The sequence below is a fragment of the Stenotrophomonas sp. NPDC077461 genome (genome assembly GCF_049545475.1).
GTDB lineage: Bacteria > Pseudomonadota > Gammaproteobacteria > Xanthomonadales > Xanthomonadaceae > Stenotrophomonas > Stenotrophomonas nematodicola.
The window spans coordinates 112,295-157,409 of sequence record NZ_JBMWDO010000010.1 but is presented as its reverse complement, the minus strand read 5'-3'; the positions used below and the strand labels follow the sequence as shown (position 1 = coordinate 157,409).

Here is a 45,115-nt window from a genome sequence, read left to right as displayed (position 1 = left end):
GACCGCATCGTCTGGACCACCCCGGCCAGCGCGGTGGCCTACGCCGGCCAGAACCTGCAGATGACCGTGCAGCAGGACCTGCAGGTCAGCGCCGGAGAAACCGTGTCGGCCGTGGCCGGCGAGCATGTGGCGCTGTTTGCGCAGGCCGGGCCGGTCAAGGTGATTGCCGCCAACGGCCCGGTGAGCCTGCAGTCCAACACCGGCGAGCTGGAGCTGCTGGCCGACCAGGCCATCACCGTGACCGCCACCGACGACCGCATCGACATCCTGGCCCAGCAGAAAGTGGTGCTGCAGGCTGGCAACAGCGCGATCACGCTGGAAGGCGGCAACATCACTTTCAGCTGCCCGGGCACGTTTACCGTCAAGGCCGGGCAGCATCCGTTCATGGGCGGGGAAAGCGGTGAGGCCGGTATCGAATCGCTTCCGCAGGGACTGGTCCAGTTGAAGGGCCGTGCCCCGTTCTCGGTCTAGGGAAAGACAGCATGCTCATCAGTTACCCGATCCTCCCCGCCAATGGCGGCAATCAGAACGAGCAGCAGAAACTCGACGCCATGCTGGCGCTGGCACAAGCGGACCGCGGCCTGTATCCGGTGACCACCGGCAACCGCTGGCATGGCGGCATCCATCTGACCCCAGGCGACCAGCCGATCCGTGCGGTGGCCGATGGTGTGATCGTCGCGTACCGGCTGGCGCCGGAGACCCGTGACTATCCGGGTCTGGGCAACTACGACACCAGTTTTGTGTTGATAAAGCACGAGACCGACTCGGGCGAGAACACCCGCGTGGTGTTCCATTCGCTTTACATGCACCTGCAGCCCAAGGGCGTAATGACCCCGGCGCGACGCCAGTTGCTGCTTCCCTTCCTGCGCGACGCCGCCGTCGGCACCGATGCCGTACGCGCGCCGGACAATACGCGTGTTTCGCGCAAGGACGTGATCGGCTTCGGCGGCCAGTTGTATGGGCAGTCCACCGTACATTTCGAAATTTTCGCCAGCGAGGCCGACTTCCGCGCCGCCGATACCGGCTTCTGGCGCGACCGCACTGCTATCGCGGCAGGCAGCCACGGCTCAACAGATGTCTATGGCGACAGCTACTTCATCATTCCCGCCTCGCGCACTTTCAGCGCGCGTCACCCGCGCGCGACGGCTCCGCACCGTCTGACGTTCCCTGCGTTCCGCAATACCCATTACGACCTGGACGTCGGTCAGGAGGGTCAGAACGCCACCCGTCTGCTGGTGAAAGTCGCCTTCGGTGGCGGCAACCGCGTCTCCACCACGTACGCGCTGGATGACCAGGGCGAGGTGGTCGCCCAGGTGGGCCAGCCTGTGCAGCAGGCCGGCTATGAGTACGAGATGTACCGCATCGCGAACCTTCTGTACGACGACTGTACCAGCGCAGGCTTCGACTACCTGCGTTTCGGTCGCCTGCTGGGCGCGGACACCACCACCCACGTAGAGAACTGGCAGCTGGTCCGCTATGCAGATGCCAGTGTGGGTTACATCAATCTGGCCGATCCCGCCCAACAGATCAGCGTTCTCTCCGATGCTGATTTTCCGCTGCACTGGCGTGCGGTGGTGGAGGGCGACGCGGCCAGCCCGGAAGATGGCATTGCCAATGTCGATCGCCTGACCGAGCTGCTCGGCCTGGCCACTCCGTCGCCGGTCCCATCGCTGTCGGCACCTGCGGAGTTTGCCGCCCGGGCCAATGCGGCCGGCGCGGCCGAGCAGCTTCGCCACCTGATCTGCAAACACCCCAGCGAATGGGACGCCAGCGATCTGGAGGCCCGCTACGCCGTGTATCGTCAGCCAGGCGCGGTGTTGCACACCGATGAGTCCTGGCAGAACTTCAAGACCCACGTGGAAGCGCTCGCCTTCTGGCCGCAGAGCGGGCTGCCGGAACGCCAGGTCTGGCACTTCCACCCGCTTCAGTTCATCCACCACTACCGCAAGTGCCTGTGGCTCAGCCGCGACGAGCTCAAGAAGGTCTACCCCGACAGCAAGTACCCGATCACCGCGCTGGCTACCGAAGGCCGTGGACGAACACCGGACAGCATCCGGGACGACTACCGCGTCCAGATCAACCAGGTCACACGCAAGTATCTGGTCACCACCCAGATCCGGATGGCGCACTTCTTCGGCCAGGGCGCCGTGGAATCGATGTATCTGGCGCTGATGCTGGAAGGCTCGGCGAACTACTCGCGCAACCCGCGGCACCAGAGTTTCCAGCCGGAAACCAATGGTTTCTACGCGCCAGCGCAGCCCAATTACCTGTTCTACCTGGAAAACCGGCTGGGCAACATCACCACCGGCGATGGCCCCAAGTACCGCGGTCGGGGCATGAAGCAGCTCACCGGCCGGGAAAACTACTCCAAGTACTGGGTGTATCGCGGCTGGCTGGATGCGAGCACATTCACCTCGCCGTGGTGGAACCCGGCGCGGCCCGCACGGGCGCCGACCATCAATGATCCGCAACGCCTGTCCACCGACGCCTACGCCGCCATCGATGCCGGCGGCTGGTACTGGGAGGCTGGCTCGGCGCAGAATCAGTTCCGCACCATCAACAATGCCATCACCGGCAACGTCATCGACCGCGCCAGCGTGCGTACCGTTGCCGTCGCCATCAACGGGGTCAACCGCAGCACGGGCGATCCCAATGGCCTGGCCGAACGACTTCGGGAAACCGAATCGGCGGGCCGTGTACTTACGGATCAGATATGACCCTTACCCGCTCCCTGCAGCTCACTGCGTTGTTCCTGCTGACCGCCTGCAGCACGGTGGGCAGCGCCCTGGAACCGGTCGCGTCCAAAGCGCCCGCGTACACGCTCTCGGCCAACACCGGCCTGGGTGCGGGGCAACCCGATACGGTGTGCCGGAACGTGCAGGTAAAGCGTCGGACCGTCGGCGTGTACTGCCGATCCAGCAGCACGGCCCTGCTGCAGGAGCTCGGAGTGTCGGTCACCCCGGCAGACCCCGGCGACGCCAGCCCCGCGCGCAACGTGGATTTCGCCACAGGCATGAGCCAGTACAGCGGTACGCCGCGCAGGCTGCATGGCCGCGATGGATTCACCGCGGAGGTCGACTGCGACACCGGCACAGGCGAGGTATACCGCGCCACGGGGACCTGCCTTGCCGCCGTCTCGTTCGATGACGCCCGCCGGTTCCACTACACGCAATTGACCCTGCGCGATGAAGCCGCCGGCAAACAGATCCTGTCGCCGGACGACGCGCTTGCCATTGCCGACGCACTGGATTGACCTGCGCCTGACCATGCCGGCGCAGGTGTGCGGCAGGTGAACGGATCCCAGTCTTTCCTATCGGGTACTAGTCGATGAAATATGTTTCGTGGGCGCTGCTCGCACTCGTCGCCAGCACCGCCGCCGCGTGCGCGCCGACGCCCGCCGGCGCCATCCGGATCAAGGGCGACCATTTCGTCTACCCGTCGCAGCAGGCCGAAGCGAGCATCAGGCTGGGGCCGTCGCTGGACGCCTGGAACGTCAGCTGCGACAAGCGCCACGCATTGGTATGGGGCCGCGCATGGGACCAGATCCAGCCGGGCGACGCACCCTACTCCAACCTCTATCTGCTTGACCTCGACAAGGGTGAGATCGTTGCCCATGTCACTGTCAGCAGTGGCCCCTACGAGACAGAATTCAGCCAGGACCAGACCCTGGTCCGCATTGACGAGCGGATTCTGCGCCAGGCCGACGGCACGGAGGTCGATCCTCCGCCGGCGTTTCACCCGGAAACGTGCGCGCCATTCGCGGGCAAGAACAGCGCGTGAAATGTCACGTCGCAACGCGCCGCTGTACCGGGCCACGGCAGCCTGGTCTGGCCACCGATGCGGTGCTGGCCATCATCGACGTCTTGGAACAAGGCGAAACATCCGGATCAATGGACTGACCATGAGACTGCGTACCCCCCTGCTGCCGGCGCTCGCCTGCGTTGCGCTGCTGGCCGCCTGCAAGGGCCCGCCGACCGACCCTGCGACACCGGCACCGCTCCCGGCTGCAGGCGCGGCAACGCCATCGGCGCCCGCCGCGACCCCACTGGTCCATCTCGCCGAGATCGACGCCGCCACGCTCCAGGCGCTGGGCGTGAGCGCCCCGCTGAAGACTGTGCACTTCCGCGACAGGGACGGCGAAGGCCTGCTGGTGCTGGACCGGATCGACAGCCAGGCGCCCGATGCCGACAGCGGCGAGGCGATGGACGTGGCGCTGCTGACCGCCACGCTCTACCGGCGTGCCGACACCGCCACGTCGTTCGTCGAGCGCTGGCGCAGCGAACACCGCACCGAGTGCCCGGGTCTTGACCTGGAAGCCGCCTATTTCCTCGACAACGCCGAGGCCACCGACCTCGACGGCGATGGTGTGGCCGAACTGACCCTGCCCAGCCACGCCTTCTGCGGCGGCGGTGTGGACCCGCATCAGATCGTGATCGAGCTGCGACGCGGCGATGATCGCTACCGGGTCGAGGGCGAGTCGCTGGTGGTCATCGATGGCGAAGCGCCGTTTGGCGGTGAACGTGCCGACAGCCCGTCCTACGCCGCCGCACCGGCAGCGTTCCGCCAGCACCTGGATACGGTCTGGCAGGCGGTGCACACCCTGCCCGGCCGCGAATCGGACGGCGGGCCGTAGCCCGTGCCGCGCCCTGCGCTGTCAGCCGATCACGATGTAGTCGCTGACCAGCGCCGTGCCCTTGTGCGGACCCGGTGCCAGGTGGACGTAGCGCCCGCCGACCTGGTCGATGGCGATGCAGTCGTCCACGTCCAGCACCGCGTCGGTGTGCGGCTTGAACCAGGCCGCATCGCGCAGCGCCTTGGCTTTCTGACGTGCCTGCGCGGTATCGGTGGCTACCAGCAACCGGTAATCGTGCGCCTCGCCCAGCGAGCGTGCGACGTAGCCACCGAGATTGATGAAGAACAGCCGCGGTGCATCCGCTGCCGGTGCCGCCTCGACAAAGGTCACCTTGTAGCCGTCTACGCCATCCACCGCGAGCCAGCCATCGATGTGCAGACCCTTGGCTGCGCCGAACCAGTCCTGGCGCAGCTGCGGGTAGGCGTCTTCGATGCGCGCAACGTTGGCGAAGGCCACGTCGTGGACCTCGATGCGGGCGCGGTCATGGCGGCCGCCCAGCATGAATACATGCAACATGTCCGATCTGCTCCTGCGTCCCACCCTCGCGGCGGGCGGCCATTGTACCTGCGCTGTGGACCCGCCCCCGCGCGGCGCGTCATCGTGTCGCGCCCGCCCACGACACGAAACTCGCGGCGGCAGTGGTATCGTCGGCGCCCGAACCTGCAGGAGCCATCCCCATGCCATCCCTCGCCCGTCGCGCCGCCCTTCCGCTGCTTGCGCTGTGTAGCGCCGCGGCACTGAGCGCCTGCGTCAGCTCCCCCGGCCCGGCCATCACCGGTCCCGGCCTCTGCGATGCCAGTGGCCTGGGCTGGTCGGTCGGCCACGTCGCCGATGAAGCCACCCTGCGCCGCCTGCTGCGTGAGAGCGGCGCGGGCCTGATCAATCCGATCGGCCCAGCCACCATCACCTCCAAAGACCTGCGCAAGGACCGCCTGCGGGTGTTCATCGACAAGGACAACATCATCACTGCAGCACGCTGCGAGTGATGCGCCCGCTGCGGGCGCTCAGTGGCGCCCGCAGTCGTGCCCGCCCCAGTGCGCCCCGCGCGGGGTCTGGCCAATGCCGGGGTTGAAGGCGTTGCTGGGGTCCAGCGTGCGGTAGAACGCTGCCAGCGGCGGTTTGGCCGGGTAGAGATGGCCCACATTGTGCTCGGCCGGATACTCGGCCCCGCGCTGGTCCAGCAGCGCCCACATCGCATGTTCGATCGCCAGCGGATCTTCGCCCTTGCGCACGATGTAGTCCTGGTGGAATACATGGCACAGGAAGTGCCCGTAGTAGAGCTTGCCGGCCAGGCGTGCATCGAGGTCCGGCGGCAGCTGCTCCACCCAGTGGCGATCGTCGCGACGCAGCGCAACGTCCAGGGCCACGATGTCCTCGACGTCACGCCGGTGGACCTCGCGGTACCGCACGGCGGCGCCCGCCACGGCGAAGCGATGCAGGAAGGCCTTGCGCCCCTCCTCGGCCGTGCACTGGAAGTAATCGCCCTCCCCGCTCGCAAAGTGATCGCGCAGGAAGGTCGCGGTCGCCGCGGCATCCACCGCCGACACCTTGAGCAGCAGATGGTGCTCGTAGCGCGCACGGAACTGCCCCATGCGCGCCGGCAGGTGGCCAGGCAGGCAGCGCATGACCAGCTGGATCGCGCGGTCGGTGACGCCGCGCAGGCCCAGGCTTTCGAACCAGCCATCGATGCGGCTCTTCAACGCGAATGCGGCGGGCACCCGCCCCGTGCCGAAGCGGTCGATCAGCAGGAAGGTGTCCTTGCCATAGCGCTCGCCGATGTCATACGCCTCGCGGTGCAGATATTCGCCGGAGATGGGCAGGCGCTCGAACGCGGTCAACAGGTGGCGCCGGATCGCCGTGAGATCCTCCATCGCATTGCTGCCGATGTAGAACACTTCGCCCGCCTCGCGCGCGAAGGTGTCCAGGCGCACCGCGAAGACCGCCAGCTTGCCGGCCGAACCGGAGGCTTCGTAGTGACGCGAGGGATCGGCGTTGTAGCGTGCGGGGGTGTCGGCATCGACCTGACGGACCTGCTCGGCGTAGCGCGGGTCCGACGCGGCGCGATCGCCACCGTTGTCGACGTCGCCCGGCGAGTAGTCGCCGCGTTGCAGCCGTTCCAGAATCTGCTCGGGGGTGTCTCCCAGCGCGATGCCAAGATGGTTGACCAAGTGCAGTTGCCCATCCGCGTCGACCTGGGCGAACAGCGCCATTTCGGTGTAGGCCGGTCCGCGGCGGACCAGCGAGCCGCCGGAATTGTTGCAGACACCGCCCAGCACCGATGCCCCGATGCACGATGACCCGATCACCGAGTGCGGTTCGCGGTCCAGCGGCGCCAGCGCCTGCTCCAGCCGATCCAGCGTGGCACCGGGCAGGCAGACCACCTGGCGCCCGTCGTTGAGCAGCTGGATGCCGGTGAGCCGCAGCGTGTTGACGATCACCACAGGGCGGTCGTAGTCCGCGCCATCGGGCGTGGAGCCGCCGGTCAGGCCGGTGTTGGCCGCCTGCATGATGACGATGGCGTTGGCCGCCACGATTGCCTGCAGGGCGCGCCATTGTTCGAGCAGCGTGCCGGGACGCACCACCGCCAGTACCGGCCCGTCGCCGAAGCGATAGCCCTTGCGGAAGCGCCGGGTCGGCTTGTCGCCGCACAGCACGTGCGCATCGCCGACGATGCCGCGCAGCTGCGCCAGCAGCGCCGCCGTGTTCCCGGGCGCGCCGCTCACGGGGCGACCGCGAGGTGACGGGTGGCGTCCACCAGCGAATCGCGACTGATGTCGGCGATGGTTCTGGCGCCGGTCAGCGTCATCGCCACGCGCATTTCCCTGGCGACCAGGTCCAGCAGGTTGGCCACGCCGGCCTCGCCGTGCGCCGCCAGCGCGTACACGAACGCGCGGCCGAGCAGCACGCTGTCCGCGCCCAGCGCGATCATGCGGACCACATCCAGGCCGTTGCGGATGCCAGAATCGGCCAGGATCTTCAGCTCGCCCTTGACCGCGTCGGCGATGGCCGGCAACGCCCGTGCGGTGGACAGCACGCCATCCAGCTGGCGTCCGCCGTGGTTGGAGACCACGATGCCGTCGGCACCGAAGCGCACCGCATCCCGCGCGTCCTCTGCATCGAGAATGCCCTTGATCACCATCGGCCCGGTCCAGAACTCACGGATCCATTCCAGGTCCTTCCAGGAAATGGAGGGATCGAAATTGTTGGCCAGCCAGCCGATGTAGTCGGCCAGGCCGGTGGGATGGCCGCGGTAGGTGGAAATGTTGCCCAGATCATGGGGGCGGCCAAGCAGACCCACATCCCATGCCCATCGCGGATGGGTGGCGGCCTGCAGCATGCGCCGTGCCGGCGCGTGGGGGCCACTCATGCCCGAGTGCGCATCACGGTAGCGCGCACCGGGCGTCGGCATGTCCACCGTGAATACCAGCGTGGTCACGCCTGCCGCCTTGGCCCGCTCCAGCGCGTTGCGCATGAAACCGCGGTCCTTGAGCACGTAGAGCTGGAACCACATGGGCCGGTCGATGGCCGGCGCCACCTCTTCGATCGGGCACACCGACACCGTGGACAGGGTGAACGGAATGCCGCGGCTGGCCGCCGCCTTCGCCGCCTGCACCTCGCCGCGGCGTGCGTACATGCCGGTCAGGCCAACCGGGGCCAGCGCCACCGGCATCGCCAGCCGCTCGCCGAACAACTCGGTCTCCAGGCTCAGTTCGGCCATGTTGCGCAGCACGCGCTGGCGCAGGGCCACGTCGGCCAGGTCGGCGACATTGCGTTTGAGGGTGTGCTCGGCATACGCGCCGCCATCGATGTAATGGAACAGGAACGGCGGCAGCCGCCGCTGGGCGGCCGCGCGGTAATCGGTGGAGGCGGAGATGATCATGGGTCAACCGTGGGAAGAAGGAAGCCGCGACGCGCGTGTGCGCCGGGCTTCGTTGTCGTCGAGCGTGCGCAGTGAGGTGTGCACGAATTCCAGGTGCGCGTGCGCGGCAGCGCGCGCACGTTCGGGATCGCCGGAGAGCACGCCCTCCATCATTTCGCGGTGCTGGACCGACAGCGGCTCGAACGTGCGTGGCGAGGTGTAGAGCTTTTCGCGGCTCTGGGAGATGTTGGTCTGCAGCAGTTCGAACAGGCCGCGCATGACCTGCAGCAGTACCAGGTTGTGCGAGGCCTCGGCGATGGCCAGGTGGAAGGCGGCATCGGCACGCGCCTCGCCGGCGGGATCATCCTTGCCGTGTGCGTCCATCATGGTGTCGAATGCCTGGCGGATCTTCGCGCGGTCCGCGTCGGTCGCGCGCAGGGCTGCGTGCCATGCCGTGGCGCCTTCCAGTGCGTGGCGGATCTCCAGCACGTCGAAGCGGTACTCCGGGTCGCCCTGGAACAGCGGCAGGTAGGGCATCAGCGGTTCGTCGATGGCCTGTCGCGCGCGTGCGGCCGGCTCGGCCACGAAGGTGCCGCCGCCCACGCGCGCGGTCAGCAGCCCCTGGCTGGACAGCTGCGCGATCGCTTCGCGCAGCGCGGTGCGCGACACCCCCAGCTGCACCGACAGCGGGCGCTCGGCCGGCAACCGGTCGCCGGGCTGCAGGTTCTCGGTCTGGATCAGGTCGCGCAACTGCGCGGCCACCTTGTCGGAGAGGCGTTCGTTCTTCATGCCGCCATTGTCGCCCGCGTGGCGGGCGATGGGGTTGATGCCGGGAGCCGGTGCCGCGCGCATGGGGTCAGGGAATCATCCAGGTCAGCCAGTACGCCTGCAGCGTGGTGATGATGCCCACCATCACGGTGAAGATCAGGCTGTGCTTGACCGTGAAGCGGAACAGATCCGATTCCCTGCCGGCCAGACCAACCGCCGCGCAGGCGATGGCGATCGATTGCGGGGAGATCATCTTGCCGGTCACCCCGCCGGTGGTGTTGGCCGCCACCAGCAGCACCTCGGACACGCCGATCTGCTGCGCCGTGGTTGCCTGCAGCGCCGAGAACAGCGCGTTGGACGAAGTGTCCGAACCGGTCAGGAACACGCCCAGCCAGCCCAGGAACGGCGAGAAGAAGGTGAACGCCTTGCCGGTGTGCGCCAGGGCCAGGGCCAGCGTCGCCGACAGCCCCGAGTAGTTGGCGATGAAGGCGAACGCCAGCACCATGCCGATGGAGTAGATCGGCACTTTCAGTTCATTGGCGGTTTCGGCGAAGGTGCGCAGGGCTGCGGCCGGACGCATCTTCAGCAGCACGATGGCCAGCACCGCGCCGAGCATGATCGCCGTGCCGGTGGCCGACACCGCATCGAACGTGTAGACCGCGCCATAGGCGGTTGGGGCCGGCACGATCGGCGGCATCTTCTGCACCAGTTGATCCAGTGATGGCACGGGCAGTTTGAGCACCCAGTGGTCCAGCGCCCCGCCGGCGGCGAACAGCGCCTTGAACGGCTTGATGCTCCACACCGTCACCATCGCGGTCAGGATCAGGAACGGCGACCATGCCTTCAGGATCTGCCCGCGGCTGTACTGCGGTGCTTCCAGTGCCTGGGCGGCAGCCTGCGCGCTGGCCTCGGTGTCGAAGCGGAAGATGCGCACCGGCGTCCAGCGGCGCAGGAACAGGGTCAGACACACCAGCGAGGCCAGCGAGGCCGTGATGTCCGGCAGTTCGGGGCCGATGAAGTTGGAGGTCAGGTACTGGGCGATGGCGAAAGAGCCACCGGCCACCAGAACCGCCGGCCAGGTCTCCTTCACGCCGCGCCAGCCATCCATGATCGCCATGATCCAGAACAGCACGATGATGGTCAGGAACGGCAGCTGGCGACCGGCCATCTGACCGATTTCGAACGCATCCAGGCCGGTCACCTGCCCCGCCACGATGATCGGAATGCCCATCGCGCCGAACGCCACCGGCGCGGTATTGACGATCAGGCACAGTCCGGCCGCGTACAGCGGCTTGAAGCCGAGCCCGACCAGCAGTGCGGCGGTGATCGCCACCGGCGCGCCGAAACCGGCGGCGCCTTCCAGAAACGCGCCGAAGGCGAAGCCGACCATGAGCATCTGCAGCCGCTGGTCCTCGGTCACCGACAGGATCGACGCACGGATGATGTCGAACTGCCCGGTCTTGACCGACACCTTGTACAGGAACACCGCCCCCAGGATGATCCAGGCGATGGGCCACAGCCCGTAGATGAACCCGTAGGCGCCGGCGGCGACGGCCTGCTGCAGCGGCATCCGGTAGAACAGCAGCGCCACCCCCAGGGCAATGGCCACGGTCAGCGTGCCGGCCAGCCAGCCTTTCATGCGCAGCACGGCCAGGGCAACGAAGAAGAAGGCGATCGGCAGCAGCGCGATCAGGCTGGACACCCAGAGGTTGCCAGCGGGGTCATACAGTTGTGGCCAGGCCTGCATCGACGGATCTCATCAAGAACGGACAGGGGTCCGCGCGGTCACCACCGCGCGAACCGAGGAAATCCACGAGTGTCATGCGCCCGATTAATGGTCCTACCACTTATCGGGCGATCTCTCGGAACTGTCCGCATTGAAGCGTCAAATGCGCGACCGGCCTATTAGACCATAGGTTTACGCTGGTATATTGGTCATACCATTATCAACGTCCGCACTCACTGGCCGGACCCTTCAGCTCGACCCCGTTGCCATCGGGATCGCGCACGTAGAGCGAGCGCCCGTCGCCTTCGGCACCGAAGTTGCTTTCCACGGGCCCCTCGACCGCCACATCGTGCATCTCCAGGTGGGCGCGCAGGGTGGCCTCGTTGAACGGGTCCACGCGCAGGCACAGGTGATCGACATTGCGCCCCTTCGCCCCGGCGGCGGGTCCACCCGGTCTGCCAAGCGCGCCGTCAATGCTGACCAGATCGATCATCGACGCCCCGGCGCGCAGATGGACCATGCCCAGCGAGGGGCGCTCGCGCGCCACCGTGCAGCCCAGCACGTCGCAGTAGAAGCGCAGCGCCCGCGGCAGATCGGACACGCGCAGTACCACATGATCGATGCGTTGGATCTCGAACGGTCGCATGCGCTGACTCCTCATCAGATAGGCCTCAAGAATGACGTGGGCACCGTGAGGGTGGCCTCGACAATCGCAAAACGCGCCGATAGCGACACAACACGACGCCTGCAGCCTGCGTACACAGAACCTTGACGCACGTGCTGGCAACGGCCGCCGGCCGAACACATCGTGCAGGCAGGTGCCGGCGTGGACGATATGCAGACAATCAATTGGGCGGATCGCGGACAGAACCTGACGATCGACCTCCAGAGCTACATCACACGCGGATGCATCGGCGTATCACGCATGTCGTCGGTACAGGTCGGCAGCGGGGCATTCACCCTGTGGCTGCAGGTGCGTGGCTGCAGCCGGATGGAGTCCAGCGAGGGTCGCTTCCACCTGCACGCCGGACACTGGATCGTGCTGGACCGCAACTCGCAGCCGCGCCTTCAGGCCGACCGTCGCGGCCTCTGCATCGGCGTGGCATTGCAGGGCAACGCGCTTGAGCTGCTGAACGCCGATGCGTGCCGGCTCTATCCCGGCTGTGGCGCGATGACCCGGTGTGACCTGCAGATTGCCATTCGTCTCTGGCGTCAGCTGGTCCGCAGACCTGCGCACGATCGCGTCAGTGGCGATGCGATGTTGCGGGCGCTGCTGCGCCACGTCGTCCATCTGCAGCGATCGATGGGGCTGCAGGAAGATCGCTGTCCGGGCCGCTCGCTGCATCGCAGGCGCCATGTGCTGGGCCGGCTGTGCCGCGCTCATCTGACGCTGCAGGGAAACGTCGACCGGGTAGTCAGCATCGGGGAGCTGGCGGAATTGTCCAGCCTGTCCTACTGGTACTTCTCCAAGGCTTACCAGGGCGTGTTCGGCGAGAGCCCGCAGGCCGCTGGCGTGCGGCTGCGCATGGAGCGCGCCGCCGAACTGCTGCTGGACAGCGACCTGATCGTCGGTGAGGTGGGAGCGGCCTGCGGATTCGAAAGCGGTTGCAGCTTCGCGCGGGCCTTCCGCGCGCACTTCGGCGTCACGGCATCGGCGTACCGCTGTCAGATGCGCGCGTTGCGCACTAAAGCTCAAGTCGCACACATCCACCGCGCATCGCGTACAGGCTGAGCGGAAACGAAACAGTAACGTTTGGATCGCGCTTTTCGCACACCCGGATCCCCTGGAGAGATTTATGCTCAACCTGACGTTGCCCGTCGTACGCCCCGCAAAGCTGCTGCCCGTCGCGATCTGCGCTGCCCTTGTTCCGGCCGTGGCGTCCGCCGATGAACCCACCACACTGGACCAGGTCAAGGTCACCGGTTCACGCCTTCGGGCCGCCGATGCCGAGACCCGCCAGCCGATCCTCGTGGTCAGCCGCGACGACATCGCACGACAGGGCTTCACCAGCGTCGCCGATGTCCTGCAGAACCTCAGCTCGGCCGGTGCACCGGCGATCTCCCGCGCCGACGCGTTGGCCTCCGGCGAAAACGTCGGTGGCTACTATGTGAACATCCGCAATCTGGGGGCGGCGCGCACGCTGGTCCTCCTCAATGGACGCCGCCTGGGCGCCACCACCGCCGGGCTGCAGGATCTGGGTCAGATTCCGATGAGCATGGTCCAGCGCATCGAGGTGCTGAAGGACGGTGCGTCGGCGGTCTACGGCTCCGACGCGATTGCCGCGGTGGTCAACGTCATCACCGATGCCGGCTTCGACGGCCTGGAGGTGAATGTGTCGAGTGGCCAGTTCAGCCAGGGGGACGGCGGCAATCAGCAGCTCTCCCTGCGTATGGGCGCACAAGGCCCGCACAGCGGCATCACCGTCGCGTTGGAGCATGCCAAGGACGACCCCGTCTGGGCAAAGGACCGCTGGTTCAGCCGCGATGGCAATGCCGGCCCCGACTATCGCGGATCGGGCTGGAGCGCGATCGGCAGGAACGGATCGCACTGCAACCCCTGCAGCAGTACGCCTGGTGATGGCATCACGCCGGCTTGGTGGACCCTGAAAGACGGCGGCGACCCGGCCCGTCCGGGCGACTATCGCCGCACCGATGACAGCGACCGGGTCAATGCCAACGAGCAGATGATGGTGCAGACCGGCGTCGAACGCCGTTCGCTGTTCGCCACGGGCTGGTACGACCTCAGCGATACCGTCCGGCTGGAAGGCGAGGCAATGTACAACCAGCGCATCACCGACCAGCAGGTTGCCGGCTACCCGCTGCAGTACACCCTTCCCGCCGACAGCCCGTTCAACCCCTATGGCGTCGACACGACGTTCAACCGGCGCCTGTGGGAGGTCCCGCGCACCACGCGCAGCGACCTGCAGACCTTCCGCGTGAGCGGTGCATTGAAGGGCAGCGTGCAGCTGGCCGGACGTGTCGTCGACTGGGACGTGGGCGGGCTGCACAACCGCAACCAGCTGAACAAGACCGGCCACGGCGATGCCAGCTATCTGGCGATGGCGCGTGCGCTGAGCCCGGACTGCGGAACTGCCAAGGACATCCACTGCACGCCGTGGAATCCATTGTTGCCTGCAGGGGGCAGCGGCCCGGGCTCGCTCTCCGCCCCGGGCCTGCAGAACTTCCTGTTCCCGTTCTTCACCGATACCGGAACCACCTCCACCGCCAGCTACACCGCCAACCTGGTCAGCACCCTGTTCGACCTGCCGGCCGGCGAAGTCGGCGTTGCGGTGGGCTATGAGCATCGGCGCGAGCAGGGCCGTTTCGTGCCCGATGCATTCAGGCAATCCGGTGAGAGCACCGGCCTCGCCGCCACCACGACCCAGGGCCGCTATTCGCTCGACGAGTTCTATGCCGAGCTGAATGTGCCGATCCTGAAGGACCTGCCCTTCGCCCGTGAACTGAGCTTGAGCCTGGCAGCTCGTCACTCGGATTACAGCAATTTCGGGCAGACCCTGAATACCAAGTTCGGCCTGAACTGGCGCCCGCTGGAAGAGCTGCTGGTGCGTGGCACGGTCGCCACCGGCTTCCGCGCGCCGACCATCGACGACCTGCACGGAGGTGCCGGCTCCAGCTTCGAGTCGTACACCGATCCCTGCGGTGTCGGCGCGACCAACAGCGTCAACGGCAACGCGGCGTGCAACGCCGCCGGCGTTCCCATCGGCTACACACAGCAGGGCCAAGGGGGCAAGGACTGCACCGGTTACCCCTGCCAGACACCGGACGTATTCACCAACCAGTCCAACCCCAACCTGAAACCGGAAACCTCGACCAGCCGTACCGTGGGTCTGGTCTGGAGTCCGCGCTGGGTGGAAGGTCTCGACATCTCGCTGGACTGGTACCAGTACAGGATCGACAACCTGATCATCCAGGACAGCGTGGACCGCATCCTGCGCGACTGCTACGTCCTCGGGAACGCCAGCCAGTGCGACGGCATCTCGCGCGCCCCCGATGGACACATCGACGGCATCGTCTACGGCCTCGCCAACCTCGGCAGGCTGGAGACCGAGGGTTACGACCTCGGGGTCAACTACCGCCTTCCGGAACTGGCGGTCGGCCAGATCCGGCTGGACTGGCAGAGCAGCTATGTCAGCCGGTACGACGAACAGGGCAACAACGCCGCCGGCGAGACCATCATGATCGGGATGGTCGGTACGCCGGGCATCTTCCGCGTGCGCTCCACGCTCGGCGTGGATTGGGAGAAGGGCGACTGGGGGCTGCGCTACGGAGTACGGTACTACTCCGGCATGAAAGAGAGCTGCGTCCCCAATCGCCCGTGTACGGCGCCCGACCACCATGCCAACGGGGAACCGGATGCCATCCGCAAAGTAGGCAGCAACACCTTCCATGACCTGCAGGTGCGCTGGAGTGCGCCGTGGAACGCGACCGTATCGCTGGGCGCCAACAACCTGTTCAATCACCGGGGGCCGATCATGTTCTCCAGTCCGGAAAGCGCGTTCCCCTACTACGGCGGGTTCGATATCGGGCGCATGGTGTACATGAAGTATCAGCAGCGGTTCTGATGGACCGTGTCGTACCCAACGGGGCCGCCTGCCGGCCCCGTTCCGACCCATCGCGGACGGGCGACTCGATCAACTGGACGTGAGGCGTGCCGTCACGGTGTCGGTTCGATCTTCCTGGCGATCCTGCGGAACACCGCCAACACGATCAGGCACAGCAGGGTCACCCCGATGGCGATCACGTACTCGCCGATGCCCACCGCGATCCCGATCGCGGCGGCCATGATCAGCGAACTGGCTGTCGTCAGCCCGCTGACCTGATCCTCGTGCGAACCACGCAGGATGGTACCGGCCGCGACGAAGCCCACGCAGGCCACCACTGCTTCGATCAGACGCACCGGATCGACCTGCAGCAGGTCGCGATAACGCTCCTGCTGGAAGTGCTCGGCGATGCTGTCACCCAAGCCAACGATCAGCGCCGCCGCACCGGCGATCAGCATGTGCGTGCGCAGCCCGGCCGCATGCCGGCCCATCTCGCGCTCGATGCCGATCAGCCCGCCGAACAGCATCGCCGCGGCGATGCGCAACAGAATCGACAGATCTTGTTCCAGTCCCATCATTGACGTCGCCCGGCAGTAGAGATGCCGAGCGTTGCAGAGGATGGCGTCTGGGGACCGTGAAGCCGCCCGCATGCCCCGCCGCACCGGCCGTCAGGCCGCCTACTGGGCCAGGTAGCCACCATCGATGGCGTAGTAGGTCCCCGTAGCGAAGGAGGCATCGTCGCTGGCCAGCCAGGCCACCAGCGCTGCCACTTCGTCGGCCTTGCCCAGCCGGCCCAGCGCGTGTTTGGCCTCCAGCGCCTTGCGCACTGCCGGGTCCATCTTGTCCAGCAACGGTGTGGCGATGAAGCCGGGGCCGACCGCATTGACCCGGATACGGTCGGCGGCATGCTCCCACGCGGCGGTCTGGGTCAGCCCGACCACGCCGTGCTTGGCCGCTACGTAAGCGGCCGAGTTGTTGAAACCGACCTGCCCCAGGATCGAGGCCATGTTGATGATGCTGCCGCCCTTCCCCGCCGCACGCATCGCCTGGATCTGCGCCCGCTGGCACAGGAAGACACTGGTGAGATTGACGTCGATGACCCGCTTCCAGCCGTCCACGGGGTAGTCGCCACTGAGCGCCGACGGGCCGCCGATGCCCGCGTTGTTGATTGCGATGTCCAGCCCACCCAGGGCCTCCACAGTCCGTTGCACCGCCGCCTCCACGGCCGCTTCATCGGTCACGTCCAACGCGATCCCGATGGCGTTGACGTCCTTGCGACGCAGCGCTTCGGCGGTTTTCTCGACCGCATCCGCCTTCAGGTCCCAGACCGCCACCGCTGCACCGGAGGCAGCCAGCAGTTCGGCCGCGGCCAGGCCGATACCGGAGACGCCGCCGGTCACAATGGCCACCTTGCCCTTGAGCTTGTAATCGATCATCACGTTGTACCTCGGGTTGGAAAACAGCGGCAGGCCGTGCCTGCATGACATCCACCCTACGCCCCGGCTGCGTTACAGAACGTGCACGCAGGCACCCGCAACAATGCTTCCCATCGCTGCAACGCACTGCCCCCTATGCTGGCGGTCGTACGTCCACATCTCGTCTGTTCACGCTGCCCGATGGCAGCGCCCTCCCCCAAGGCATGCACATGACATCTTCCACCGACGGCCCCCTGTTCACCCCCACCCGGCTGGGCGCGATCGAGGCGCGCAACCGCATCGCGATGGCCCCGCTGACGCGCAACCGCGCCATCGAAGGCCGCGTGCCCAACCCGCTGGCCATCGAGTACTACCAGCAGCGCGCCAGCGCCGGCCTGATCATTGCCGAGGCCACCCAGATCAGCCCGATGGGTCAGGGCTACCTGGACACCCCCGGCATCTACAGCCAGGCACAGATCGAGGCCTGGCGCGGCGTGACCGCCGCCGTGCATGCGCGCGGTGGCCGGATCGTGCTGCAGCTCTGGCACGTCGGCCGCATCTCACATACCAGCCTGCTGCCTGATGGGCAGGCGCCGGTAGCCCCCAGCGCGCTCACCGCCAACGCCAAGACGTTCACCGCCAACGGGTTTGAGGATGTGTCGGCACCGCGCGCTCTGGCGCTCGATGAGATTCCCGGCATCATCCAGGACTACCGCCAGGCGGCGCGCAATGCGATCACCGCCGGCTTCGACGGCGTGGAAGTGCATGCGGCCAACGGTTACCTGATCGACCAGTTCCTGCGCGATGGCAGCAACCAGCGTACCGACGCCTACGGCGGCAGCATCGAGAACCGCACCCGCCTGCTGGATGAGGTGGTGCGCGCGGTGGCGGCCGAGATCGGCGCCGAGCGTACCGGCGTACGCCTGTCGCCGGTCACCCCCGCCAACGACGCACACGACAGCCAGCCGCAGCCGCTGTTCGAGCGCGCGGTCGAACGCCTGGACGCGATTGGCGGGCTGGCCTTCATCCATGTCATCGAAGGCGCTACCGGCGGTCCGCGCGACAACATCGCCTTTGATTACGCAACGCTGCGTGCGAAGTTCCGTGGCCCGTGGATCGCCAACAACGGCTATACCAAGGACACCGCCTCGGCGGCGATCGCATCCGGGTACGCCGACATGATCGCCTTCGGCCGTGCGTTCATCGCCAACCCGGACCTGGTCGAGCGCCTGCGTCTGGGCGTGGCCCTGTCCGAGCTGGACCCGAACACGCTGTACGGGGGCGGCTCGCAGGGGTACACCGACTACCCGAGCGTGTCCGGCTGATGCGTTGTGCGCGTGGCCCGCTACATTGCGGGCCACGCGTTCGCAGGATCACCACATGGATGTACCTGTCTGGCAAGGCGGCTGCCTCTGCGGCGCCATTCGTTTCGAGGCCCGCGGCATCTCGTCCGCGCACTCCACCCGCGCCTTCTGCGCCCAGTGCGGCAGCACACTGGGCGCGATCGACGACGGGCCGGTGATTGCCCTGCTCACGGGCGCATTCGATGCATCGCACGCGCCGGCACTGGCCCCGCGCGGGCAGTCGTTCGTCGACGGCCAGCCGGACTGGCTGGCCGCGACGCCCGTGGTCAATACACCGGCAGCGAAATGAAGCTGGCCTGCTGCGGCGCGTGCCAGATCTGCTGGGTCGCCTTCTGGTAGTCGCCCGGCTTGGCCAGGTAGATGTTCGGCACGAAGGTCTGCGGGTTGCGGTCGTACAGCGGAAAGAGGCTGGACTGCACCTGCACCATCACCCGGTGGCCCGGCTGGAACACGTGGTTGGCGGTGGGCAGCCCGAACCGGTAGTCGAGCACCTGGTTGGCGGCAATCGCCTGGGGCGTGCTGAAGCTCTCGCGGTAACGGCCGCGGAAGATCGCCATCGACACCGCCAGCTCGTAGCCCCCCATTTCCGGCGTGGACGGGGTCTGGTCGGGGTACACATCGATCAGCTTCACCACCCAGTCGCTGTCAGTGCCGCTGGTGGCCGCCTGCAGGTTCACCTGCGGTGCGCCGCCGATGCGCAGCGGTTCGGTCAGCGGTTCACTGATGAAGGTCAGCACGTCGGGACGACCATCGACAAACCGCTGGTCCTTGACCAGCCAGCTGGTCCACATGTCGCGATCGGCGAAGCGCACCGGGCGCGGCACGAACGGGACCGGCTTGGCCGGGTCGGACACGTAGGCTTCATACGTTGCCTCGCCGGGCTGCGGCGCCTCGAAGGACAGTCTGCCGCCGGCACGCAGGTAGAGCGGCCTGTTCTGCGCGGCGGTGCGTGGCCACTGCGGCAGGCGATCCCAGTGGTTCTCGCCGGTGTTGTAGATCAGCACCGGGGGTGTATCGGCCTTGGCCGCGCCATCCACCAGATACTGGTCGAAGAACGGTTTGAGCACGTCGCGGCGGAACTGCAGCGCGGTGTCGCCATCGAACTTCAACGCGCCCAGCGTCGAACCGTCATAGTTGACCTGGCTGTGCCGCCACGGGCCCATCACCAGGTAGTTGAGCGTATTGCCGGTGTCGCGTGGCTCCATCGCCGCATAGCTGTGCACCGCGCCCCACATGTCCTCCTGGTCCCACAGGCCCTGCAGCCACATCGTCGGTACCTTCAACGGCGTCTTGGCCATGCGCGCGTCCAGCGCCTGCTCCTGCCAGAACGCATCGTAGGCCGGGTGCTCGATCAGCTTGTGCCACCACGGCAGCTGATCCAGGCCGTTGGCCGTGGCGTAGTCGCCGGCCGAGCCGGCACGCAGGAACGTGGTGTAGTCGTCGTAGCCGACGCTGGGAATCGTCGGCCCCTTGCCACGCTTGGCCAGCTGACCGGTGAAGTAGCCGAAATTGACCTGGCGGAAGGCGCCGTAGTTGAGCCAGTCGTCGCCCATCCAGCCGTCGATCATCGGGCTTTGCGGCGCGGCCACCTTCAACGCCGGATGCGGGTCGGTCAAGGCCATCACCACGGTGAACCCTTCGTAGGACGAGCCCAGCATGCCCACCTTGCCATTGCTTTCCGGCACATGCTTGACCAGCCAGTCGATGGTGTCCCACGCATCGGTGGCATGGTCCACCCGGGTTGGATTGAGTGGTCCACGCAGCGGCCGCGTCATCACGTAATCGCCTTCGGAACCGTACTTGCCGCGGATGTCCTGGAACACGCGGATGTAGCCGCCATCGACGAACACCTCGTCGCCCTGCGGCAGGATGTCGCGCATGTGCGGAGAGTCGATCCGTCTGGCACGGTTGGCGGCGTCATATGGCGTGCGCGTCAGCAGGATGGGCGCGTTGTGGGCGCCCTTGGGCACCACGATCACGGTGTACAGCTTCGTACCGTCGCGCATCGGTACCATCACCACGCGCTTGTCGTAGTCGTTGCGGGCCGTCGGCGTTACGAACCCCTTGGCCGGGATATCCGGCGTCATCGGCGAGGTCTGCGCCGACACACTGGCCGCAACCAGGACACTCAACAGCACGACAGGCACGACACGGACACGCATGGGCTCTCTCCCGGCAGGTTGGCGACGAACATCCGCAGCCTAGCGTCGAGCCGGCCGGGAACGTAAGTGCCGGCGGTCGTCCGGCACCGCCCCCGGCTCGCATTCAGCCGCCAACCGACGTTTCGTGCAAAGCCTGCCAGCGCAGCGCGCCGTCGGCGTCTGCGCGCAACAGCGCCAGCGCCTCGCGCCGCGTGCGGCCCTGCGCGTCGGCCTGGTCTTCCCGGTAGCGCACACCGCAGACATTGCCCGCCACCGCCAGGAAGGCGACGTCGTCCACCGCGATGCGCAGACCGGGGCGACCACCGTGCATGGCGGCGAAGAACCGGGCAAGGGCCGGCTTGTCCAGGCGCACGCCACCAATGCCGACCATGCTGAAGTCGTCGGTGAAGCGGGCCAGCAGGGTGTCCAGCGCGTCGACCGGCAGACGGGCGTTGAACCAGTCCTCGATCAGCACGTGCAGCGCGCGCACCTCGTCGAAGGCGGCCAGGGCAGAGATAGGGGGACTATTCATGGTGAGCTCGCTGATGCGGAAAGGGACGCCGCCGGCAGCCGCCAGAGGGGCAGCAGCGGCAGCAGGGTCATGCTGCTGGCCAGCAGCAGCGTCAGGGTGAAGGCGCGCTCGGGCAGCACGGCAGACAGCGCGCCGAGCACGCAGGCCAGCAGTGCGGCGGCCAGACAGAAACTCAGTTGGCGGTTGAGGTTCCACAACGCGCTGCCCGGCAGCAGGTCCGTATCCGCCAAGCCCTGGAACGCGAGCGTCTGCGCGCTGCTGCTGCACAGGCTGCCGCCGAGGCCCATCAGCGCGAAGGCCACCACGGGCAGCACCGGATGACCGCTCTGCACGCCGGTCAGCAGCGCGATGCCGACCGCCTGGCAGCCCATGCCCGCGCTCAGCAGCGGCCGCGCCCCGATGCGTGTCAGCCCGTGCCGGGCAGTGGCGATCGCGCAGGCCGAGGCGATGGCCCAGGGCAGCATGAAACCGCCGATGGCCGCAGGACCGTAGCCCTGTCGGTGCAGCAGCAGCGTGGCCACCAGCTGGACGCCGATGAAAGTACCCGGCACCAGCAGATAGACCAGCATCGCCACGCGCAGCCCGGCATGGCGCAGCAGCGACCAGTGGAGCACCGGATGCGTGGTGCGGCGCGCACTGCGGGCGTAGCCGGACAGCACCAGCGCAGCGCCGACCAGCAGCGCGGCGCCGGACATCTGCTGCGCCGGTTCGGCCAGCAGGCTCAGTGCGAGCAGCAACAGGCTCAGACCCACGCCGCCCAGCAGCAGCCCGCGCCGGTCCAACGCGGGTGCGGACGCCGGCACCGAAGGGTGGAGCCAGCACGCTGCCAGCACCAGCGCCACCACGGCCAGCGGTACGCTGATCAGCAGCACGCCCCGCCACGAGCCCCACTCCACCAGCAGCCCGCCCAGGGTGGGCGACAGCGCGGGCACCAGCAGCGCCACCGCCATGATGCGGGTGGTCAGGCGCGCGCGATCGGCCGGAGGACATTCGCGGTAGGCCGCCGCCTGCCCCACCGGAATCAACAACCCGCCGCCCAACCCCTGCAGCAGCCGCCAGGCGATCAGCCACGCAATGCTGGGGGCGGTCCCGGCCAGCAGCGCACCCACGGTGAACAGCGCCAGCGACAGGCACAGCACCCGGCGCTCGCCGACGCGCGCGGCCAGCCAGTGGCCAAGCGGAATGACCAGCGTCAGGCCAAGCATGTAGGCGTTGCCGATCCATGCCAGTTGCGACACCGAGGCATGCAGCTCTGCGGCGATGGCCGGATAGGCGACGGTGCCGATGAACATGTTGACCAGGTCCAGCGAGAATCCCAGCAGGTACAGCAGCTCCACCCTGGCTCGATACACCATCACGCACTCCCGGAAACGAGGCGGCAGCATGCGCGTTCAAGCGTGCTGGATAAACAGAACCTTCGATGCAAAACTGTCAAACCGTTTTTGACAGCCAGAGAGCGCGATGGTCAGCCTGGACCGCTTCGATACCTTCAAGGCCGTGGTCGATGCCGGCAGCCTGACTGCAGCGGCCCAACGGCTGGGCCAGAGCAAGGCAGTGGTGAGCTTCAACCTGAAACGGCTGGAGCAGGAGCTGGGCGTGACCCTGCTGGTGCGCAACACGCGCAGCCTGGCACTGACCGAAGCGGGCGAGCGCTTCCACCAGCATTGCACTGCGATGCTCGCCAGCGCCGAGCTGGCCATCGAGGAAGCCCGCAGCGAACAGCAGCACCTGCGTGGCACGCTGCGCCTGACCACCACGCCCGAATATGCGATCGCCAGGGTGGTGCCGCTGCTGGAGCGCTTCCGTGCCCTGCACCCGCAGCTGCGCCTGCACCTGTCGACCTCGCCGGCGCATGCCGACCTGATTCCGGAACGGTTCGACCTGGCGATCCGGTTGGGGCGCATGGCCGATTCCCGGCTGCGCGCCACCCTGCTCGACGAGCATGCGTTGTGCGCGGTGGCCGCGCCGTCGGTGCTGTCCCCGCTGCCGGACGAGGCCGCGCGCGATGATCCGGACTGGGTGCGGACGCTGCCGCGGTTGGGCTATCCGCGCCTGGCGGACCTGCCGTTGATCGCCCCCGATGGCAGCGATCAGATCTTTGCCTGCAACCCAGCCGATGCGGTGGTCACGGTGGACAACGCGTCCACACTGCGCGCCTTCGCGCTGGCTGGGGCCGGGGCGACGGTGCTGCCGAGGTGGTTGATCGACGAGGATCTTGCCTGCGGTCGGCTGCTGCCGATCCTGCGCAGGCACCGCTTCCCGCGCCAGGGCGTCTATGCGGTGTTTCCGGACACGGCCCAGCCCTCGCGGCGGGTGCAGCTGCTGCTGGCGCACCTGCGCCAGCACCTGCCGGAGTGAGCGGCAGGCACGACGCAGCGTCGTGCCTGCCGGTGGTCCTCAACGTACGACGGTTGCGTCCAGCACGACATCCACGTGCTGCACCGGATCGGTGGCCGAACGCGCCACCTGCACCTGGTAACGGCCGGCGGCGATCTTCCACTGCTTGTCGGCGGTATCGAAGCTGGCCAGGGTCTTCGGCTCGGCCTCGATGCGGATGCGGCGGCGCTCGCCCGGCTGCAGCATCACCTTCTGGAAGCCGATCAGGCGGATCGGGGTGACGCTGCCTTCGGGCAGGGTGAGATACAGCTGCGCCACGTCCGCGCCGGCCACCTTGCCGGTGTTGCGCACGTCCACGGTGGCCACCAGCCGCTGGCCTTCCACGGTCACTGCCAGGTTGTCGTAGCCGAACTGCGTGTAGGACAGGCCGTGGCCGAACGCGAACTGCGGCACCAGACCCTTGGCGGCGAACCACTTGTAGCCCACGTTGGCGCCTTCGATGTCGTAGTCGATGGTGTCGTCGGGCTTCTGCTTGGGCGTGAAGCCCAGTCCGTTCACGTGCGGACGCGGCAACTGGCTGGCATCCACCGGCCAGGTCACCGGCAGGCGGCCGGACGGATTGACCTTGCCGGTCAGCAGCGCGGCGATGCCTTCACCGCCACGGATGCCCGGGTACCAGGCCTGCAGAACGGACGGCACCTGCTGCAGCCACGGCAGCTCGACCGGACCATTGGTTTCCAGCACCACCACGGTCTTCGGGTTGGCCTTGGCCACGCCGGCAATCAGCGCGTCCTGGTTGTCAGGCAACTGCATGTGCGGCAGATCGACCGACTCGGCCGACCACTGCGTGGCAAAGACGATGGCGACGTCGGCAGCGGCGGCAGCGCGCGCGGCAGCGGCCACGTCACGCCCATCGACATAGCTGATCTGCGCATCCGGACGCTCTGCACGCAGGGCCTCCAGCGGTGAGGACGGGTGGAAGATCACCGGACCCGGCCAAGTGGTCGGCAGCACGCCTGGCACGGCGTTGGTGCCGCGTGCGGTCCAGCCCACCATCGACGAACCGCCGCCACCGATCACACCCTTGTCGGCATGGCCACCAATGATCACGATGCGCTGCACGTCCTTGCCCAGCGGCAGCAGGTCGCCGGCGTTGCGCAGCAGCACGCTGCCCTCTTCCACGGTGCGCTGCGCGGCCAGGAAGCCGGCCTCGTCGTCGATCGGCTGGTGCTGCGGCGGCAGGTCGAAGTTGCCGTGCGCGAACATGGTGCGCAGGATGCGGGCGACCATGTCGTCCAGGCGTGCCTGCGGCACAACGCCACCGGCCACGGCCAGGCGCAGCGGTTCATCGAAATACACCGCCTTGTCGAACACCTCGCCGGCCGACTGCTGGTCCAGACCGGCCAGGGCCGCCTTGGAACCGCTGTGCACGCCGCCCCAGTCGGACATCACGAAACCGGGGAACTTCCACTCCTGCTTGAGCACCTGGTTCATCAGGTAGTCGTGCTCGCAGCCATAGATGCCGTTGATGCGGTTGTAGGAGCACATCACCGAACCGGGCTTGCCCGTTTCCAGTGCGATCTCGAAGGCCAGCAGGTCCGACTCGCGCATCGCCTGCTCGCCGATCTCGGCGCTGTGGAAATTGCGCGAGGTTTCCATGTCGTTGAGCGCGAAGTGCTTCATTGTGGAGATGACATGCTGGCTCTGCACGCCACGGATCGACTCGCCGACCAGGCGGCCGGCCAGCAGCGGATCTTCACCGGCGTACTCGAAGTTGCGGCCGTTGCGCGGATCGCGCTGCAGGTTGACGCTGCCGGCCAGCAGGATGTTGAAGCGCTGCTGCCAGGCTTCGCGGCCCATCGTGGCGCCGCCGGCAAAGGCGATCTGCGGGTTCCAGCTCGAGGCGGTGGACGGACCGGACGGCATGGCCGTGGCATGGTCGCCCTTGCGCAGGCCGCCCGGGTTGGTCACGCCGACGCCGGCATCGGCCGACTGCTGCGCCGGAATGCCCAGACGCGGAACGCCGGGCACGAAGCCGGCCGAGCCGACCGCGCCTTCCGGCAGCGGGCCACCATCCTTGCCCAGCCCGAAGTAGCTGTGCAGCATCTGGAATTTCTCATCGACGGTCATCTGCGCGACGAGCAGCGCCGCGCGAGCGTCGGCGCTCAGGCCGGTGTCCATCCACGGCTGTTCCCCGCCCACCGGGGCGGCGTAGCCGAGGGTCAGCAGCGTGCCGGCAACGCCCTGCTTGCCGGTATCGGTACGCAGCTTCACCGACGTGCTGGTGGCCGATTCGAAGCCCTGGCTGAAGTACGAACCGGTGGCGGCCGAGTCGAAGCCGGCGGCAGTGGCGCCTTCGGCATCGACCGCGCCCAGCAGCACAGCCGGCGCGCCCAGGCGCGTGGCCTCCACCAGATTTTTGACCGGGGCTGCACCGCTCGCCGCACCCACGCTGCGGGTGTAGAGCGCGACCACATGGGCACCATCGTTCAGGCGCAGGTAGTTCAGGTCGCCGGACGCGCTGTCCAGTTCGGCTTCCACGGGCAGGCGCGAGATCACGATGCTGCCGCGGCGTTCTGCCGCGTCGGCCGCACCGGTCACGAAGCGGTACGAGTAACCCAGCCGGTCAGCCAGGACCTGAAGCGGGTCGGCGGCGGGGCCGGCATCGGCCGCGCGCACCACATTGCCGATGGTCAGGGCGTCCACCTGCAGGGCCTGCAGCTGGTCGGCCAGTACCGTGGCGTCGATGCGCTCGGGCGCCTGTTCCAGGCTCAACACGGTGAAGGCATCGCCAGTGGCGACAGCCTTGGGCAGCGCGGCCAAGGCCGGGGCGGACAGCGAGAGTGCGATGGCGGCCGTCAGGGCCAGGGGCTTTGAAATCGTTTTCATGAGCGGGCGAAACACCTTTGCTTGCGCAATAAATCCAGGGAGTCTTGCCGCAGAAGGGTGCAGCGCCGTACGGGCGGGCCGCGGGCCGCAAGGGCCCGGACCGGGGTGATGCAGGTCAGTGTCGGCTACGCCCGGGCCCCTCCGCCCGACGTGACAGCCGCACTGCCGGAAGCCGCAGCGAAACCGATGCTCCCAGGCGAAGAGTGGGCGAGCCTGTTCATCGCTGTCAACACCGCATTCACATCCGGGGCGGATCGCGTCAGCCCACAGGCTTGATCACCACGGTCTGCGCACTGCCGACCACCCGCCCCTGCAGGTCGCGCGGAAGCAGCGGTGCCAACGGTTCCCCGCCCTCACGGGTGTGCAGGACCGAGCGCGCTTCGCCATCGGCGAAGCAGAACCCTTCGCCCCACTGGCGCAGCGCCACCACCAGCGGAAACAGGGCCTGGCCCTGGTCGGTCAGCGCGTAGTGGAGGTAGCGACCGCCATCGGGAGACGGCTGCTGGACCAGGATGCCGGCATCGGCCAGCGCCTGCAGGCGCTGGCTCAGCATGCTGCGCGACATCCCCAGGCTGCGCTGGAAATCGCTGAAGCGCTGCACGCCATCGAAGGCGTCGCGCACGATCAGCAGCGACCAGCGGTCGCCCACCACGTCCAGCGCACGGGCCACCGGGCAGGTCGGATTGGGAGTGTGCATGGCGGCGCTCCGATTTGATGGTTTCATTTTAGAACCATAAGACCCAGAATCAACTGGTTCTATTTTGAGACCAAAAGATGTCCGCTTCTGCAACCTGTCCCCGTACCGCCTCGCCGCTGATCCTGCTGTTCGCGTGCGCTGCCGGCCTGAGCGTCGCCAATGTCTATTACGCGCAGCCGCTGCTGGACGCGCTCGCCGCCGACCTGGGCATCGGCACCGCCCGGATCGGCGCGGTGATCGCCGCCACCCAGCTGGGGTCCGTGGCCGCATTGCTGTGGCTGGTGCCGCTGGGCGACCGCCTCCGCCGTCATCGGCTGCTGGCCGTCCAGAACGTTGCGCTGGTGATGGCCCTGCTCGGTGTGGCGGTGGCCGGCAGCGCGACGACGCTGCTGCTGGGCATGCTTGCGGTGGGCCTGCTCGGTACGGCCATGACCCAGGGTCTGATCGCCTACGCCGCGGCTGCCGCTTCGCCACACGAACGGGGCCGCGTGGTGGGTGCGGCGCAGGCCGGCGTGGTGATCGGGCTGCTGCTGGCGCGCGTGGTGGCCGGTGCGGTGGCTGACATCGGCGGCTGGCGCGCCGTGTATGGGCTGTCGGCCGGGTTGATGGTGATCACCGGCGTGCTGGTGTGGCTGCGCCTGCCGCGGCTGGCCGTGCCCGCAGCGGTGCCGCGTGTGTCGCTGCCCGCGCTGCTGCGCACGCAGCCGGTCCTGCGCAGGCGCGGCATGCTGGGACTGCTGATGTTCATCGCATTCGGACTGTTCTGGAGCACCGTGGCGCTGCCCTTGAGCGCACCGCCACATGCGCTGGGCCATACCGCCATCGGCGCCTTCGCACTGGTCGGCCTGGTCGGCGCGCTGGCTGCGGCACGCAGCGGCCACTGGAGCGACCAGGGCCACGCCGGGCGCGTGTCGGGCGCGGCGTTGCTGCTGTTGCTGGTCAGCTGGATACCGCTGGCCGCGCTGCCCGTGCACCTGGGCTGGCTGGTGCTTGGCGTGCTGCTGCTGGATCTGGCGGTGCAGGCGCTGCATGTGACCAACCAGAGCCTGATCCTGGCGGCCGCCCCGCAGGCCCAGGCACAGGCGATCGCAGCCTACATGCTGTTCTATGCGGCCGGCAGCGGCATCGGCGCCGTGGCCGGCAGCGCGTTGTATGCCGCGCACGGCTGGAGCGCGGTCTGCGGTGCCGGCGCCGTGGTATCGGGGGGGGCGCTGATGCTGTGGGCGCGCGCCCGGCGCAGTCCATAAGCGCTTCGCGCTACGCTGTACAACGATGAGAACGAGAGCTGTCGTGGATTCCTTCACCCTGATGCGCGCCTTCCGGCGGATCGTCGAACGCGGTGGCCTGGCGCGCGCCGCCGAGGATCTGGGCATGTCGGCGGCCGGTCTGAGCAAGCAGCTGCGCACGCTGGAAAGCCACCTGGGCGTGGTGCTGCTGCAGCGCACGACCCGCCGCATGAGCCTGACCGACACCGGCCATGCCTACTACGCCGAATGCTGTCGCCTGCTCGATGCGCTGGACGCACTGGAGCGCGGCATCGCCGAACAGCATGGCCAGGTCGGCGGCCGCCTGCGGGTCAATGCCCCGCTCTCGTTCGCGGTGAGCACGCTGTCGCCGCTGCTGCCGCGTTTCCTTGCCCTGCATCCGCAACTGGCGCTGGACCTGGTGATGGAAGACCGGGTGGTCGATGCCGTCGGTGAAGGCTTCGACGTGTCGCTGCGGCTGCGCGCGGACCTGGACGACTCCCGCCTGGTCGCGCGCCGGCTGGCCTCGCTGCAGCAGGTGCTGTGCGCGGCACCGGCCTACCTGCGGCACCACCCGGCGCCCACCACCGTCGAACAGTTGCGCGAGCATGCACTGCTGGCCTACAGCCTGTCCGACTCGCCCGGCAGCTGGCCGTTGCAGGGGCCCGATGGGCGCATCAGCGTCCCTCTGCCAACCCGCGTCAGCGCCAACAACAGCCTGCTGCTGCGCGAGCTGCTGGTGGCCGGTATGGGCATCGGCGCACTGCCCTCGTTCCTGGCGGCGCCCTTGCTCGCCAACGGCCAGCTCCAGCAGGTGCTGCCCGACCACCGGTATCCGCCGCGCGTGGTCCACGCGATCTATCCCACCCAGCGCCACCTGCAACCCAAGGTGCGCGCCTTCATCGATTTCCTGCTTGAGGCACTCCCTCAGGCCGAGGGGCTGGATTACTGACACCCGGCGAAAACTGAGCTGCCTGGCCACGGCTGTTTCGCCTGCCGTGCGCTGCCTAACCTGCGTTCTCCCCCGCTGAACCAGGTTCTGCCATGTCTTCTTCCCTTCCCCCCGCCACCGCATCGCGGCCGGTGGTCGAGTTCTTCCACGACGTGGTCTGCGGCTGGTGCTTCGTGCTCGCGCCACGGTTGGCCCGGGTCGCGGCCGAACTGGACATCCAGGTACGGCACCGCAGCTTCGTCCTGCAGGACTCGCGCACGGAGATGATCCGGGTGTTCGGTTCGATGGCCGATGCCAAACGGATCATCCTGACCCATTGGGAGGAGTGCGCCGCGCAGGAGGACATCCCGCGCATCGACGTGGACGGCATGCGCGCGACCTCGTTCGACTACCCCTCCGGCTGGCAGGGTGCGCTGGCCTGCCAGGCCGCCGCGCTGCTGGGCGGCAACACCGCACACGGCACGATGTTCGATGCCATCCAGTGGGCGCACCTGCACCAGCACCGCAACATCGGCGATGTCGAGGTGCTGCTGGACATCGCCGAAGCGCTGGGCCATGCACGCGGCCGTTTCGCCGGGTACATGCGCGGCCCCGTCGCCCATGAACGCGTGCAGTCCGACCGTGCCCGGGCACGCGATCTCGGCATCCGCTCCATTCCCACCGTGATCGGCGCCGACGCGCTGCGCCTGCAGACCCTGCCATTGCCGCAGCTGCGCCAGGCGTTGGCCGCGCTGGTCCACGCCTGAGTTTTTCCGCCCCACTGCAAGGAGTTTTCCCATGTCGCTTCACCCTCTCGCCGCCGCACTGGGCCTGCTGCTCGGCGCGCTCGCGCTGCCCGCTGGCGCCCACCCGTCGGTGCCGACCGAACGCGTGCCATCCGGTCAACAGGTCGGCATCAGCCCCTGGGGGCCCACCGATGAGATCGGCCGGCTCAACCTGATCACCGACGCCTCGCGTGCGGCGATCCTGTCGCGCGTCACGGGCGGCAAGGTCTATGACCTGGCGACCGACTACTACGTCGGTATGCCCAGCTGGCAGGACGCCGGCGACCCGCACTACCAGTTCTGGATGACCCACACCCCGCAGGGCACGGTCATCGACGATCCGATGGGGGTGGGCGAAACGATGAACAGCACGCGCAGCTACACCGGCACGGCGTTCTCGATGTACAGCCACACCGGTACGCATATCGATGCGCTCAACCACTTCGGCATCCACGGCCGTATCTGGAACGGCTTCGAGGCCAGCCGGCATCTCGGGGACCGCGGCTGGAAAGTGACCGGCGTAGAGAAATTCCCTCCGCTGGTGGCGCGGGGCGTGCTGATCGACGTCGCCGGTGCCAAGGGCGTGGCGATGCTGCCGGACAACTACCGGGTCACCCGCCAGGATCTCCAGCAGGCCCTGCGCCGGCAGAAGATCGACCTGCGCCAGGGCGACATCGTGCTGATCCGCACCGGGCGCATGCAGCTGTTCGACCAGCCCCGGGCCTATATGGCCAACCCGCCGGGCATGAGCCTGGATGCAGCCCGCTTCCTGGTGGAGGACGGCGGGGCGATGGTGGTGGGCGCCGACAACCTCAGCTTCGAGACCTTCCCCTCCGAAGTGGCCGATGACTACGTGCCGTTGCACACCTATCTGCTGGCCCAGCAGGGCGCCCCGATCATCGAGCTGGTCGCGCTGGATGCGCTGGCCCGCGACCGGGTCTACGAGTTCGCCTTCATCGGCGGGCCGCTGAAGATCCGGGGCGGTGACGCCGCGCCGCTGCGCCCCGTCGCGCTGCCGGTGCGCCCGGACGAAATTCATTAGCAATTTGACTCATTGGCGGTAGGATTGTCGGTATCAGCCCTTGACACCGTCCTTCCCGATACTCGCCGCCATGCCCCTGTTCCGTGCCCGCCCGCGCCTGTTCCAGCCCTCCCGGGAGGCCCGCTGATGGGCGCGGCCCGGGCCCTGGAAGACCTGCTGGCCAGCCGCCAGGTCTGGCGCGGGCAGCCGCGCACGGCGCCGGTCGAGGCCCCCCACCCCACCGGCCATCCGGCGCTGGACGCCCGCCTGCCGGGCGGCGGCTGGCCCCCCTCGGCCCTGTCCGAGATCCTGCTGTCCAGCCCGGGCCAGGGCGAGCTGGGGCTGGTCTGGCCGACCCTCGCGCGGCTGAGCCAGCAGCAGGCGGTGGTGCTGGTCGCCCCGCCGTGGCAACCGCATGCCCCGGCCTGGGCCGGCGCCGGGCTGGCGCTGGACCAGGTCCATATCGTCCGGGCCACTCCGCGCGAGGCGCTGTGGGCAGCCGAACAATGCCTGCGCTCGGCCGCCTGTGCGGCCGTGCTGTGCTGGCCACAGGGCGATGACCGTGCCCTGCGCCGGCTGCAGGTGGCCGCCGAAACCGGCCAGTGCCTGGGCTTCGCCTTCCGTGATGCCCGCCAGGCCCGCAATCCGTCCCCGGCCGCCCTGCGCCTGCAGGTCGACGATGGCCAGGTGCAGGTCCTCAAGTGCCGTGGCGGACGGGCACCGGCCCACCCGCTGCCGCTGTCGCTGGCGCATTGAGCCGCCGCCATGCAGTGGGCCTGCCTGTTGCTGCCGCAGTTGGCGCTGGATACCGCGTTGCGCCAGCAGCCCGATCCGTCGCTCGCGCTGGTGCTGGTCAGCGGGCCGGCACAGCGGCGCATGCTGCATGCGGTCAGCCCACGCGCGCGGCAGCTCGGGCTGCGCCGCGGCATGCTGCTGTCGGCCGCGCAGGTACTGACCGGCGAGCTGGTCTGCGTCGAGTACGATCCGCGCGCCGAACAGGCCACCCGTCAACTGCTGGCCAGTTGGCTGTACGGCATCAGCTCGCAGGTGAGTCTGGATTTTCCGCATGCGCTGGCCCTGGAGGTCGGTGCCAGCCGCGCGCTGTTCGGCGATTGGCCGGCGATTGAGCAGCGCCTGCACGAAGGCCTGCAGGAACTCGGTTTCCGCCATCGTCTGGTGGCCGCGCCCAATCCCTACGCCGCCTGCGTGCTCACCCACCTGCACCCGCGCCTGGGCGTGGACGACAGCCACCTGCTGGCCGCCCTGGACCCGGTGCCGATCGAACGCAGCGGCCTGCCCGCCGATGCCGTCACGGTATTGACCCGCTCGGGCCTGCGTACGCTCGGGGCCGCCTTCGCGGTGCCGCGTGACAGCCTGGCGCGGCGTTTCGCACCGCAGGTGCTGGCCCATCTGGATGCCCTGCGCGGCCTGCAGTCTCCGCTGCTGCGCTACTTCCAGCCCCCCGACCGGTTCGATGCGCGGATCGAGTTTGAGTACGAGATCGACTCCACCCAGGCCCTGCTGTTCCCGCTGCGTCGCCTGACCGCCGACCTGGCCGCCTTCCTGTGCTCGCGCGATGGCGGCGTGCAGCAGTTCGACCTGTGGTTCGAGCACGACGGCCAGCCCGACACCCGCCTGTCGATCGGTCTGCTGGCACCGGAGCGCGACCCGGCGATGCTGTTCGAGCTGGCGCGCAACCGGGTGGATCACCTGGCACTGCCCGCCGGCAGCCGCGGCCTGCGCCTGCAGGCCGAGCGCCTGCCACCGTTCGTACCGGCCGCCCGTGACCTGTTCGACCCGCGCCCGCAGCAGGCCATGCCGTGGGAGCAGGTGCGCGAACGCCTGCGTGCACGGCTGGGCGACGACGCCGTGCAGGGCTTGGGGCTACGCGCCGACCACCGCCCGGAACGCGCCAGCGGCGATGCCGACGCCACCGGCAAGGCATCGCCGCCGGTGGCGTTGCCCCTGCGCCCCGGCTGGCTGCTGCCGCAACCGCAGCCGCTGCATGATCCCCATCTGCGCGTGCTCTCCGGGCCGGAGCGGATCGAGTCGGGCTGGTGGGACGCGGGCGATGTGCGCCGCGACTATTACGTGGTGGAAACCGCGCAGGGCCAACGCGGCTGGGCCTACACCGCGCCCGACGCCAGCGCCGGCCCATTCATGCTGCACGGCTGGTTCGCATGAACCTGCCTCTGCCCGACTATGCCGAGCTGCATTGCCTGTCGGCCTTCAGTTTCCAGCGTGGTGCCTCCACCGCCGAGGAACTGTTCGCGCGCGCCCGGGACCAGGGCTACCGGGCCCTGGCAATCACCGACGAATGCTCGCTGGCCGGCATCGTGCGCGCCTGGCAGGCCGCGCGCCGCCACGGTGTGGCGTTGATCACCGGCGCCGAGTTTCAATTGGAGGATGGCCCGCGCCTGGTGCTGCTGTGCACCGACCTGGCCAGCTATGCCGCGCTGTGCCAACTGATCACCACCTGCCGCCGGCGCGCGACCAAGGGCACCTATCGCTGCCTGCGCGACGACATCCAGGGGCTGTCCGCCAACCTGCTGTGCCTGTGGGTCGACCGCAGCCCCGATCCGGCCGATGCCGGCTGGCTGCAGGCCTGCTTCCCGCAGCGGCTGTGGCTGGCAGTGGAACTGCACCGCGAGGCCGACGATGAAGCGCGCCTGCGCGTGCTGCAGCAGTTCGGCCAGACCCACCGGATTCCGCTGGTGGCCAGCGGCGATGCGCACATGCATGTGCGCCGCCGCCGCGCCCTGCAGGACACCCTCACTGCCATCCGCCACCATTGCACACTGGCCGACGCCGGCTGGCGCCTGTTCCCCAATGGCGAACGCCACCTGCGCAGCCGCCAGGCGCTGGCCCTGCTGTACCCCACCGCGCTGCTGGAGGAAACCCTGCGCATCGCCGCCCGCTGCCACTTCGACCTGTCGCAGCTGCGCTATACCTATCCGCGCGAACTGGTGCCGGCCGGGCACGATCCGGGGAGCTGGCTGCGCGCGCTGGTCGAGGACGGCATGCAATGGCGCTGGGGCGAGCGCACCACACCGGCCCAGCGGGCACAGATCGAACACGAACTGGACCTGATCGCAACCAAGCAGTACGCGTCCTACTTCCTCACCGTGCACGACATCGTGCGCTTCGCGCGCAGCCAGGAGATCCTGTGCCAGGGCCGGGGGTCGGCCGCCAATTCCTCGGTGTGCTACGTGCTGGGCATCACCGAGATCGATCCCAGCCACATGGAGCTGCTGTTCGAACGCTTCATTTCCGCCGAACGCGACGAACCGCCGGACATCGACATCGATTTCGAACACGAGCGCCGCGAGGAAGTGCTGCAGTACGTGTTCAACCGCTACGGCCGCGAGCGCGCCGCGCTGACCGCCGTGGCAATCAGCTACCGCGGGCGCAGCGCCGTGCGCGATGTGGCCCGCGCGCTCGGCCTGCCACCGGACCAGGTCAACGAGCTGGCCGCCTGCCTGGACCGCTGGAGCAGCCACGAACCGCTGCCCGACGCGCTGCGCGAACGCGGTTTCGACCCGGACACGCCGCTGATGCGGCGGGTGGTGGCGCTGACCGCCGAACTGGTCGATTTCCCCCGCCATCTGTCCCAGCATCCCGGCGGCTTTGTGATCTCCGAACATCCGCTGTCCACGCTCGTGCCGGTGGAGAACGCGGCCATGCCCGGGCGCACCGTGATCCAGTGGGACAAGGACGATCTGGATGCCACCGGGCTGATGAAAGTGGACTGTCTGGCACTGGGCATGCTCACCGCCGTGCGCAAATGCCTGGCACTGCTGCAGGCGCATGGCGAACCGCCGATGAGCATGGCCACCATCCCGCCCGACGACGTCGCCACCTACGACATGATCTGCCGCGCCGACACCCTGGGCGTGTTCCAGATCGAATCGCGCGCACAGATGGCGATGCTGCCACGGATGCAACCGCGCTGTTTCTACGACCTGGTGATCGAAGTGGCAATCGTTCGCCCCGGTCCGATCCAGGGCGACATGGTGCATCCGTATCTGAACCGGCGGAAGCAGCTCAAGGAAAGCGGCGTCGAAGAAATCGACTACCCGCCGGCGCTGCACAAGGTATTCAAACGCACCCTGGGCGTGCCGCTGTTCCAGGAGCAGGTGATGCAGCTGGCCGTCGCCGCAGGCGGTTTCAGTCCCGGCGAGGCCGATGCGCTGCGCCGCTCGATGGCGGCCTGGAAACGCCACGGCGGGTTGGAACCGCATCGGGACAAGCTGCTCGCCGGCATGATCGGCAACGGCTACAGCCGCGACTACGGCGAGCGCCTGTTCGAAAAGATCAAGGGCTTCGGCAGCTACGGCTTCCCGGAAAGCCATGCCGCCAGCTTTGCGCTGATCACCTATGTCAGCTGCTGGCTCAAATGCCACCACCCGGCCGCGTTCGCCGCCAGCCTGGTCAACAGCCAGCCGCTGGGGTTCTATACGCCCGACCAGATCCTGCAGGACGCGCGCCGCCACGGCGTACCGGTACTGCCCGTGGATGCCTGCCACAGCGCATGGGACTGCACGCTGGTGCCGCCGGCCGTGGCCGGTGCCGGGTTCGGCATCCGCCTGGGCCTGCGCATGATCGACGGCTTCAGCGAAGCGGTCGCCACCGCACTGGTGCAGGCACGCCAACGCGGGCCGTTCGAGAGCGTCGCCGACCTCAGCCAGCGCGCCCGCCTCGATCGGCGCCACCAGGGCCTGCTGGCCGATGCCGGCGCGCTCAAGGCACTCAGTGGCCATCGCCATCGCGCGCGCTGGGAGGTCTCCGGCGTTGAGAAACCGCTGCCGCTGTTCGCGCAGGCGCGCGCCACCGCCGAAGCCGAGGTGGCGCTGCCCGCTCCCACCGCGTTCGACGACATGCAGGCCGACTACAACAGCACCGGCACCACACTGGGCCGCCACATGGTGTCCTTCGTCCGCCCGCAGCTGCAGCAGCAGCGCTGCCTGCGCTCGGATGAACTGGCCGCGCTGCCACACGGCCGCAACGTGCGCTTTGCCGGGCTGGTGCGCATGCGGCAGCGTCCGCAGACAGCCAGCGGGGTCACCTTCCTGACGCTCGAAGACGAATGCGGCATGGTCAATGCCGTGGTCTGGCGGCGCATCGCCGACCGCCAGCACCGCGTGCTGGTGGAAGCGCGCCTGATGCAGATCGATGGCCGGCTCGAACGCGTGGACGGCGTGCAGCACCTGATCGTGCGGCAGATGCAGGACATCGGCGGCCTCATCGACGGTGTGCGCACGCACAGTCGCGACTTCCACTGACGCCTCCATGCGGCATGCTGTGATGTATCGCGATGCATTCGTTCATAACGTGACGTGCATCGCTTCGATGCGGCATTTTCCGACTGGTCGCCGCGCGAAGCTTTCGGTATCGTCGGCGCTTTCCAAGGACTCGGAGAAACCATGTCGCGCGCGCTCACCCTCACCACCCTGGTGGTTGCCAGCCTCGCGCTGGTCGTGTCCAGCTGGACCGCGTTGGCGCTGCACCAGAGCCAGGCGCGCGATCGCGTGATCACCGCGCGCGGGTTGATCATCGAAGATGGCTCCGGCCAGGCCCGCGTGATCCTTGGCGCACCGGTGCCCGATCCGCTCAGCAAAGGTGTCTCGCAGGGACCGCGCGCCTCGCCGCTGTCCGGCCTGATCCTGATCGGCGCGGACGGTTCCGAGCGCGGCGGCTACGGCACGGCCGATGTCGGCGACGAAGCCATCCTGACTCTGGACGACGCCACCGGCACCACCGAAGTGTTCAAGGTCACCGCCAATCCCGACCGTGGTGCCACGCTGGTGATCAAACACCAGAACAGCACCGGCGCGATGCTGACCTCATGGCAGGGCAAACCCGAACTGATCTTCGTGGGCGACAACGGCCAATCGCACTACGTGCGGCCGAGCACTCCCAGCGCGCCCTGAGCCTGCAACGCCTGCTGCAGGTCCACCGCCAGACGCCGCGCATCGGCCGCGCTCAGGCTGGCCGTGGTGATGCGCACGCCATGCACACCCGGCTGCACCGCGAATACCTCGCCGGCGCGCAACTGCCAGCCGCGCTGGGCCATCGCCAGTACCAGCGGCTGGCTGTCCTGTGCCAACGGCAACCACAGATTCAGGCCATCCATCACCGCCGGTGTCGCGATGCCGCGCTCGCGCAGCGCGGCCTGTACCCTCTGGCACCGCTGGGCGTAATCGCGCCCGGCCTTGGCCACGCGGGCCAGCACCCGGGCCGAGCCCAGCGCCGCCGCCGCCGCGTCCTGCAGCAGATGGCTCACCCAACCGGTCCCCGGTGCCAACCGCAGGCGCAGCCGGGCCGCGGTATCGGCATCGCACCCCAGCAGCGCCAGCCGCAGGTCCGGCCCCAGTGACTTGGACAGCGAGCGCACCAGCGCCCAGCGCTGTGTGCCCGGCGGCAGCACCGAGTGATATGGCTGCTGCGACAGGCCGGCGAAATGATCGTCGATCAGTACCAGCACCTGCGGATACCGCTCCAGCACCTGGCGCAGCGCGCGGGCGCGACGCGCGCTGATGCAGGCGCCGGTAGGATTGTGCGCACGCGGGGTCAGCAGCACCGCGCGGGCGCCCGCCTCCAGCGCGGCGGCCAGCGACACCGGCTGCATGCCTTCCTCATCGATCGACACCGCAACCGTGGCGTGCCCGGCCGCCCGCAGCGTATTGAGGCTGCCGAGGAAGCACGGATTCTCCACCGCCACGCGGTCGCCGGGCAGCAGCCAGCCGGCCAGCACGCGCTCGATGGCGTCCACCGCGCCGTGGCTGAGCTCCAGCGCATAGCCGGCCGGGCAATCCGGGTCCAGCTGCGCCCGTGCCAGCAGCGCCAAGGTGGGGTCGAGCGTCGGTGTGCCGTACAACCGCGGCGCACGCGCAGGCAGCAGCGCGCGCAGATCCGGCAGCCACTGCGGATCGGGATTGCCGCTGGACAGGTCGAACAGTGTCGTCCCCGCCGCACTGCCTTCCTGTGCCGACGCTACAGGACGTGCGGCCACCACGGTGCCACGGCGACCCTGGGTCACGGCCAGTCCCGCGGCATCCAGCCGCTTGTAGGCGGCCGCCACCGTGTTGCGGTTGATCGCCAGCTGCGCGGCCAGTTCACGCACCGGCGGCAGGCTGCTGCCTGGCGGCAATGCCCCGCTGAGGATCTGCTGGCGGATGCTCTCGAAGACCGCAGCGGCGGTCTGGCCCGTGATTTTCATTTTGTCCTATGCCAATATACGGTTCGTCCCGTGACAGTGTTGCACACCGGAGTCCCCCATGCCCCTTGCCCCACCCGACTGGCCGCAGGCCACCACCGTCGACGAGATCGCGCACAACCTCGACGTGGTCCGTCAACGCATCGCCCGCGCCTGCGCCCGCGCCGGGCGCGACCCGGCGGGCGTCCGGCTCCTGCCGGTGAGCAAAACCGTCGATGAAGCCCGCCTGCGCCTGGCGTGGCAGGCCGGCTGCCATGAGCTGGGCGAGAACAAGGTGCAGGAGGCGCAGCGCAAAGCCGCTGCGATGGCCGACCTCGCCGGTCTGCGCTGGTCGGTGATCGGCCATCTGCAGACCAACAAGGCGCGCGACGTGGCACGCTTCGCCAGCGAGTTCCAGGCGCTGGACAGCCTGCGCGTTGCCCAGGCGCTGGACCAGCGTCTGGCGCTGGAACAGCGCACGCTGGACGTGTTCGTGCAGGTCAATACGTCCGGTGAGGCCAGCAAGTACGGGCTGGACCCGATCGCGGTCGCCGATTTCGTGCAGCAGTTGCCCGCCTTCCCGCACCTGCGCGTGCGCGGGTTGATGACTCTGGCCGTGTTCTCCCCCGACCCCGCACAGGTGCGCCCCTGCTTCGTGCGCCTGCGCGAACTGCGCGATCGCCTGTCGCCGCAGCTCCCGGCCGGGGTGAGCCTGGATGCCCTGTCGATGGGCATGTCCGGCGATGTCGAGATCGCCATCGAGGAAGGTGCCACGGTGGTCCGCGTCGGCCAGGCCATCTTCGGCGCGCGCAGCACTCCGGACAGCCTTTACTGGCCCGCCCCCGCAGCAGCAGGGCCTGCGCCATGACGGCGGCGCCACAGCGCCGCGCCGTCGCCATCCGGCACGTCGCGTTCGAAGACTGCGGCACGCTGGGCACCGTACTGGCCGGACGGGGCTGGGAGCTGCAGACCCTGCAGGCCGGCATCGATCCGCTGGACGCCGCTGACACCGCCGATCTGCTGATCGTGCTGGGCGGACCCATCAGTGCCAACGACACCGATACCTACCCGTTCCTGCGCCTGCAGCTGGCACTGCTGGAGCGCCGCCTGCGGCAGCAGCGGCCGACCCTCGGCATCTGCCTGGGTGCGCAGCTGATCGCGCGCGCGCTCGGTGGGCGGGTCGCGCCGATGGGCGCCCGGGAAATCGGCTTCGCCCCGCTTTCACTCACCGATGCCGGCATGGCCTCGCCCCTGCGTGCATTGGCCGGCATTCCGGTGCTGCACTGGCATGGCGAGACGTTCACGTTGCCACCCGGCGCACAGCGTCTGGCAGCCACAGCGGCATGTGCGCAGCAGGCGTTCGCCCTCGGCACGCACGTGCTTGGCCTGCAATGCCATCCGGAACTGGATGCGCGCCGCACCGAGGCCTGGTTGATCGGCCATGCCCACGAGCTGCACGCTGCCGGCATCGATCCGCGCGTGCTCCGCGATCAGGCGGCACGCTACGGCGCACCGCTCGCTGCCGCCGCACGCGACCTGTTCACCACGTGGCTGGAGGCATGCGCATGAGTGGCTACCGGCTGATCATCCATTGCCACGGTGTGCGCTGGGGCCAGTTCGACAGCGACGGCCCGGGCGCGCGCGACCACCTGGTGGCGCTGGCCGGTCGCCTGCCCGCGCAGGATGGCTTTCACCTGCAGTGGCAGCAGGCCGTGGGCGAACAACGGGTGCTGCACAGTGGTCCGGACGGACTGAAGGTCCTGAGCAGCGCGCCGGTGTACCGGGACATGACGGCCCCCTGAGCTCCATCGCCGGTCGCGGGGCACGCAGCCGCGCACCGTCGCGCGCACCCAGCGCGTCCGCAGCCGGCGCGCTAGGGCGCCGGTGCGGTCGCCGGCAACACGCGCGGCTGCTGCTCGTACCATTCACGGGCGCCGGCCAGGTGCCACTTGCGCTGCTGGCCATCCAACTCGATTCCTGCCCCGAGCACGCCCCACCGCAGGTACAGGTTGCCGCGCCGCTGCGCGCGGGCCAGGTCCAGCCGCGCGCGCAGCGACAGCCGTTCGTTCTCGGCCTGCAGGTCATCCACCCACAACTCGCCGCTGCGCCAGCGCAGTTGGCCACTGGCCTGGACCTCGCCGGAATCGAGCAGGCCCAGTACCCAGCGCGGATACGCACTGCATTCGGCGAACACCCCCAGCAGCGGCCCCGCATCACGCAGCCGCAGATCGGCCTGTGCGGTGACCTCGAACGGTGCGGCCGCATCGATGTGGCCCTGGCGCAATGCCACGGTGCCCCACCAGTTGGCCGGTGCGCTGGCATCACCGACGCGGATGTTGCGCAGATCCACCGTGGTGCCGGCCAGGTCGAACTGCCGGGCGTCGAAGTCGGCCCGACGTACCCGTGCCTTCAACTGCGCGTCGCCACGCATCGCCAGGCCGGCCACCTGCAACTGCGCACCTCGACCGCGCAGGTCGGCGCGACCGGTACCCACCCGGCCGGCCGAATCCAGTTCGACATCGCCGCTGAGCAGGCCGGTGCCACCGAGCAGACGCACATTGTCGCCCTCCAGGTAGCGGTTGTAGGCGGTCAAGTCCGGCACCCGCGCATCGTTGAAGCGCAGGTGCGCACGCATGCCGTCACGCAACTGCTGCAGCCGCGCATCGCCACGCAGCGTCAACGCCATGTCGCGACCGTCGAACAGCAGCGCCTTCGGCGTGGCCGCCGGTGCCGCGCGGAACCGGGGAATCTCAACGTCCAACTGCGCCTGCGCGGGTGCACCTGCGACGATGCGGCCGTGCGCGTTGGCGTCGCCCTGCAGACGGACCCCGGCCACTTCGGCCACCGCGGCCACCTGCGGAATATCCAGCGTACTGCCCGGCGCGAGCTGACCTTCGGCAATCTTCAGGTCGCCTTCCAGCAGCCCTCCCCCGTCCAGATGGAACCACGGCTTGCGCACGAACAGGTCGGCGATCCAGTTCAGGGACTGGAACTGCCAGGCGCCACTGACCTGCCCGGACAGCCGCGGCAGCAGGTCCGCCGGCGCCTGGAACGGAATGCGCCGCCCGGTCACGCGCAGATCGGCGTGCAGTTCACTGCCGGTCTCCGGGTCACGCGGCAGCCGCGCCTGCACGCGCATGTCCTGCGCCACATCCAGCTGCAGCGACAGCAGACCGCGATCGGTGGCATGCACGCCGGCATGCACCGGCACCCGCCAGACCACCCGGCTGCCCGGCTGCAGCACGCCACGATCCATCGTCACGTCGGCGTTGAGCCGGGCATTGGAGGGCATGCTGCCGACCTTGATGTGCGCACCGGCCGTATCCAGGCGCAGCCCCTGGCTGCGCGCATCGATCCTGAGCTGCGCCCAGGTAATGTCGAACTTGCGCAGCCCCGGTGCCTCGTCGCGGTAATGACGCGGGTAACGGAACCGCGCCTCCAGGTGCGCGTCGTCCAGCACCTTGACGCCATCGAAGGTCACTGCGGCCCGGTCGAATGCCGCGGTGGAATCGAACAGTTCCGACGGACCGCCGCGCAGCTGCTTGAGGAAACCGACCGTGCCACTGCCCTGGCCGGTGACCAGCAGCTTGCCGAAGCGCCCGCTGCGGATGCTGTCGCTGTGGATCGCGTCGAAGCGCAGGGTCCAGCCGCGATCACTGCGTGGCGGCGGCGGAATCGCCGCGTCAACACGTTCCACCTCCGATTCCACGCCGCTGGCGTCGATCCGCGGGATGCGCACTTCGCGGCGGAACAGCGCCGGCAGCGCGATCCAGGCGCTGGCCCGGTCGGCGCGGAAGATGTACACGGTGCGGTTGGCCTGGCCGCGCATGCGCACGTTCCAGACGATGGCGTGTCCCGGCACCAGGGTCAGCGCCGCGCCGGTCTGCATGGCGAACTTCTCCGGCTTGCGGTTGGTGACCGCGTCGAACAAGGGCGTGTTGAGGAAGACATTGCCGGCCACCAGATACAGGGCATACGCCACCAGCAGCGACAACAGCGCCACGCGCCACGGACGGGGCCAGCGGCGTACGCGCTCGGGAATCAATGGCATGGGCAACGGCAACCGGCAGCAGGAACAGCCCCTACTATCGGCACCGGGCCTGCGGCGGCACGTGAAGGTGCGCTGTGGCTGCCCAACATCATGGCTGCCCGGCATGGGGCCACGGGCGACCTGGTGCGCCTGTTTCCCGAGTGACGGATCGACCCGATGCCGATGCATGCCGCCTCCCCCGAGCGGGCACGTGAGCGCCAGACTGCGCGCCTTCATTGAATGCGTCGCCGGACGGATGGGACACTGGGCGCCGGTCGATCGCCCGGGTGCATCCTGACCGCGCCCGCCACGACCCACCTCGACAGGAACCCTCCATGCATCCCCGCCTCCGCATCGCACTGCTCGCCCTGTTGGGCACCGTACCGGCCCTTGCACAGGCACAGCACGCCGAACCTGCGCAGGACCTGCCGCTGACAGCGCTGCTCGGCTGCCATTTCGGCTACGCGCAGCAGCACCATCGAAGCACCGCCAGCGCCACCGAGATCGCGCTGGCGGCGGCCTCGCACTGCGACGCCGCACTGCAGGCGGCCGGTCTGGATACCTACCGGCGCGCGCTGGAAGCAGGCCTCCCGGTTGACGATGCGGAGGCCTCCCGCCAGGCGATGATCGAGGAAATGCGCGCGATGCTGCCCGGCTTCACCATCGACAAGGTCATCCAGGCCCGCGCCGCGGCCGGCGATCCCTGAGCGTGCTCAGCGTGGCAGTGGGCGATGACCGGCGTATCGTCCCAGCGTGTCCCGCTCGTCGCTACGCAACGTCAGCACCTCTACCCCGTCGGCGGTCACCAGCACAGTGTGTTCGGCCTGGGCCGACAACCGGCCGTCGCGCGTGGTCACCGTCCAGCCGTCCTCGCTGATGTCGATGCCCGCCCGGCCCTGGTTGATCATCGGTTCGATGGTAAAGGCCATGCCTTCCTCCAGCGCCCGGCCGTCGCCACGGCGGCCGTAGTGCAGCACCTGCGGCTCTTCATGCATCTCGCGCCCGATGCCGTGGCCGCAGAACTCGCGCACCACGCTGTAGCCGTGCGCCTTGGCGTGCTGTTGGATGGCAAAACCGATATCGCCCAGCGTCGCGCCCGGCCGTACCACGCCGATGCCTTTCCACATCGCCTCGCGGGTCACCCGCACAAGCCGACGAGCCGCGTAGTCCACCTCGCCGATCAGATAGGTCTTGCTGGAATCGGCGATGTACCCACCTTTCTCCAGGGTGATGTCCAGGTTGACGATACTGCCGGCACGCAGCACGTCCGCAGCCGATGGCACGCCGTGGCAGACCACGTTGTCGATCGAGCTGTTGAGCACATACGCGAAGCCGTACTGGCCCTTGCTGGCCGGGCGCGCGTGCAGCCGGTCAACAATGAAGTGTTCCACCCAGTCGTTGACCTGCAGCGTGCTCATGCCTTCCAGCGGCAACCGGTCCAGCGCCTCGAACACCGATGCCAGCAGCCGACCCGCTTCGCGCATCCGCTGCTGTTCGTCGGGGGTCTTGATCATGCCGGCACCGCCGGCAGCAGGCCGGGATCGACCCCGGCGGCGCGCAGCTCGCGGCTGACGATCTCCTGATAGCTCAGGCCGGGGTTCATCTCGCACAGCATGCCGATACGGATCCAGAACCCGGCCTGGGCGTTGATCGAGCGGCCGGACACGCCGCTGGCGCGGCGCAGGTTGTCGTGCAGCGCGTCGTCGATGTTGACGATGCCCATACAGGCGCTCCAATACGAATAGGATATACAACATATATGTTCCATATATGCCGTGCAATACCGCAGCCGATGCGGTCGCCACCGCCACCGGTCCGTGCGAGGATGCCGCCGACGGCAACGCCCCGAACGGAGGAACGCAATGCGCAGGATGCTCCTGGTGTCATCGGCCGCCGTGGCGGCGCTGGCGGCGGGCGTGGCGCTGGTCGGCTATTCGCCATCGGCCTGCGGCTGCGTGAGCCCGATCGACACGCTCACCCACAGCGCCGGGCTGGACCTGCCCGGCATTCCCGTGCCTGCGGCAACGATAGAGGCCGGCCTCAACCGCACCATGCGCGGCCGCCCGGCCGATCCGGCATCCACCGACTTCCTCTATTACCGCTGCCGGTCACCGTCGGCGGATCGCCTCGTGTGCAGGGTGCCTGTCGATGAATCCCCCTTGCTCACGCGCGGATTGGACGTGACCTATCACACCGTCCAGGGCCGCATCAGCCACGTCAGCGTGCGCCGTTCGATCTGGCTGTAGCAGTCGCTGTACCCGCTCCCCTTCAGGTCCACGCCGGGTCGGCGGTGAAATCGATGGTCAGCCAGAATTCGCTGCCGCGAGCGTCCAGGCGCGCGGCGATCTCGTCGCGCAGCGCGTCCACGCTGCCGATGGTGCCGATGACCGTGTCCGGATGGGTCAGGATGTGGATCTCGACAAACCGCATGCGCCCCATCTTGGCGACGTGGCTGGTGAAATCCAGATAGCCGTGTTCGGCCACGAAGTCCTTCATCACCGCCTGCACGCGCGCGTCCAGGGTGTCCGGCGCCACCTGCAGCACCTCGCGCATGGCCTTCCAGGCACTGCGCAGCGGCACCGGCAGCACCGCCAGGCTGATCGCCGCCAGCACCAGCGGGTCCAGATAGGGAATCCAATGCGCATGGTCACCGCCGCGCAGCAGCAGCGCCAGCGCGAACGCCAGCACCACGGCCAGGCTCATCAGGCCGCTCAGCAGCCAGGCGCGCACGTCCAGCCACAACAGCGCCGACTGCAGCCGCATCGCCCGGGTGCGCACGAACGCAGCCATGCCCAGGTTGCTCACGCACAGCACGGCCGCCCACACCAGGGCAGGCCCGGCTTTCACCTCGTGGCCGCCGGTGGTCACGCCGATCACCGCATTGGCCAGTGCGTAAATGCATGCCAGCGACAGGATCGCCCCGCCGAGGGCCTCCACCATCGGCTCCAGGTGCCAGTAGCCGTACTGGAAGCGCGGGCTTTCCTCC

At 68.4% G+C, this 45,115-nt stretch carries 42 protein-coding genes (1 of these 42 only partly in view); 24 read left to right on the top strand and 18 right to left on the bottom strand.

Going from position 1 to position 45,115, the window contains the following annotated elements:
* The 5 genes from ACPEH8_RS16725 to ACPEH8_RS16705 form a co-directional block, all read left to right on the top strand.
* The coding region (locus ACPEH8_RS16725) for a DUF2345 domain-containing protein (protein ID WP_423667540.1) at positions 1–471 on the top strand (471 nt) is incomplete at its 5' end.
* An 11-nt stretch (positions 472–482) separates the two neighbouring features.
* Positions 483–2,717, top strand: coding sequence for a M23 family metallopeptidase (locus ACPEH8_RS16720; RefSeq protein WP_136006895.1), 2,235 nt, complete (start codon positions 483–485; stop codon positions 2,715–2,717).
* Entirely contained in the window at positions 2,714–3,253 is a 540-nt protein-coding gene (locus ACPEH8_RS16715; protein WP_026070586.1) for a hypothetical protein, read from the top strand. The genes ACPEH8_RS16720 and ACPEH8_RS16715 overlap by 4 nt, the downstream gene beginning before the upstream one ends.
* A 74-nt stretch (positions 3,254–3,327) precedes the next feature.
* Entirely contained in the window at positions 3,328–3,780 is a 453-nt protein-coding gene (locus tag ACPEH8_RS16710; protein ID WP_153165244.1) for a hypothetical protein, read from the top strand.
* Positions 3,781–3,901: 121 nt separating this feature from the next.
* A complete protein-coding gene (locus tag ACPEH8_RS16705; RefSeq protein WP_136006898.1) occupies positions 3,902–4,633 on the top strand; it encodes a M949_RS01915 family surface polysaccharide biosynthesis protein in 732 nt (243 codons plus the stop codon).
* 21 nt (positions 4,634–4,654) lie between these two features.
* Here ACPEH8_RS16705 and ACPEH8_RS16700 read toward each other — a convergent pair whose 3' ends face one another.
* Positions 4,655–5,149 (bottom strand): DUF1543 domain-containing protein, encoded by a 495-nt coding sequence (locus ACPEH8_RS16700; protein ID WP_153165245.1) that lies wholly within the window; start codon positions 5,147–5,149, stop codon positions 4,655–4,657.
* 161 nt (positions 5,150–5,310) lie between these two features.
* On the opposite strand from ACPEH8_RS16700, the gene ACPEH8_RS16695 reads away from it, so the two are divergent.
* Entirely contained in the window at positions 5,311–5,619 is a 309-nt protein-coding gene (locus tag ACPEH8_RS16695) for a hypothetical protein (RefSeq protein WP_017354896.1), read from the top strand.
* Between the two features lie 18 nt (positions 5,620–5,637).
* On the opposite strand, the gene dld is transcribed toward ACPEH8_RS16695, so the two are convergent.
* The 5 genes from dld to ACPEH8_RS16670 form a co-directional block, all read right to left on the bottom strand.
* Entirely contained in the window at positions 5,638–7,356 is a 1,719-nt protein-coding gene (gene dld, locus ACPEH8_RS16690) for a D-lactate dehydrogenase (RefSeq protein WP_153165246.1), read from the bottom strand.
* Positions 7,353–8,513 carry an FMN-dependent L-lactate dehydrogenase LldD gene (lldD, locus tag ACPEH8_RS16685; RefSeq protein WP_017354898.1) on the bottom strand — a complete coding sequence of 387 codons (1,161 nt, stop codon included), beginning with the start codon at positions 8,511–8,513 and terminating at the stop codon, positions 7,353–7,355. The genes dld and lldD overlap by 4 nt, the downstream gene beginning before the upstream one ends.
* A 3-nt stretch (positions 8,514–8,516) precedes the next feature.
* Positions 8,517–9,281: a transcriptional regulator LldR gene (lldR, locus tag ACPEH8_RS16680; RefSeq protein ID WP_136006908.1), complete on the bottom strand. Its 765-nt coding sequence runs from the start codon at positions 9,279–9,281 to the stop codon at positions 8,517–8,519.
* 67 nt (positions 9,282–9,348) lie between these two features.
* A complete protein-coding gene (lldP, locus tag ACPEH8_RS16675) occupies positions 9,349–11,007 on the bottom strand; it encodes an L-lactate permease (protein ID WP_136006911.1) in 1,659 nt (552 codons plus the stop codon).
* Between the two features lie 199 nt (positions 11,008–11,206).
* The gene (locus ACPEH8_RS16670; protein ID WP_017354901.1) at positions 11,207–11,632 is read right to left on the bottom strand and encodes a VOC family protein; all 426 of its coding nucleotides are present in this window, start codon (positions 11,630–11,632) and stop codon (positions 11,207–11,209) included.
* Positions 11,633–11,821: 189 nt separating this feature from the next.
* Between ACPEH8_RS16670 and ACPEH8_RS16665 the strand changes: the two genes are divergently transcribed.
* Both ACPEH8_RS16665 and ACPEH8_RS16660 read left to right on the top strand, forming a co-directional pair.
* The gene (locus ACPEH8_RS16665) at positions 11,822–12,718 is read left to right on the top strand and encodes a helix-turn-helix domain-containing protein (RefSeq protein ID WP_423667545.1); all 897 of its coding nucleotides are present in this window, start codon (positions 11,822–11,824) and stop codon (positions 12,716–12,718) included.
* A 64-nt stretch (positions 12,719–12,782) separates the two neighbouring features.
* The gene (locus ACPEH8_RS16660) at positions 12,783–15,569 is read left to right on the top strand and encodes a TonB-dependent receptor plug domain-containing protein (protein WP_423667537.1); all 2,787 of its coding nucleotides are present in this window, start codon (positions 12,783–12,785) and stop codon (positions 15,567–15,569) included.
* A 92-nt stretch (positions 15,570–15,661) separates the two neighbouring features.
* Here the strand turns inward: ACPEH8_RS16660 and ACPEH8_RS16655 are convergent, their stop codons facing one another.
* Positions 15,662–16,123 carry an MgtC/SapB family protein gene (locus tag ACPEH8_RS16655; protein ID WP_026070590.1) on the bottom strand — a complete coding sequence of 154 codons (462 nt, stop codon included), beginning with the start codon at positions 16,121–16,123 and terminating at the stop codon, positions 15,662–15,664.
* A gap of 102 nt (positions 16,124–16,225) precedes the next feature.
* Positions 16,226–16,984: an SDR family NAD(P)-dependent oxidoreductase gene (locus tag ACPEH8_RS16650; protein ID WP_017354905.1), complete on the bottom strand. Its 759-nt coding sequence runs from the start codon at positions 16,982–16,984 to the stop codon at positions 16,226–16,228.
* A gap of 209 nt (positions 16,985–17,193) precedes the next feature.
* On the opposite strand from ACPEH8_RS16650, the gene ACPEH8_RS16645 reads away from it, so the two are divergent.
* Both ACPEH8_RS16645 and ACPEH8_RS16640 read left to right on the top strand, forming a co-directional pair.
* The gene (locus tag ACPEH8_RS16645; RefSeq protein ID WP_136006919.1) at positions 17,194–18,288 is read left to right on the top strand and encodes an alkene reductase; all 1,095 of its coding nucleotides are present in this window, start codon (positions 17,194–17,196) and stop codon (positions 18,286–18,288) included.
* Between the two features lie 55 nt (positions 18,289–18,343).
* Positions 18,344–18,616, top strand: coding sequence for a hypothetical protein (locus ACPEH8_RS16640; protein WP_136006921.1), 273 nt, complete (start codon positions 18,344–18,346; stop codon positions 18,614–18,616).
* Here the strand turns inward: ACPEH8_RS16640 and ACPEH8_RS16635 are convergent.
* The 3 genes from ACPEH8_RS16635 to ACPEH8_RS16625 form a co-directional block, all read right to left on the bottom strand.
* Positions 18,594–20,489, bottom strand: a complete 1,896-nt coding sequence (locus ACPEH8_RS16635) for a CocE/NonD family hydrolase (RefSeq protein WP_017354908.1) — start codon at positions 20,487–20,489, stop codon at positions 18,594–18,596. The two genes, ACPEH8_RS16640 and ACPEH8_RS16635, sit on opposite strands and share 23 nt — an antisense overlap.
* 103 nt (positions 20,490–20,592) lie before the next feature.
* Positions 20,593–21,000 carry a DUF4440 domain-containing protein gene (locus ACPEH8_RS16630; RefSeq protein WP_166473089.1) on the bottom strand — a complete coding sequence of 136 codons (408 nt, stop codon included), beginning with the start codon at positions 20,998–21,000 and terminating at the stop codon, positions 20,593–20,595.
* Positions 20,997–22,385 (bottom strand): MFS transporter, encoded by a 1,389-nt coding sequence (locus ACPEH8_RS16625; RefSeq protein ID WP_423667534.1) that lies wholly within the window; start codon positions 22,383–22,385, stop codon positions 20,997–20,999. Before ACPEH8_RS16625 ends, ACPEH8_RS16630 begins: the two co-directional genes overlap by 4 nt.
* Positions 22,386–22,461: 76 nt before the next feature.
* Here ACPEH8_RS16625 and ACPEH8_RS16620 point away from each other — a divergent pair, with 76 nt between their 5' ends.
* Positions 22,462–23,358: a LysR family transcriptional regulator gene (locus tag ACPEH8_RS16620; RefSeq protein ID WP_017354911.1), complete on the top strand. Its 897-nt coding sequence runs from the start codon at positions 22,462–22,464 to the stop codon at positions 23,356–23,358.
* 39 nt (positions 23,359–23,397) lie between these two features.
* Here ACPEH8_RS16620 and ACPEH8_RS16615 read toward each other — a convergent pair whose 3' ends face one another.
* A complete protein-coding gene (locus ACPEH8_RS16615; RefSeq protein WP_153165254.1) occupies positions 23,398–26,226 on the bottom strand; it encodes a beta-glucosidase in 2,829 nt (942 codons plus the stop codon).
* A gap of 259 nt (positions 26,227–26,485) precedes the next feature.
* On the bottom strand, positions 26,486–26,923 hold the full coding sequence (locus ACPEH8_RS16610; RefSeq protein WP_313243129.1) for a winged helix-turn-helix transcriptional regulator: 438 nt from the start codon (positions 26,921–26,923) through the stop codon (positions 26,486–26,488).
* A 77-nt stretch (positions 26,924–27,000) separates the two neighbouring features.
* Between ACPEH8_RS16610 and ACPEH8_RS16605 the strand changes: the two genes are divergently transcribed.
* The 8 genes from ACPEH8_RS16605 (at position 27,001) to ACPEH8_RS16570 (ending at position 36,834) form a co-directional block, all read left to right on the top strand.
* Positions 27,001–28,170 (top strand): MFS transporter, encoded by a 1,170-nt coding sequence (locus tag ACPEH8_RS16605; protein ID WP_153165256.1) that lies wholly within the window; start codon positions 27,001–27,003, stop codon positions 28,168–28,170.
* Positions 28,171–28,213: 43 nt separating this feature from the next.
* Positions 28,214–29,119, top strand: coding sequence for a LysR family transcriptional regulator (locus tag ACPEH8_RS16600; RefSeq protein WP_136006931.1), 906 nt, complete (start codon positions 28,214–28,216; stop codon positions 29,117–29,119).
* A gap of 92 nt (positions 29,120–29,211) precedes the next feature.
* On the top strand, positions 29,212–29,865 hold the full coding sequence (locus ACPEH8_RS16595) for a DsbA family oxidoreductase (protein ID WP_136006934.1): 654 nt from the start codon (positions 29,212–29,214) through the stop codon (positions 29,863–29,865).
* 31 nt (positions 29,866–29,896) lie between these two features.
* A complete protein-coding gene (locus tag ACPEH8_RS16590) occupies positions 29,897–30,925 on the top strand; it encodes a cyclase family protein (protein WP_017356861.1) in 1,029 nt (342 codons plus the stop codon).
* Between the two features lie 126 nt (positions 30,926–31,051).
* Positions 31,052–31,660, top strand: a complete 609-nt coding sequence (gene imuA, locus ACPEH8_RS16585) for a translesion DNA synthesis-associated protein ImuA (RefSeq protein WP_153165258.1) — start codon at positions 31,052–31,054, stop codon at positions 31,658–31,660.
* A gap of 9 nt (positions 31,661–31,669) precedes the next feature.
* Entirely contained in the window at positions 31,670–33,088 is a 1,419-nt protein-coding gene (locus ACPEH8_RS16580) for a Y-family DNA polymerase (RefSeq protein ID WP_136006939.1), read from the top strand.
* Positions 33,085–36,186, top strand: a complete 3,102-nt coding sequence (locus ACPEH8_RS16575) for an error-prone DNA polymerase (RefSeq protein WP_423667531.1) — start codon at positions 33,085–33,087, stop codon at positions 36,184–36,186. Before ACPEH8_RS16580 ends, ACPEH8_RS16575 begins: the two co-directional genes overlap by 4 nt.
* Before the next feature lie 141 nt (positions 36,187–36,327).
* Positions 36,328–36,834 (top strand): hypothetical protein, encoded by a 507-nt coding sequence (locus ACPEH8_RS16570; protein ID WP_136006943.1) that lies wholly within the window; start codon positions 36,328–36,330, stop codon positions 36,832–36,834.
* On the opposite strand, the gene ptsJ is transcribed toward ACPEH8_RS16570, so the two are convergent.
* Entirely contained in the window at positions 36,801–38,123 is a 1,323-nt protein-coding gene (gene ptsJ, locus ACPEH8_RS16565; RefSeq protein ID WP_153165261.1) for a transcriptional regulator PtsJ, read from the bottom strand. The two genes, ACPEH8_RS16570 and ptsJ, sit on opposite strands and share 34 nt — an antisense overlap.
* A 58-nt stretch (positions 38,124–38,181) precedes the next feature.
* Between ptsJ and ACPEH8_RS16560 the strand changes: the two genes are divergently transcribed.
* The 3 genes from ACPEH8_RS16560 to ACPEH8_RS16550 are packed head-to-tail and all read left to right on the top strand — an operon-like array spanning position 38,182 to position 39,901.
* The gene (locus ACPEH8_RS16560; RefSeq protein WP_136006947.1) at positions 38,182–38,967 is read left to right on the top strand and encodes a YggS family pyridoxal phosphate-dependent enzyme; all 786 of its coding nucleotides are present in this window, start codon (positions 38,182–38,184) and stop codon (positions 38,965–38,967) included.
* Positions 38,964–39,668, top strand: coding sequence for a glutamine amidotransferase (locus tag ACPEH8_RS16555; protein WP_287255339.1), 705 nt, complete (start codon positions 38,964–38,966; stop codon positions 39,666–39,668). The genes ACPEH8_RS16560 and ACPEH8_RS16555 overlap by 4 nt, the downstream gene beginning before the upstream one ends.
* On the top strand, positions 39,665–39,901 hold the full coding sequence (locus tag ACPEH8_RS16550; protein ID WP_026070944.1) for a hypothetical protein: 237 nt from the start codon (positions 39,665–39,667) through the stop codon (positions 39,899–39,901). Before ACPEH8_RS16555 ends, ACPEH8_RS16550 begins: the two co-directional genes overlap by 4 nt.
* Before the next feature lie 71 nt (positions 39,902–39,972).
* On the opposite strand, the gene ACPEH8_RS16545 is transcribed toward ACPEH8_RS16550, so the two are convergent.
* Positions 39,973–42,150: a hypothetical protein gene (locus ACPEH8_RS16545; protein WP_423667528.1), complete on the bottom strand. Its 2,178-nt coding sequence runs from the start codon at positions 42,148–42,150 to the stop codon at positions 39,973–39,975.
* 314 nt (positions 42,151–42,464) lie between these two features.
* Between ACPEH8_RS16545 and ACPEH8_RS16540 the strand changes: the two genes are divergently transcribed.
* Positions 42,465–42,836, top strand: coding sequence for a hypothetical protein (locus tag ACPEH8_RS16540; protein ID WP_017357151.1), 372 nt, complete (start codon positions 42,465–42,467; stop codon positions 42,834–42,836).
* 6 nt (positions 42,837–42,842) lie between these two features.
* Here ACPEH8_RS16540 and map read toward each other — a convergent pair whose 3' ends face one another.
* Together map and ACPEH8_RS16530 are read right to left on the bottom strand one after the other, a co-directional pair.
* Positions 42,843–43,643, bottom strand: a complete 801-nt coding sequence (map, locus tag ACPEH8_RS16535; protein WP_423667525.1) for a type I methionyl aminopeptidase — start codon at positions 43,641–43,643, stop codon at positions 42,843–42,845.
* Positions 43,640–43,852 (bottom strand): ParD-like family protein, encoded by a 213-nt coding sequence (locus ACPEH8_RS16530; protein WP_017357149.1) that lies wholly within the window; start codon positions 43,850–43,852, stop codon positions 43,640–43,642. Before ACPEH8_RS16530 ends, map begins: the two co-directional genes overlap by 4 nt.
* Positions 43,853–43,991: 139 nt before the next feature.
* Between ACPEH8_RS16530 and ACPEH8_RS16525 the strand changes: the two genes are divergently transcribed.
* Positions 43,992–44,375, top strand: a complete 384-nt coding sequence (locus tag ACPEH8_RS16525; RefSeq protein WP_017357148.1) for a hypothetical protein — start codon at positions 43,992–43,994, stop codon at positions 44,373–44,375.
* Positions 44,376–44,397: 22 nt separating this feature from the next.
* On the opposite strand, the gene ACPEH8_RS16520 is transcribed toward ACPEH8_RS16525, so the two are convergent.
* Positions 44,398–45,115, bottom strand: partial view of a cation diffusion facilitator family transporter gene (locus tag ACPEH8_RS16520; RefSeq protein WP_017357147.1) — the 3' portion only. It continues 185 nt past the right edge of the window; 718 of the gene's 903 nt are visible here — the last part of the coding sequence; the start codon falls outside the window, past its right edge — the gene reads right to left on this strand; its stop codon occupies positions 44,398–44,400.

Excerpts from the sequence above, each read along its gene's own strand:
- ACPEH8_RS16640 (WP_136006921.1), top strand. The coding sequence starts at position 18,344 with ATGGATGTACCTGTCTGGCAAGGCGGCTGCCTCTGCGGCGCCATTCGT.
- ACPEH8_RS16580 (WP_136006939.1), top strand. The coding sequence starts at position 31,670 with ATGCAGTGGGCCTGCCTGTTGCTGCCGCAGTTGGCGCTGGATACCGCG.
- lldD (WP_017354898.1), bottom strand. The coding sequence starts at position 8,513 with ATGATCATCTCCGCCTCCACCGATTACCGCGCGGCCGCCCAGCGGCGG.
- ACPEH8_RS16545 (WP_423667528.1), bottom strand. The coding sequence starts at position 42,150 with ATGCCATTGATTCCCGAGCGCGTACGCCGCTGGCCCCGTCCGTGGCGC.
- ACPEH8_RS16660 (WP_423667537.1), top strand. The coding sequence starts at position 12,783 with ATGCTCAACCTGACGTTGCCCGTCGTACGCCCCGCAAAGCTGCTGCCC.
- ACPEH8_RS16550 (WP_026070944.1), top strand. The coding sequence starts at position 39,665 with ATGAGTGGCTACCGGCTGATCATCCATTGCCACGGTGTGCGCTGGGGC.
- ACPEH8_RS16525 (WP_017357148.1), top strand. The coding sequence starts at position 43,992 with ATGCGCAGGATGCTCCTGGTGTCATCGGCCGCCGTGGCGGCGCTGGCG.
- ACPEH8_RS16625 (WP_423667534.1), bottom strand. The coding sequence starts at position 22,385 with ATGCTGCCGCCTCGTTTCCGGGAGTGCGTGATGGTGTATCGAGCCAGG.
- ACPEH8_RS16630 (WP_166473089.1), bottom strand. The coding sequence starts at position 21,000 with ATGAATAGTCCCCCTATCTCTGCCCTGGCCGCCTTCGACGAGGTGCGC.
- ACPEH8_RS16555 (WP_287255339.1), top strand. The coding sequence starts at position 38,964 with ATGACGGCGGCGCCACAGCGCCGCGCCGTCGCCATCCGGCACGTCGCG.
- ACPEH8_RS16540 (WP_017357151.1), top strand. The coding sequence starts at position 42,465 with ATGCATCCCCGCCTCCGCATCGCACTGCTCGCCCTGTTGGGCACCGTA.
- ACPEH8_RS16705 (WP_136006898.1), top strand. The coding sequence starts at position 3,902 with ATGAGACTGCGTACCCCCCTGCTGCCGGCGCTCGCCTGCGTTGCGCTG.
- ACPEH8_RS16570 (WP_136006943.1), top strand. The coding sequence starts at position 36,328 with ATGTCGCGCGCGCTCACCCTCACCACCCTGGTGGTTGCCAGCCTCGCG.
- ACPEH8_RS16595 (WP_136006934.1), top strand. The coding sequence starts at position 29,212 with ATGTCTTCTTCCCTTCCCCCCGCCACCGCATCGCGGCCGGTGGTCGAG.
- ACPEH8_RS16715 (WP_026070586.1), top strand. The coding sequence starts at position 2,714 with ATGACCCTTACCCGCTCCCTGCAGCTCACTGCGTTGTTCCTGCTGACC.
- ACPEH8_RS16575 (WP_423667531.1), top strand. The coding sequence starts at position 33,085 with ATGAACCTGCCTCTGCCCGACTATGCCGAGCTGCATTGCCTGTCGGCC.
- ACPEH8_RS16615 (WP_153165254.1), bottom strand. The coding sequence starts at position 26,226 with ATGAAAACGATTTCAAAGCCCCTGGCCCTGACGGCCGCCATCGCACTC.
- ACPEH8_RS16635 (WP_017354908.1), bottom strand. The coding sequence starts at position 20,489 with ATGCGTGTCCGTGTCGTGCCTGTCGTGCTGTTGAGTGTCCTGGTTGCG.
- lldR (WP_136006908.1), bottom strand. The coding sequence starts at position 9,281 with ATGAAGAACGAACGCCTCTCCGACAAGGTGGCCGCGCAGTTGCGCGAC.
- ACPEH8_RS16605 (WP_153165256.1), top strand. The coding sequence starts at position 27,001 with ATGTCCGCTTCTGCAACCTGTCCCCGTACCGCCTCGCCGCTGATCCTG.
- imuA (WP_153165258.1), top strand. The coding sequence starts at position 31,052 with ATGGGCGCGGCCCGGGCCCTGGAAGACCTGCTGGCCAGCCGCCAGGTC.
- ACPEH8_RS16655 (WP_026070590.1), bottom strand. The coding sequence starts at position 16,123 with ATGGGACTGGAACAAGATCTGTCGATTCTGTTGCGCATCGCCGCGGCG.
- ACPEH8_RS16710 (WP_153165244.1), top strand. The coding sequence starts at position 3,328 with ATGAAATATGTTTCGTGGGCGCTGCTCGCACTCGTCGCCAGCACCGCC.
- ACPEH8_RS16645 (WP_136006919.1), top strand. The coding sequence starts at position 17,194 with ATGACATCTTCCACCGACGGCCCCCTGTTCACCCCCACCCGGCTGGGC.
- ACPEH8_RS16665 (WP_423667545.1), top strand. The coding sequence starts at position 11,822 with ATGCAGACAATCAATTGGGCGGATCGCGGACAGAACCTGACGATCGAC.
- ACPEH8_RS16700 (WP_153165245.1), bottom strand. The coding sequence starts at position 5,149 with ATGTTGCATGTATTCATGCTGGGCGGCCGCCATGACCGCGCCCGCATC.
- ACPEH8_RS16670 (WP_017354901.1), bottom strand. The coding sequence starts at position 11,632 with ATGCGACCGTTCGAGATCCAACGCATCGATCATGTGGTACTGCGCGTG.
- ACPEH8_RS16590 (WP_017356861.1), top strand. The coding sequence starts at position 29,897 with ATGTCGCTTCACCCTCTCGCCGCCGCACTGGGCCTGCTGCTCGGCGCG.
- ACPEH8_RS16720 (WP_136006895.1), top strand. The coding sequence starts at position 483 with ATGCTCATCAGTTACCCGATCCTCCCCGCCAATGGCGGCAATCAGAAC.
- ACPEH8_RS16650 (WP_017354905.1), bottom strand. The coding sequence starts at position 16,984 with ATGATCGATTACAAGCTCAAGGGCAAGGTGGCCATTGTGACCGGCGGC.
- ptsJ (WP_153165261.1), bottom strand. The coding sequence starts at position 38,123 with ATGAAAATCACGGGCCAGACCGCCGCTGCGGTCTTCGAGAGCATCCGC.
- ACPEH8_RS16695 (WP_017354896.1), top strand. The coding sequence starts at position 5,311 with ATGCCATCCCTCGCCCGTCGCGCCGCCCTTCCGCTGCTTGCGCTGTGT.
- lldP (WP_136006911.1), bottom strand. The coding sequence starts at position 11,007 with ATGCAGGCCTGGCCACAACTGTATGACCCCGCTGGCAACCTCTGGGTG.
- ACPEH8_RS16610 (WP_313243129.1), bottom strand. The coding sequence starts at position 26,923 with ATGCACACTCCCAATCCGACCTGCCCGGTGGCCCGTGCGCTGGACGTG.
- ACPEH8_RS16620 (WP_017354911.1), top strand. The coding sequence starts at position 22,462 with ATGGTCAGCCTGGACCGCTTCGATACCTTCAAGGCCGTGGTCGATGCC.
- map (WP_423667525.1), bottom strand. The coding sequence starts at position 43,643 with ATGATCAAGACCCCCGACGAACAGCAGCGGATGCGCGAAGCGGGTCGG.
- ACPEH8_RS16560 (WP_136006947.1), top strand. The coding sequence starts at position 38,182 with ATGCCCCTTGCCCCACCCGACTGGCCGCAGGCCACCACCGTCGACGAG.
- ACPEH8_RS16530 (WP_017357149.1), bottom strand. The coding sequence starts at position 43,852 with ATGGGCATCGTCAACATCGACGACGCGCTGCACGACAACCTGCGCCGC.